Genomic DNA, 57,671 nt, shown 5'->3' with positions numbered 1-57,671 from the left:
GTCGAAGTTCCTCCAGGACACGGCCGAGGGCGGCGTGGACGAGATCCACATCGTCTTCAACCGGTTCGTCAGCCTGGCGACCCAGGAGCCGCAGGTCGTGCGCCTGCTCCCGCTCGAGGTCGTCGAGGGCGTGGAGGAGCCGTCCGACGGCGAGCCCCTGCCGCTGTACGAGTTCGAGCCCGACGCCGACGCCGTCCTCGACGCGCTGCTCCCGGTGTACATCGAGAGCCGCATCTTCAACGCCATGCTGCAGTCGGCTGCCTCCGAGCACGCCGCCCGCCAGAAGGCGATGAAGTCCGCGAGCGACAACGCCGACTCGCTCATCAACGAGTTCACCCGGCTCGCGAACAACGCGCGTCAGGCCGAGATCACCCAGCAGATCTCCGAGATCGTCGGCGGCGCCGACGCCCTCTCGTCGAAGAAGAAGTAGTCCGCGGACGCCCGCGGACAGACACCACCCCTCAGGAAGGCACACGCCATGACCGACACCGCCACCACCGCGGTCGAGACGTCGTCGGCGCCCGGTGTCGGACGGATCGCCCGTGTCACGGGTCCCGTCGTCGACATCGAGTTCCCGCACGACGCCATCCCCGACATCTACAGCCTGCTGTACACGACCGTCACCATCGGTGAGTCGTCGCAGGAGATCGGCCTCGAGGTCGCGCAGCACCTGGGCGACGACCTGGTCCGCGCGATCTCGCTGAAGCCGACCGACGGTCTCGTCCGCGGTCAGGAGGTCCGTGACTCGGGCGCTCCGATCTCGGTCCCCGTCGGCGACGTCACCAAGGGCAAGGTCTTCGACGTGCTCGGCAACGTGCTGAACACCGACGAGAAGCTCGAGATCACCGAGCGCTGGCCGATCCACCGCAAGGCGCCGGCCTTCGACCAGCTCGAGTCGAAGACCACCATGTTCGAGACCGGCATCAAGTCGATCGACCTCCTCACCCCGTACGTGCAGGGTGGCAAGATCGGCCTCTTCGGCGGTGCGGGCGTCGGCAAGACGGTCCTCATCCAGGAGATGATCCAGCGCGTCGCGCAGGACCACGGCGGTGTGTCGGTGTTCGCCGGTGTCGGCGAGCGCACCCGTGAGGGCAACGACCTCATCGGCGAGATGGAAGAGGCGGGTGTCTTCGACAAGACCGCCCTGGTGTTCGGCCAGATGGACGAGCCGCCGGGAACGCGTCTGCGCGTGGCCCTGTCGGCGCTGACGATGGCGGAGTACTTCCGCGACGTCCAGAAGCAGGACGTGCTCCTCTTCATCGACAACATCTTCCGCTTCACGCAGGCCGGTTCCGAGGTCTCCACGCTGCTCGGTCGCATGCCGTCCGCGGTGGGCTACCAGCCGAACCTCGCCGACGAGATGGGTGTGCTCCAGGAGCGCATCACCTCGACGCGTGGTCACTCGATCACCTCGCTGCAGGCGATCTACGTCCCCGCCGACGACTACACCGACCCGGCGCCGGCGACGACGTTCGCGCACCTCGACGCCACGACCGAGCTCTCCCGTGAGATCGCGTCGCAGGGTCTGTACCCGGCCATCGACCCGCTGACCTCCACGTCGCGGATCATGGACCCCCGGTACCTGGGCGCCGACCACTACGAGACCGCGACGCGCGTCAAGCAGATCCTGCAGAAGAACAAGGAGCTGCAGGAGATCATCGCGATCCTCGGTGTCGACGAGCTCTCCGAAGAGGACAAGATCACGGTCGAGCGCGCTCGTCGCATCCAGCAGTTCCTCTCGCAGAACACGTACATGGCCAAGAAGTTCACGGGTGTCGAGGGTTCGACGGTCCCGCTCAAGGACACGATCGAGTCCTTCCGCGCGATCGCCGACGGCGAGTTCGACCACGTGGCCACGCAGGCCTTCTTCAACGTCGGTGGCATCAACGACGTCGAAGAGAAGTGGGCGCAGATCCAGAAGGAGAACCGCTGACATGGCGGCACTCACCGTGAGCGTCGTCTCGGCGGACCGTGAGGTCTGGACGGGCGACGCCACCATGGTCGTCGCACGGACGACGGAGGGCCAGATCGGCATCCTCGCGGGGCACGAGCCGCTGCTCGCCACCCTCGCGCAGGGCCAGGTCCGCATCACCCGGGCCGACGGCTCGACGGTGACGGCGGACGCCGAGGACGGCTTCCTGTCGGTCGAGCACGACACGGTCACGATCGTGGCGCGGCAGGCCGCGCTGGCGTCCTGACCGGACTGACCGTCCTCCTCCCGCCGTCCGAGACGAAGCGGGAGGGCGGGGACGCGGCACGCACCCTCGACCTGGGTGCGCTGTCCTTCCCGGAACTGTCCGACGAGCGGGCCGCGGTGATCACCGCGGCCCGCTCCGTCAGTTCCGAGGAGTCCACCGCACGGACGGCCCTGAAGCTCGGCCCGAGGTCCGTGTCGGAACGCCTCCGGAACCTGGAGCTCGACACGGCACCGACACTGCCGGCGATCGAGCGGTACACCGGCGTGCTCTACGATCCGCTCGACGCACCCGGTGCGGACGACACGACGCGACGCTGGTGGTCGGACCACGTCGTGGTCCAGTCCGCGATGTTCGGCCCGATCGGTGCCGGCGACCACATCCCGGCGTACCGGATGTCGCACGACTCGAGACTCGGAGCGCTCCGGCTCGCCGGGCACTGGCCCGGTCCGTCGGCCCGTGCGCTCGCTCGTCGTGCCGCCGGCCTCGTGCTCGACCTGCGTTCCGAGGGCTACCGCGCCCTCGGACCGGTGCCCGAGGCGGTCACCCTCCGGGTGGTCTCCGTCGACGGGGGCGGCCGCCGTCGGGCGCTCAACCACTGGAACAAGACGGCGAAGGGGCGGTTGACCGCGCTCCTCGCGCGGACCGGTGCCGACGTTGGCGACACCGCGGGCCTGCTGCGGTGGGCCGGCGAGCACGGCGTGGTCGTCGAACGCACGGACGACGGCTGGGACCTCGTGGCGGAGAGCCTCGAGCCCGTGCACGTCTGAGCTGCAGCGGGAGTTCGTCCTGCACAGCCGGCGGGTCCGTCGGACCCGTCCACAGATGGTCCGTCGCCACCGGCCTGGAGGCGCGGCACCCGTCACGATCTCGTGCATGACCTCCACGACACGACGCCCTCCGTCCACCCTGGTGCGCTACCCGCGTGAGATCGCCGCTGCGGTCACCCTGCGCGCTGCCTGTGCCGCGCTCGTCGCCTCGTCCCCGCCGCGACGAGCCGGTGAACCGGCGGGGGACGAGGTGCTCACCCGTCCGCAGGCCGTCGCCGTGACGACGGCGTGCGGCGCGCTCGCGACCCGCTTCGCGCTGGTCGGCTTCCTCGCTGCGCGGGGGCGCCCGGACCCCGGGACGGTCGTGCCGTTCGACCCGTTCCGCGATCCGACGCCACCGGCGCTCGGCGGGTCGGGTCCGGCACCCGACCGCACGCGGTTGCGCCTCGCGGGCGATCGGTGTGCCGCTGCGTGGCGGACCTGGCGCGCGGACGGAGCGGTCGGGGGAGACGTGGCGATCGGCGCAGCGGGCGCGCTCGCCCTCGGTGCCTGGTGTGCCTGGGCGCTCGGGTCGTCCGCGCGTGCCGAGGTGCGCGCGCGGCACGCACTGGACACGCGCCCGGACGACCCCTTCGGCTGGTTGGTCCTGCGTGCCGTCCGAGCCGGACACGGTCCCGCGTGGACCACGCCCACGGGGTCGACAGGATCGTCTACGGTGGGATGACCATGGAGCGGGAACCGGTGCGCGACGACGACACGGTCATCCGTGCGCGTCCCGGCATCGGATCCGCGACCGGTCTGCACGCCGGCTCCGGCGGCAGGTTCGGTGCGCCGGCGCCGTCCGGCGTGCACCCCGCGGAGCCGGACGGCCCTCCCGCTGCGGAGCCGGACGACCGTCCCGACGGCGACCCGTACGGCGACACGGTGATCCGGCCGGTGCGGGGCGTCCGACCTGGTGCTGGACCAGCCGCTGACGACACGGTGCTGCGTGGTCGGCCCGGTCGGCCGGTCCCGGAGGCGACACCGGGGGAGCGCCAGTGGGCGCGGCAGCCCGGGTCGCCGACGAGCGCCCGGTCCACCGCCGGACGCCGTCCGTGCGCATCGGCGGACGCATCGTCCGGCTCGACCGACCGCTGGTCGTCGGACGACGACCCGCTGCGCCACGCGTGGTGGTCGACGACGGTCCGGTCCTCGTACCCGTCCCGTCGCCGAGCGGACAGGTGTCGTCGTCGCACCTGCTCGTGCACGCCGAGGGCGAGGCCGCCGTCGTCGAGGACCTGCGGTCGACGAACGGTACCGTCGTCCGACCACCCGGCGCCGCGCCGTTCCGGATGGCCGCGGGTGCGTCGATCGTCGTCCTGACGGGTACGCTCGTCGAGATCGGTGACGGCAACGTCATCGAGGTCCTGTCGCCGCACCTCCGGGTCGGACCGGACGACGGCCTCCCACCGTTCCCGCCGGCCCCGTGACGGACCGTCCGTCCGGCACGTCCCGCCACTCCCAGAGAGCGATCCTGAAACCGTGACCGAACTCGGCCGAGCTGCCACCGAGCACGCCATCGACGTCCCCGGCGCAGCCGGCACCCCCCTGACGCTCTCATGGGGAGCCGCGACCGATGTCGGTCGCCGTCGGGACCACAACGAGGACAGCTACCTCGTCGGTGCGCCCTTCTTCGTCGTCGCCGACGGCATGGGCGGCCACCTGGCGGGGGACCGGGCGAGCGACGCGGTCGTCAGCCGACTCGACCAGGTCGCGACCGGCGACTTCACCAGCCGCCGGGACATCCAGCGGGCGCTGCTGCTGGCCACCGCGGACATCGAGCGGGCGGCCGGTGGCAACGCCCTCGGCGCGGGCACCACCGTGACCGGCGTCGCGCTCGTCGCGAGCCACGGACAGCCGGCCGCGCTCGTGTTCAACGTCGGTGACTCCCGCACCTACCGGATCGAGTCCGGTGCGCTGCGGCGGGTGACGGTGGACCACTCGGTCGTGCAGGAGATGGTCGACGCCGGACTGCTCCGGGCCGAGGACGCCGAGCAGCACCCCGACAGCAACGTCATCACCCGCGCGGTCGGCTTCGGCGAGCCGCCGGAGCCCGACTGGTGGACGCTGCCGCTGCGTGCCGGCGACCGCTACCTCGTGTGCTCCGACGGCCTCACCAAGGAACTCGGCGACGTCGGCATCGCCCGGATCGCGGCGCGGGTGCCCGGAGCCCAGGCACTGGCCGAGCGACTGGTCGGCGACGCGGTCGTCGCCGGCGGCCGTGACAACGTCACGGTGGTGGTCGTGCAGGTCGACGGCGCCCCGGAGGACTCCGACGTCGAGGACACGCTGCCGCGGCACTGACCGCGACCGGCGGCTCCGGCGTCCCCCGAAGTGGGGGATGGTCGCTGTCCACAGGGTGGCCCGCGGCCCCCGGGTGTCGGGGCTCGCTTCGTAGAATGACCTGGCTGCGAGGAACGGAAGATCCGGCCGTCGGTCGGGGGAGGGAACGACGCCGATGGCCCGACGCCTGCCGTCCGACCCGCCCGTCATCCCCGGGTTCAGCCCCGTCCACGTCCTGGGCTCCGGTGGCTTCGCCGACGTGTTCCTCTACGAACAGGACATGCCCCGACGACAGGTCGCGGTGAAGGTGCTCCTGGACGAGGTCGTCGACGAGCGCGTCCGGCAGATGTTCCAGGCCGAGGCGAACCTCATGGCCCGGCTCAGCACGCACCCCTCCATCCTCACGGTGTTCCAGGCGAGCATCGCGGCTGACGGCCGACCGTACCTCGTCATGGAGCTGTGCTCGTCATCGCTCAGCCAGCGCTACCGCCGCGAGCCGCTCCCCGTGTCCGAGGTCCTGGCCGTCGGCGTCCGCATCGGGTCGGCGCTCGAGACGGCCCACCGGGAAGGCGTGCTCCACCGGGACGTCAAGCCCTCGAACATCCTGCGCACCGCCTACGGCACCCCCGTGCTGTCGGACTTCGGCATCGCCGCGACGATCGGCAGCGCCGACCCGGACGAACCGGTGGGCATGTCCATCCCGTGGTCCGCGCCCGAGGTGCTCGGCGACGAGTCGCGCGGGACCGTGCAGTCCGAGGTGTACTCGCTCGCCGCCACCGTCTACTCGCTGCTCGCAGGGCGCAGCCCGTTCGAGGTCCCCGGTGGCAAGAACGCCGCGGCGGACCTGATGGACCGGATCGACAAGGGCGGCGTCCGGCCGACGGGCAGGACCGACGTCCCGCCGTCGCTCGAGCGACTGCTCGCCACGGCGATGTCGCGCCGGGTGTCCACGCGTCCGGCGACCGTGATGGAGTTCGTACGCGGACTCCAGCAGGTCGAGGCCGAGCTCGGGATCCCGCAGACCCCCGCCGAGGTGGCGGTCGAGTCGTGGGCGGTCGCGACCCCGTCGTCCGATGCGGACCGGACCGTGGTGCGTGAACTGCAGCCGCCGTCCCGCACCGGCACCCGGCGACGCACGCGGCGCGCCGTCCAGGGTGGGGCCTCGACGGGGGTCCAGAGCGTGGGGACGGTCCACCGCACCGGCTCGGCGACCGTCGCGCGTCGACGGGGTCGCACGAACGTCGTGGTGGCCGGGTCGGCCGGTGTCCTCGTCCTCGCGGCCGTCGCCGTGGTGAGCGTCCTGCTCGTCACGCGCGCGGGCACCGCCTCGATCCCGACCGTCCGCGACGTCAGCGCCCGCGCCGGTGCCGACTCGGTCTCGTTCAGCTGGGTCGACCCGGGGCTCCGTCCCGGCGACACGTACGTCATCACCTCGTCCGGCGCGACGAGCCAGCAGACCGGCACCACCTTCGTCGTGTCCGGCGGGACGGGGGCCGAGCAGTGCATCACGGTCGCCGTGAACCGTGACGGCAAGACCGGCGCCGCGAGCCCGGAACAGTGCGGGACGATCGGGAGCACCGGGTGATCCGGGCGCTCCTGGCGAAGCACCGGTCGGCGGCCGTGACGGTCGGTGCATCGGTCGTCGTCGGTGCCGTGGTGGCGACCGCTGCCGTCGTGTCGACCGGGTACCACACGCAGCGGATCGACCTCGGCGACGGCACGGTGTGGGTGCCGTCCGCGCAGTACGGCGCCGTCGGCCGCGCGAACACCGGGGTCCTGGCGCTCAACACCGCCGTCGAGACGCCGAGCGACGACCTCTCGGTCGTGCAGCGCGGCGCCGAGGTGTACAGCGTCGACGGCACGAAGGGGACCGTGGCCAAGGTCGACGTCGCCGACGCGACGGTGGGCGACGCCGTGACCCTGCCTGCCGGGTCGCCGCAGGTGTTCTTCGCCGGGGACACCGCCGTCGTCGGGAACGGCGACACGGGTGAGCTCTGGGCGACACCCGCCGCTCGGCTGGCCGACTTCGACGCCTCGGCCAGGGCCGACCTGACCCTCGGTGCCGACGCCGTCTTCGACGCCTCCGACGACCGGGTCGCCGTCTACTCGCCGCGCACCGGGCGGGCGTCACTCGTCGACGTCGGGCCCGAGCTGACCGTCGAGCAGCGGTGGGACGTCCGGTTCGAGCGCTCCCACGACTTCCAGGTCGCGTCCTTCGGGGACCACGTCGCCGTCCTCGACCGGACCACGGGGCAGCTCTCCGTCGACGGGGACACCGTCGACCTCGGTGACCGCGTCGGCGGGACCCCTGCGCTGCAGCGGTCGTCCGACTCCTCGACCTCGGTCCTGGTGGCCGGTACCGCGGGCCTGGTGCGGGTCTCCGCCTCCGGCCAGGTGGACCGGACGGCGCTGCGGGTCTCGGGTCGAGCGGCGCGCCCGACCGTGGTCGGCTCGTGCACCTACGCCGCGTGGGCGGGCGGGCAGGCGATGGACTCCTGCCGCGGCAGTGGGCTGCAGCGGCTGGCGCAGAGCGCCGACGCCGACGACCTGCAGATCGTGCACAACGGCGAGACCGTCGTGGCGAACGACCCGCGGAGCGGGCGGTCGTGGGCGATCGGTCGCAGCGGACAGCTCATCGACAACTGGTCCGACCTCGTCGACCAGGACGACGAGCGGCAGCAGGAACGGGTGTCGGACGACGACCCACAGGTGGACAAGGACCAGAAGCCGCCGGTGGCCGTGGACGACGAGCTCGGCGCGCGTCCCGGACGGACGACGAGCCTGCCGGTGCTCCTCAACGACTACGACCCGAACGGCGACCCACTGGTCATCAGCGAGGTCGGTAGCATCCCCGACGGCCAGGGCAGTGTCGCGATCGTCGGCGACGGGCAGCGACTGCAGGTCACGCTCACCGCGGACGCGCGCGGCACGCTGTCCTTCCCGTACACGATCACGGACGGCAACGGCGGGTCGGACAGTGCGACCGTGCGTGTGACCGTCCGTCCCGACTCCGAGAACGAACCGCCGCGACAGGTCCGCAGCACCTCGGCCGACGTGGTGCAGAACGGGCACGTCGTGACCGACGTGCTGTCGGACTGGGTCGACCCGGACGGCGACCCGGTCTACCTGGAGTCCGCCTCGGCGGACGGCGACCGGGTCTCCACCACGCCGGACGGGCTGCTCGACTTCCGCAACGCGAGCGGCCGGACCGGCGACCGCACCGTGCAGCTCGTCGTGAGCGACGGACGCGACCGCGGCCGCGGGTCGATGACCGTCCGGGTCGCGGCACAGGGCAACGTCCCGCTGCGCGCCGACGCCTTCGCGGTGCAGGGCTACGCCGGCAAGGCGTTCACGGTGGAGCCGCTCGACCACGTCCGTGGCGGCAACGGCACCGTCACGCTCACCAGCGTGTCGTCGTCGAGCGGCCTGACGGTCACCCCCTCGTACGACGCCGGCACGTTCCGCGTCCAGGCGGCCGGGGTGGGGGACCACCAGCTCGAGTACACCGTCACCGACGGCACGAAGACCGCGAGCGGGGTCGTCCGGGTCACCGTGCTCGCGCCGCCGGACGCCTCCACCCCGCCGATCACGACGCCCAAGACGGTGTTCGTCACCACCCTGTCGACGAAGGACACCGACGTCACCGCGACGGACACCGACCCGGCCGGCGGCGTCCTGATGGTCACGGCGCTCGACGGGCCCGGTCGCGCCACCGGGGTGCAGGCGAGCATCCTCGACCAGCACGTCGTCCGGGTCACGCTGACCGCGCCGCTCGACGGGCCGGTGACGTTCGGGTACACGGAGTCGAACGGTCTGGCCACCGCCGCCGGGACGATCACGGTGGTCGAGATCCCGAAGCCCGACCGGATCCAACCGCCCGTCGCGCAGTCCGACTCCGCCACGGTCCGGGTCGGGGACGTCGCCGAGATCGACGTCCTGGCGAACGACACCCAGCCGGAGGGCGAGCCCCTGACGCTCGACCCGCAGCTCGTGCAGAACGTCCCGGGCGACGGCGGGCTGCTCTTCGTGTCGGGCGACCGGGTCCGGTACCTCGCACCACAGACGCCCGGCAACCACACCGCGGTCTACCGCGTCCGAGGGCCGGACGGGCAGTACGCCGACGCGACGGTGTCGATCTCCGTGCGGGAGCGCGACGCCGCGACGAACAACCCGCCGGTGCCCGAGACCGTGACGGCGCGCGCCGTCGCCGGACAGGCCGTGCGCATCACCGTGCCGTTGAACGGGATCGACCCCGACGGCGACTCGGTGCAGCTCGTCGGTGTCGCGGACAACCCCGAGAAGGGTTCGGTGAGCGACGTCACCGCGGACGCACTCACCTACGACGCGGGGGACTACTCCTCCGGTACCGACGAGTTCACGTACACCGTCGTCGACGCGCTCGGCGCCCGCGCGACCGGGACGGTCCGGGTCGGGATCAGCCCCCGTGCGGAGCAGGCCGCGAACCCCGTCGCCCAGGCCGACCACGTGACGATCCGTCCCGGGGGATCCGTCACCGTCCGGGTCCTCCAGAACGACTCCGACCCGGAGGGCGGGCAGCTCACCGTCACCGCCGCGGAGCCCACCGCCGCCGGCGTCACGGCGAAGGTCCTCCAGCGCAGTCAGGTGCGGGTCACACCGCCCCGCTCCGCCACCGAGGGGGACTTCGCGGTGCTCTACACCGTCGCCAACGCGAGCGGTGGGTCGAGCACCGCCTTCCTGACCGTGACGGTCGACCCTGACGCCCCGCCGCTCCGGCCAGAGGTCGAGGACACCACGCTCGACCTGCAGGACATCCTGCGCCGCGAGAGCGTGACGGTCGACGTGCTGCAGAACGTCTTCTTCGCCGAGGGGTCGACCTCTCGGCTCGAGGTCGGCGTGGTCGACGGGTACGGCGACACCGCGCAGGTGACGAAGGACCGTCGGATCACCATCCGGTTGACGGACTCCGCGCAGGTCGTGCCGTTCTCGGTCGCCCGGAGCGACCACCCCGACGTCGTGTCCTACGGCTTCGTGCACGTGCCCGGGTTCGACGACGCCCTGCCGCAGGTCGACCGCAGCGTCGGCGCGGTGACCGTGAAGAGCGAGGCCACGGTCCGCATCCCGCTCGACCGCTACGTGGTCACGGCGAACGGGCGCACCGCGCAGATCACCGACCGCAGCACCGTGAAGGCGACGCACGCGAACGGACAGGACCTCGTGGTCGACCGGTCCACGCTGCAGTTCACGTCGTCGAAGCTCTTCTACGGCAACGCATCGATCTCCTTCGAGGTCACCGACGGGTCGAGCACGAACGGCGGCAAGGGCCGGGTCGCGACGCTCGTCCTGCCGATCAAGGTCACACCGCGGTCGAACCAGCCACCGGCGTTCACCGGGTCGTCGATCGACATGCAGCCGGGCGACTCCCGGACGCTCGACCTGACGAAGCTGACGGACTACCCGTACCCGGACGACCTCGGGGAGCTGCGGTACTCCGTCGTCAGCCGTCCGGGCTCCGGCACCACCGCGACCGTCCAGGGCCAGCAGCTCCGGGTGTCCGTGGCCGAGGACGCGCCGAAGGACACGACGGCGTCGATCGGCATCGGGGTGTCCGACGCCGCCAACCAGGGCCGCGCCGGCGTCGTCCAGGTCGGCATCGTCGGGTCGACCAGGCCCCTCGTGCAGCCGGGAGCCGACCGGGCCGTCGTCCGACGCGGGACGACCGCGACCATCGACGTCCTGTCGAACGACCAGGCGACGAACCCCTTCCCGGACCGGCCGTTGCGGGTGCTCGCGATCCGCGGACTCGCCGGTGGGCTCCCCGCCGGGGTGAGCGTCACGCCGAGCGCCGACCGGTCCCGACTGCAGGTCACCGTCGCCGACCGGGCGCAACCCGTCGACGCACACCTGCAGTACCAGGTGGCGGACGCGACGGACGACCCCTCCCGGTACGTCTGGGCCGACGTGACGATCGCCGTGCAGGACGTCCCGGACGCGCCGGGGGCACCCACCAGGACCGGAACCTTCCAGGGCGGTCAGCTCACGCTCACGTGGGCGACCCCGCAGGCGAACAACGCGCCGATCACCGGCTACCGGGTCCAGGGCACGAACGGTGTCGCGAAGGACTGCGGGACCGCTACGGTCTGCACCCTCACGGGCGTCGACCCGTCTGCGTCGTACCGCTTCTCGGTCGTCGCGCGGAACGCCGTCGGCGAGTCCGAGCCCTCGTCGCAGTCCGCGCCGATGAGTGCCGACTTCGTCCCGGCAGCACCCAAGGGTGTCCGGGTGACGCCGAGCAGCACGATCCCGGATCAGCTCGATGTCACCTGGGGTGCCGTCGGGACGCCGAACAACGGGTCGCCGGTGTCGAACTACGCGGTGACCGTCCAGGGCCCCGGCCTGTCCTCGACGAAGAACGTCGGCACCGCGACCAGCACGTCGTTCCCCGGTGCCCAGAGCGGTGCCGAGTACACCGTGCGGGTGTCGGCGCGCAACGCGGCCGACCGCGACGGCAGCCCGGTGCAGTGGAACGAGGCGTCCGCCACCGGTTCGGCCGTCGGCGCGCCCGCCACGCCGGAACTCTCGGCCACCGGGCAACCCGACGGATCGACCACGGCGGTGACGCTTAGCGCGTCCGAGGCCGACTGGGCCGGCGGCACCGCCGGTTGGCGGATCGCGAAGTACGCGGCGTCCACGCCGATCCCGTCCGGCTGCTCGACGGCCGGCGCCGAGAGGGTCTGGAACGCCCAGACGGCGAGCGACCGCATCACGAGCCGGTACCGCTACGTCGCCCTCGCCGACAACGGCCTCTTCTGTACCGCCTCGCAGCCCGCCGACGTGCAGGGCTACCAGGCACCCGACGCGCCGACCGGCTCCGTCGAGCGCGCACCGCAGCCAGACGCCGCCGACGGGACGCTCGACCTCCGGGCGACCGCACAGACCTCCGCGCCGTACCTGTACTACTCCGTCGGTGGCGGCCAGCCCGTGCGGTTCAGCGGGACGGCCTCGCTCGGCGCAGGGGCCGGGTACGGCATCCCCACGAGCGTTGTCTTCACTGCCTGCGCCGCCGACGGTCAGTACTGCACCTCGAGCGCTGCGCAGACGGCGACTGCGTTCACCACCCGAGCGTCCGTCGTCAGCGCGGTCGTCGGTCAGGCGCCGGTGGTCAACGCGCCGGACAACAACGGGCGCATCGCAGCGGACGGCTACCAGATCTCGTACTGCCGCTCGACCATCCTGGGCGACATCTGCGACGACACGAACCCGACCACGAGGGCGCCGTGGACGACGAGCGACCCGGTCCCGAGCGGGTACTCCTCGATCCGGGTCAAGGCGACCGTGGACGGGCAGCAGGACCCGACCGGCGCACGCGGTGCCGTGACCAACCCGGCCGCCGGCACGGCCGACCCGCCGTCCGGTACCGACCCGAGCAGCCCCGCCGCAGGCTAGGGTCTCGACCCGCCAGCGCTCCCGCCCCGAGAACGAGGACACCACCGCATGAGCATGACCCCCGAGCAGGCCACCTGGTTCGCCGACGTCGCCGGCCGGATCGTGACCAACGTCGAGCAGGTGCTCCTCGGGAAGACGTTCGTCATCCGGCTCGCCGTGACGACCATGCTCAGCGAGGGGCACCTGCTCCTCGAGGACGTCCCCGGGACGGGCAAGACGAGCCTCGCCCGGGCGATGGCGCAGAGCGTGCAGGGATCGACGAACCGGATCCAGTTCACCCCGGACCTGCTGCCCGGTGACATCACGGGCATCAGCGTGTACGACCAGCGCACGCAGGAGTTCGACTTCCACCGCGGTCCGGTGTTCGCGAACATCGTGCTCGCGGACGAGATCAACCGGGCGAGCCCGAAGACGCAGTCCGCGCTCCTCGAGGCGATGGAGGAGTCGGCGGTGACCGTCGACGGCGTGAACCACCGTCTGGCAGCCCCATTCATGGTGATCGCGACGCAGAACCCGGTCGAACAGGCCGGCACCTACCGCCTGCCCGAGGCCCAGCTCGACCGGTTCCTCGTGCGCACCTCGATCGGCTACCCGGACCACGCCGCCACCGTCCGGATCCTCGAGACCTCCTCGGCGCCGTCCGCCTCGGTGCCCCTGCCGAGCGTCGTCCCCGCGGCGACCGTCACGGAGATGGCCGCGCTCGCCCGCACCGTCCACGTCGACCCGACGATCGCCGACTACGTGGCCCGCCTCGTCGATGCGACCCGTGCCGCCGGCGAGGTCCGCCTCGGCGTGAGCGTGCGCGGCGCGATGGGGCTCGTCCGCGCCGCCCGCGTGTACGCCGCGGTGCAGGGCCGTCACTACGTGACCCCGGACGACGTGAAGGCGCTGGCCGTCCCGGTGCTGGCGCACCGTCTCGTGCTCGACGCCGAGGCCGAGTTCGACGGGGTCAGCGCCACGAGCGTCGTGGCGCAGCTCCTGGTCGAGACACCGCCGCCGGCCGACCGAGCGGCGTCGTGACCGACCGCCGTCCCACCGGCACCAGGACGCGACGCGGCAGCACGAGGTCCCGTCGCGGTCCGGTCTCGCCCGAACGGACGACGACGGTCGCCGGCCTCACGAACGTGCGCACCCGGCTCGTCGGCGACCGCGAGGGCGTCGCCGCCGACGCGGTCGTCGGCGCCGCGAAGGCGTGGGCGACGGCCTGGAGGACCGTGCGACGTCTGTGGGCCGAGGTCGCCGCGGTGGTCACAGGCCTGGGCTGGACGGTCGCCGCCGTCACGGTCGTCGCCTTCGTGGTCGGGTACCGCTTCGGACTGCGCGAGGTCGTGGTCGTGGGCTTCGCCGGCGCCGTGCTCGCGGTGGTGGCCGCCGTCGCCCTCGTCGGGCGCACCCGTCTGGTGGTGCGCATGCGGTTGCCGCAGCACCGCGTGGCAGTCGGTGACGACGCCGGGGTCGTCGTGACGGCGGAGAACCCGGCTCGACTGCCGTCCGTGCCGACCACGGTCGAGCTGCCGGTCGGTTCCGGCCTGGTGGACGTCGCGGTGCCGTCCGTCGCCCCCGGTGGTGTGTTCGAGGAACAGGTGCCCGTGCCGACGGTGCGGCGGGGTGTGCTCGACGTCGGTCCGGTGACCGGTGTGCGGGCCGACCCGGTCGGGCTGGTGCGACGCGAGGTCGTCTGGACCGCACGGGAGCAGGTCATCGTCCACCCGCGCACGATCGCCATCCCGTCGACGAGCACCGGGCTCGTCCGCGACCTCGAGGGGCAGGCGACGACCGACCTCTCCCCGGCGGACATCGCGTTCCACGCCGTCCGTGAGTACGTCCCAGGCGACGACCCCCGCACCGTCCACTGGAAGTCGACCGCGAAGTCCGGCGCACTCATGGTCCGCCAGTTCGAGGACACCCGGCGGTCACACCTCGTGGTGGCCCTCGCGACCCGACGGGCCGAGTTCGGCGACGACGACGAGTTCGAGCTCGCCGTGAGCGCCGCCGCGTCCCTCGGCGCACGTGCCGTCCGGGACGGCCGGGAGGTCTCCGTCGTCGTGTCCGAACGCACGCCGGAGTACGCCAAGCGCCCGGTGCGGGCGGTGCACCGGCTGGCCACCGTCACCCCGACCCGACTGCTGGACGAGTTCGCGACCGTCGGACTCTCCGACGCATGCCTGCCGGTCGCCGAAGTGGCCGCGATCGTCGGCAACGACACCGCGGGCATCTCGGTCGCCTTCCTGGTGGTGGGTTCCACGGTCGGGCTGCCGGCGCTCCGGCTCGCTGCGACGCGCTTCCCCGTCGGGGTCGAGGTCGTGGCCGTCACCTGCGAGCCCGAGGCCCAGCCGCGTGTGCTCCGCGTCGCCGGTCTCACCGTGCTGACCATCGGCTACCTCGAGGACCTGCGTCAGGCCCTGCACCGGTCGGCGGCCGCCGCGTGAGTGCCGCCACCTCGACGGAGCGACGGACGCGCAGTCGCCGCGCGTCCCGCCGCGCGGCGCGCCGTCGCTCGCCCGCCCGCGTGGTCGGCGGGACCCTCGTCGTCTGGCTCCTCGTCGCGGTGGCGAGCACCGCTTGGTGGCCGGTCCACCGCGACGGCTCGATGGTCACCGCGGGCACCACCGCGGTCGTCGCAGGCACCGTGGTGGCGTTGGCCGGCGCGTTCGGGCGACTGCCGACGGTGGTCGTCGGCGTCCTGACCGTGGCCGTCTTCACCCTGACCGGGGTGCCCGTCGCGGTCCCGGCCGAGGCCGCAGGACTGCTGCCGACCGGACCGGGCCTCGTCGACCTCTTCGCCGGCGTCGCGCTCGACTGGAAGCGGCTCGTCACCGTCAGCCTGCCGGTCGGGTCCTACGAGTCCCTGCTCGTGCCGTACTTCGTGACGACCCTCGTCGCCACGGTGACGGCCGTGACCGTGGCGACCCGCGCCTCCCGGCCGGAGATCGCGAGCATCCCGGCCCTCGTCCTGTTCGCGGCGGGTGTCGTCGTCGGACCGGGTCGTCTCGACGTGTCGGTCGCGACCGCGGTCGCGCTCGGCGGGGTCGCCCTGGTCTGGGCGCTCGTCGTCCGGCACTCCCGCAGGGCGGTCGCCGTCGCGACGACCGTCGGCGCGCCGGTCCCGGTCTGGCGCTCCGTGGCGCGCCCCGCGCTCGTCGGGACGGGGACCGTGCTGGCGGCGGCGGTCGTCGCGACCGGACTCGGGCTGGTCGCGCCGCCGTCGGTCGGACGCACCGTCGCGCGCACCGACGTCGTGAAGCCCTTCGACCCGCGCGACGAGGTCAGCCCGCTGAGCACCTTCCGGGCGTACGAGGAGACCGGCTCGGCCGACGCGGCACAGTTGCGCGTCTCGGGGCTGCCGCAGGGCGGGTTCGTCCGGATCGCGACCCTCGACACGTACGACGGTGTCGTGTTCCGCGTCGGCGGCGACGACGGGGCGTCCGCGTCGGGCACGTTCGAGCGGGTGCCGACGACCGTCGACGTCGGCGGCGTGCGGGGGAGTGACCTCCGGGTCGGGGTGGACGTCGCCGCCTACCGTGGCGTCTGGCTGCCGACCGTCGGCGACCTCGAGTCGGTCACCTTCGGCGGGGACGGCGCGGAGCAGGCGCGGCGGTCCTTCTTCTACGACCGTGCGACGTCGACCGGCGCCGTCGTCGGCGGCATCGGGGCGGGGACCCGCTACGACCTCGACGCCGTGCTGCCCGACCAGCCGGACGACCAGCAGCTCGCCTCGGCACGGCCGGGGACGGCGGAGGTCCCGTCGGCGACCGGGGTGCCGGACGCCGTGCGGGAACGGGTCGAGTCGACGACCGCCGATGCCCGCACGGACGGCGAGAAGCTCGTCGCCGCGGTCCGGTGGCTCACCAGCACCGGGTACGTCAGCCACGGTGTCGGCGACGACCGTGCCAGCCGCTCCGGGCACGGCGCGGATCGCATCCAGGAGCTCCTCACCGCGCCGGTCATGATCGGCGACCAGGAACAGTACGCGGTGGCGGCCGCACTGATGGCGCGGCAGATCGGGTTCCCGTCGCGGGTCGTGATGGGGTTCACCCCGGGCGGCGACTCCGGCGCGTCCTCGAGCGGCCCGGAGTCCGGCTCGAGCGGGACGACGACGCTGCGCGGGTCCGACGTGACCGCGCGGGTCGAGGTGGACACGGCCCAGTGGGGCTGGGTCACCCTGAACCCGAACCCCGTCGTCCGGCAGATCCCGGAGGAGCAGGACCAGACCCCGCAACCCGTCACGCGCCCGGAGACGGTCGTCCCGCCGCCGCCCGTCGAGCGGCAGGACCAGGACCAGCAGGCGCCGCCGCAGACCGACCGCGAGACACCGCCGGTGCCGCCGCTGTGGCTCCAGGTGCTGCTCGCGGCGCTGCCGTGGGTCCTCGCGACGCTGGGCTTCGTGGCCCTCGTCCTCCTGCCCTTCGCGACCGTGCTGCTGTGCAAGCGGGTCCGGCGACACCGACGACGCAGGGCACCGACCCCTCGTGCCCGCGTCACCGGTGCGTGGGACGAGTACCGCGACGCGCTGCTCGACCGGGGGCACGCCGTGCCCGGAGGCGCGACCCGTCGCGAGGCCGTCGCGGGTGCTCCCGGCCGTGGCGGTACCGGGCTGGCCGCGCTGGCGGATCGCAGTGTCTTCGGGCCGGACGACGTCGACCCGGGGACCGCCGACCGGATGTGGTCGGCGACCGACGAGGCGATCGAGAGCCTGCGCGAGGGGCGGAACCGGCGCGAACGCCTCCGAGCGGCCGTGTCGTTGCGGTCCCTCCGGTCCGGCGCCGGGCGACCGCACCCGGTCGCCGGGACGGGACCGGCCGGTCGGGGGAGCGTCGGCGTCGGGGGCCGGGGCGACCAGGGGCGTCCCGGTGGCCGTGACTACGATGGTCCGGAGGCCGGCGAGCGTCGTGGACGGCCGAGTGAGGACAGAGGCGAACCGTGATCAGATGCGAACACTGCGGATCGATGCTGCCGGACGGCGCGATCTTCTGCGGTGAGTGCGGGCGGTCGGTGAACGTCTCGGCGAACCGCCGGCCCGCTCCGGCGGCGCCCGTGGACGACACCCCACCGCCGCCGCTCCGCCAGCCCGACCAGTACGGTCACCGGCCCGACCCGGCGGCCGAGGCGTGGTTGCCGGAAGCGACGCTCGACCCCGCGACGCGTGCTTGGCTCACCGGCGAGGACCGGCGGTCCGTCGGTTCCCTGCCCGAGCGTTCCGCAGCGCCGGCTGCTCCCGCAGCCCCCGGTGCTCCGGCCGGCGGACCCGAGTGGGCACCGCCCGAGGGCGTCGACCGGGTCCGCCCTGGCCGCGCTCCCGGTGCGACCGGCACCGACGCGACCGGCACCGACGCGACCGACAGCGGCACGACCGATAGCGGCACGACCGGGACCGGCACCGGCAGCATCAGCACCGGAGCCGGCGAGACCGGGAGTCACGGGGTCCCCGCCGCGTCGGGCGGGGCCGACCTGCGGGCAGGTGCACCGGAGGTGGAGCCGCCCCTCGACCCCGATGCGTACCAGTCCTCCCCGGAACCGTCCTCCCCGGACCCGCTCGCCTCGTCCCACCGGAGCACCCCGTCCGGCGAGCTCGCCGACACCGAACGGACCCGGCTCGCGCCGACCACCGGCGCGACGTCGGAGCGCCCCGAGCCGCCTGTGGCCCCAGTGTGGTCTCCACCTGTCGCGCAGCAGCCGACGGCAGCGCCGTCACGACCCTCCTGGTGGGTCGGTCGTGGTCCTGCCGCCGCCGAACCGCCCGTCGAGGACCAGCACGACACGTCCTCCGGTGACGAGCAGCCCCGTGCCGGCGACACCGCGGTGGTCGAACCACTGGTCGACCGTCGCCCCGCGCCGACACCGCTGATCGCTCCGGGGAGCGGTCCGGCGACCTGCCCGGTGTGCGGCCACGCCCTGGAGCCCGACGACATCTTCTGCGCGGAGTGCGGTGCCGTGCGTCCGACCGTGACCGCGGCCTTCACCGGCCCGGTGGTCCCGCTGCCGATGGCACGGCCGGACTGGGCAGCCGACGACGAGGTCCGCGCCGGCGACGAGCGCTCGGAGGACGGCGTCGACGGCGGGTCCGGAGCGTCCGGACCCGACGACGAGCCGGCCACCGCGACCCCCGACGGCGATCCGGCCGCTGACGGCGATCGATCCGCCGACCGTGATCGAGCCGCGGAGGACGTGGCCGATGCCGGTACGTCCGGTGCTGGCCGGGTCGACGTCGGTGACGCCGACGGGACACGGTCCGAGGCCGAGGAGCCCGAGCACCCCCACGACGGCGCAGCGGTCCCGCCTGCGCCGGTGTCGCCCACCGCGCCGTCCTCGGTCCGGTCCACCGGCGCTGATGTCCGTGACGGCGTGGGCGCCGGAACCGGTGGTCGAGACCTGCCGCCGGTCCCGCGCGCAGCACCGCTGCCGCCGATCCCGGGCTCGACCGGCCCGGTCCTCCCGGCGGTCGACGCCGCGGTGGTGCCCTCGAGCGGCGACCCCGACCCCGACGAGGACGTCGAGGAGACGCGCATCGTCGTGAAGACCGAGTCGACCGCGCCCTTCGTGCTGCACTTCAGCACGGGGGAGCGCACCGCGGTGCACGGGACGGGCCTGCTCGGACGGCTGCCGCGCCCGGAGCCGGCAGAGCGCTTCGACGACCTGTTGACGGTGCACGACCCCGGCAAGTCGGTGTCGAAGACGCACCTCGAGCTCGGGCGTGACGGCGACGACCTCTGGGTCTCGGACCGACACTCGGGCAACGGCACGGTCATCCGTCACATCGACGGGAGCATCCGACGCTGTGAACCCGGGCGTCGCTACCGGGTCGAGCGTGGCGCACGGGTCGACATCGGCGAGCAGTTCTTCCTCGTGCAGTAGTCCGGCCGCGGCGCGCACAGTCCTCCACAGAGGGCCCTGGGTCACGCTGCGTCCACGAGCAGCCCCTCGCGTCCGATGTCGTACGCGAGGGGCTGCTTGGCTTCTCGGCATGTCTCCGCTCGTCGCTCGGTGGTGCCTGGTCGGGTCGGCCGTCGTGCTCGTGGTCGTCGGCGTCCTCGCCGACCTCGCCGGCTCCGCCAGGGTGGTGCTGCTCGCGGCGGCAGCGAGCTGCGCGGTGCTCGATGCGCTGACGGTCCGCGCCCCCGGCGCTGGTCCGCCCCGGATCGTCGTCACCCTGCCGCCGTTCCCTGTCGACGTCTCGGATGACCACGGGTCCGGGTTCGCGTGCGCCATCGGCGGACGCGAGTCGGATCATGCGTCGGACCATGGCCTCCCGACGACTCCGGGCGCCGACGTCGCCGGCGCGCTGGTACTGGGACGACGACCGGACGGGGGGACCGCGTGCGTCGAGGTGGGGCCGTCCGCGCCGTGCCACGTCGTCGTCGTCGGGACGGGCTCCTGTGCGCGGGCGGTGTTCGAGGCGCTCGTCGCGCAGCTCACCGGGCTGGGCGTCGGTCGCCCGGCCGGAGCAGACGACTGCCTCGTCGTCGGTGCCGCAGTCGACGGTGCCGCGGTCGACGACAGCGGTACCGACAGTACGGGTCCGGACGTCCGGATCGTCACCGATGACGGCTCTCGACCGGGAGTGCCACCCGGGCTCCGCCCGACGCCGACCGGCACGGCCGTCGCCGCGCGCCTCGACGACCTGGGCCGGCCATGGGCGACCGTCGTGCTCGTGCCCGGAGTCGGTCTGCTCCCACGACGGCACGACCGGGTGCTGGAGGTCACGCGCCACGGCTGTCGCGTCTGGGGTGACGGCGACGGCGACAGCGGCGGCGACAGCGGCGGCGGCGGACCGGTGCCCCTGGACCCGGTGCTGCCGCTGCTGCTGGGCACAGGGTCTCCGGGTGATCTGCTCGGTGCGGACCTCGCTTCCGTCCCAGGGTGAGGTGCCCAGGATGCGGGGCGCTCCGACGGGGGAGCGCAGCAGCCGGTCAGCGCAACCCGGACCCCGCGCGGACGGCGCCGACCGGCACGCCACCCCCGAGCACCTGCTCGCCCGTGGCGGCCAGCACGTCCGCAACCCCGGCCGCGTCCACCAGACCGTTGCGCTCGAGCAGCGTGAGGGCCGCGAGCGTCCCGGCGCGCTGCGAGCCGTCGAGCGTCTTCACGGCCACCGCCGCACCGCCGGGCAGACCCATCACCATGACGCCCTCCGCACCGAACTTCGCGAGCACCCGAAGCCGTTCGATCGTCACCGTGTTGGCGCGCCCGACGCCGTCGATCGCCCACGGGTGGTCGAGCACCGCATCGACGAGCGCTGCGGCGTCCGCGTCCGACCGTGCGACGACCCCGGCGAAGCCGCGCGCGAGTCCGCGCAGGGTCAGGGGGAACACGGGTGCACCGCAGCCGTCCGTGCCGACGACGTCGACGACCTCGCCGGTGTACTCCTCGACGGTCTCGCGGACACGCTGCTGGAGCGGGTGCGTCACTTCGAGGTAGGTCGCCTCGTCCCACCCGTTCACCCGGCAGGCGGCGAGCATCCCGGCGTGCTTGCCCGAGCAGTTCATCGCGAGGCGGCGCGGGCCGTCCATCGTGCGCGCGGTGGCGCGGTCGAACGGCAGGTCGGGCGGGCACCCGAGGTCGGCCTCGACGTGGTCGAAGGACTCGAGCATGTGCAGCGCGAGGGCCTGGTGCGGGGCGGTGCCGGCGTGACTGGCCGTCGTGAGGACGAGTTCGTCGTCGCTGAACACTGCTCCGGCGCGACGGATCGCCAGTGCCTGGAAGGGCTTCATGGTGGAGCGCGGGTAGATGCTCGCGTGCACGTCACCGACGGCGTCGAGCACGGTCCCGTCCGCGGCGACGACCACGCCGGCGCCGACGTGGCGGCTCTCGTCGAAGCCGTTCCGGTCGAGCACCGCGAGCTCGACGGAGCCCTCGGCGGTGAGAGGATGGCGGTCTGTGCGGACGTCGTGGCTCACCGTCATGTCGTCATCGTAGCGATCGGGCGGAACACGCTCCGCCCACCGAGCACCAGCACGAAGGAGCACACCGTGACCGACCACACCTACGAGGTCTCCGTCCGCTGGACCGGCGACCGGGGGACCGGGACGAGCGGCTACCGGGACTACGGCCGCGACCACGACGTCACCGCAGCGGGCAAGCACCCCATCGCGGGGTCGGCCGACCCGGCCTTCCGCGGCGACAGCGACCGGTGGAACCCCGAGGAGATGCTGCTCGGCGCCCTCGCCCAGTGCCACATGATGAGCTACCTGTACGTCGCGGTGCAGCAGGGCTTCACGGTCGTCGACTACGAGGACACGGCGACGGCGTCGCTCGACGTGCACCGCGACGGCACCGGCGAGGTCACCGAGGTCACCCTCCGCCCCGTCGTCACGGTGCTCGAGGCAGACCGGGTCGCCGACGCCGAGGCAGCGCACGCCGAGGCGAACCGATTGTGCTTCATCGCGCGTTCGGTGGCGTTCCCCGTCCACCACACGCCGGTCACCAAGGTGCGTGCGGCAGGATAGGTCCCCGTGAAGCGTCTCCGCCTGCTCCCGATCGCCATCGTCCCCGCCGTCGTGCTCGGACTCGCCGCCTGCTCCGGGAACGGCTCGGGTGACGCCTCGGTCTCGCCGAGCGCGTCGTCCAGCGCCACGGCGACGCCCATCTCGTCGTGCCCGGAGTCGGGTTCGGCGTCGAAGAGCATCGAGGTCACCGGGGCCGTCGCCGGCACGGAAGCGCCGAAGGTCACCTTCGACAAGGGTCTCAGCGCGAAGACCCCGCAGGCCACCACCGTGGTGAAGGGCTCGGGCAAGGCACTCAAGGACGGCGAGTTCGCCCAGGTCTCCTACGCCGTGTACAAGGCCTCGGACGCCTCGAAGCTCGGCGCGGTCGGGTTCGACCAGGGCAACCCGCAGGTGCTCTCGGTCGGCGGTACCGGCTTCGGCGCCCTGCTCGCCTGCACGAAGGTCGGCGACCGGGTCGCGGTCGTCGGCCAGTCCTCGGCGCTCGGCTTCAACACCGGCGGCGAGATCGTCGTGGTGGCGGACGTCGTCGCGCAGACGCCGACGAAGGCGACCGGCACCCCGCAGACGCAGGACCCGTCGCTGCCCACGGTCGAGGACAAGGCCGACGGCGAGCCGGAGATCACGATCCCGTCCGGTGCGACGGCCCCGTCGAAGACCGAGGTCGAGGTCCTGAAGCAGGGCGACGGCGCGACGATCGAGAACGGCGACACCGCGCTCGTGCAGTACAAGGGCGTGACCCTGGCAGACGGCAAGGAGTTCGACTCCTCGTGGTCGAAGGGCGCTCCGACGACCTTCACCGTCTCCGAGGGCTCGCTCATCAAGGGCTTCGTCACGGGGCTCGTCGGACAGAAGGTCGGCTCGCAGGTCCTCATCGTCACCACCCCCGAGGACGCCTACGGCTCGAACCCGCCGGAGGGTTCGGGCATCCCGAAGGACGCCTCGCTCGTCTTCGTCGTCGACGTCCTCGCCAAGGGCTGAGCGGTGCCGACGACCGCCGGTGCCGGCGGCGCCACCGTGCCGACGACCGCCGGGCGCGGTACCGACGACACCGCCGTGCCGACCAGGCGTCGCATCGTCGTCCTCGGCAGCACGGGCTCGATCGGCACGCAGGCCCTCGACGTCGTCGCACGGAACCCCGACCGGTTCGAGGTCGTCGGCCTGACCGCCGGCACGAACCGTGACCTCGTCGCCGACCAGGCGGCCCGGTTCGGTGTCCGGGACACCGCGTTCGGTGCCGCCGACGCCGAGCGGCTCGTCCGGACCGTCGCGGCCGACGTCGTGCTCAACGGCATCACCGGGTCCGTCGGTCTCGGCCCGACGCTCGCCGCACTCGAGACCGGTGCGACCCTCGCCCTCGCGAACAAGGAGAGCCTGATCGTCGGCGGCCCGCTGGTGCAGGCAGCCGCCCGTCCCGGACAGATCGTGCCCGTCGACAGCGAGCACTCCGCGATCGCGCAGGCGCTGCGCTCCGGTTCCGGCACCGAGGTGCGCCGCCTCGTGCTCACGGCCAGCGGCGGTCCGTTCCGCGGGCGCTCCCGCGAGAGCCTGCGGGACGTCACGCCTGCACAGGCGCTGGCGCACCCGACGTGGGACATGGGGCTGGTCGTGACGACGAACTCCGCGACGCTGGTGAACAAGGGGCTCGAGGTCATCGAAGCCCACCTGCTGTTCGACGTGCCCTACGACCGGATCGACGTCACCGTGCACGCGCAGTCGATCGTCCACTCGATGGTCGAGTTCGTCGACGGCTCGACGATCGCGCAGGCGTCTCCGCCGGACATGCGGCTGCCGATCGCGCTGGGCCTCGCCTGGCCGGATCGCGTGCCCGGCGTCGGCGTGCCGCTCGACTGGACGACCGGGAGCACCTGGACCTTCGAGCCGCTCGACACCGAGGCGTTCGGCGCGGTCGACCTGGCCAAGCACGTCGGCGTGCTCGGTGGCACGTTCCCGGCGGTGTTCAACGCCGCGAACGAGCAGGCGGTCGCCGCGTTCCACGCGGGTGCGATCGGGTTCCTCGACATCGTCGACACCGTCCGCCGGATCGTCGACGAGCACACCGCGGGGGAGGCGTCCCTCGACGGCGTCCTCGCTGCGGAGCGCTGGGCGCGCACCGCGGCGGACCGCCTCCTGGCCCGCTGACGCGAGCGGTCGACGCGAGCCCGCCACTTGGTCGCGTGACGGACGCGCCCCCGGTGATCCGCGCCTCCAGGCCGGCCGGGAGGCACGGCAGACCTCTCAGGGCGCGCTCGGCTCCGTCATGGGCAGGGTCCCGTACCCTCTGACGGTGACCGTCGAATCCGTGCTCCTCTTCGTCCTCGGCGTGGTCGTCTTCATCGTCGGCCTGCTGGTCTCGATCGGACTCCACGAGCTGGGACACCTGACCTTCGCGAAGCTCTTCGGGGTGAAGGTCACGCAGTACTCCCTCGGCTTCGGCAAGGCGATCTGGTCCTTCCGCCGGGGTGAGACCGAGTACGGCATCCGGCCGATCCTGCTCGGCGGGTACATCTCGATGGTCGGCATGCTCAAGCCGCGCGCCTCCGGCAGACCGAACGCGATCACGAACACCGGCATGTACGGCGCGTTCGTGCAGGACGCCCGCCAGGCCAGCGCGGAGCAGATCGCCGACTCGGGCGGCGACGACTCGCGGGCGTTCTACCGGCTGACGCCGTGGAAGCGGATCATCGTGATGGTCGCCGGTCCCGCCATGAACCTGGTGATCGGCATCGTGCTGTTCGGGGTGCTGCTGTGCGGGTTCGGCGCGCCGACCACGACCTTCACGTCGAGCGTCGACTGCGTGCTGCCGACGAGCAGCGCGACGACCTGCACCGCTGGCGACGCCGAGTCGCCCGCGAAGCAGGCGGGCATCCGCGACGGTGACGTCGTGCTCGCGGTGGACGGGCAGCAGGATCCGACGATCGCCGAGGTGTCCCGGGTCTTCCAGCGTTCCGCGGGCGAGCCGGTCACGGTCGTCGTGGAGCGCGACGGCCAGCGCCGGACGCTCGAGGTCACGCCGCAGCTCGCGACCCGCGACGTCGTGACCGAGCAGGGCACGGTCGCGAAGAACGCCGACGGCACCACGAAGACGCAGCGCGTGGGCGTCGTCGGCGTCAGCATCGGGCAGTCGCTGGTCCGGCAGTCGCCCGCCGCAGTGCTGCCCGCGACCGGTGCGCAGATCGCCGCGTCCGCCCACCTGATCATCGACCTGCCGCAGCGTCTCGTCGCCGTGTGGAACGCAGCGTTCGGCGCGCAGCAGCGGTCGCAGGACAGCCCGGTCTCGGTCGTCGGCGTGGGCCGGGCGATCGGCGAGGTCTCGTCGATGAGCGGCGTGCCCGTCGTCGACAAGGCGTACACGATCCTCGGGTTGCTCGCCTCGCTGAACATCGGCCTGTTCGTGCTGAACATGGTGCCGCTCCTGCCGCTCGACGGCGGGCACATCGCCGGTGCGCTGTGGGAGGCCGTGAAGCGCCGCGCGTACGTGCTCGTCGGCAAGCCCGACCCGGGCGCGATCGACCTGGCGAAGACGATGCCGCTGACGATGGTCGTCGTCGTGCTGCTGGCGGGGATGAGCGCGCTGCTCATCTACGCCGACATCGTCCGCCCCGTCAACCTGTTCGGGTAGCGCGGCCGGTCGGACCCGCGGGGTCGCGCGCCCACTACGCTCAGCGCATGAGCACCGCGCCAGAGGTCCGCGCCGTCGAGCGCCAGGGCATCGACGTCATCGCCGAGTCCGATCGCAAGGGGCGGCCCCGCGGGCTGTTCTGGCCGTGGTTCGCCGCAAACGTGTCGGTGCTCGGGCTGAGCTACGGTTCGTTCGTCCTGGGCTTCGGGATCTCGCTGGTGCAGGCGACGATCGTGTCCGTCGTCGGGGTCGCGTTCTCGTTCCTGCTCTGCGGCATCGTCGCGATCGCCGGCAAGCGGGGGTCGGCACCGACGATGGTGCTGAGCCGCGCGGCCTTCGGCGTGCGGGGGAACCGGCTGCCCTCGTTCCTCAGCTGGGTCCTGACGGTCGGGTGGGAGACCGCGCTCGCGTCGCTGGCCGTGCTCGCCACGTCGACGGTGTTCCGCGAGCTCGGCTGGGACGACGGCGTCGTGACGAAGCTCGTCGCCCTCGTGGTCGTCGCGGCGCTCGTCGTCGGCGCCGGCATCGCGGGCTTCGACGTGATCATGCGGCTGCAGACGGTCATCACCGTCGTCACCGCGGTGCTCACCGTCGTGTACGTCGTGCTCGCGGTGCCCTCGATCGACCTCGGCACCCTCGGTGCCCTGCCGGCGGGCAGCGCGCAGAACGTGATCGGGGCACTGGTGCTCGTGATGACCGGGTTCGGACTCGGCTGGGTGAACGCGGCCGCCGACTACTCCCGCTACCTGCCGCGGTCGTCCTCGACGGGCGGCGTGGTCTGGTGGACGACGTTCGGCGGCGCCCTCGCACCCGCGGTCCTCGTCGTCGTGGGCGTGCTGCTCGCCGGCTCGTCGAAGGACCTGGACGACGCGATCGGCGCGGACCCGATCGGCGCGCTGACGACGATCCTGCCGGTCTGGTTCCTCGTGCCGTTCGCCATCGTGGCGATCCTCGGGCTCGTCGGCGGTGCCGTGCTCGACATCTACTCGTCGGGCCTTGCGCTGCTCAGTGCCGGCGTCCGGATCCCGCGACCGGTCGCAGCCGGCGTCGACGGCGTGTTCATGGTCGCGGGCGCCGTCTACGTCGTCTTCTTCGCGAAGGACTTCATCTCGCCGTTCCAGGCGTTCCTCGTCACCCTCGGTGTCCCGATCGCCGCGTGGGCCGGCGTGTTCGTCGCCGACGTGGTGCTGCGGCGCCGCGCGTACGCCGACGCCGAGCTCGACGACGTGCGCGGTCGCTACGGCGACGTGCGCTGGACCGCGATCGGGCTCGTCGTGCTCGGGACGGTGCTCGGGTGGGGACTCGTCACCAACACGTACGGCGTGCCGGCGTGGCTGAACTGGCAGGGGTACCTGCTCGGCCCGTTCGGTCTCGGCGGACGCGAGGGGGCATGGGCCTACGCGAACCTCGGGGTCCTCGTCGCTCTGGTCGTGGGCTTCGCCGGCACGCTGCTCACGGCCCGCGGGACGGTCCGCCGTCAGGAGCACGACTCATGAGCGTCGTCGTGCCGGCCGACGCCTGGCTCGTCGCGATCGACCTGCAGCGGGTCTTCACCGGCGACAGCCCCTGGTCGACGCCGCGGTACGACGAGGCCGCGGCGGGGACGGCGCGACTGCTGCCGCACTTCGCCGGACGCACGGTGTTCACGCGGTTCGTCGCGCCGGAGCGGCCGCAGGGCGCATGGGTGCCGTACTACCGCGAGTGGTCGTTCGCGCTCGTGCCCGACACCGACCCCCTGTACGACCTGACCGCGCCCTTCGCAGCCGCGGTGACGGACCACGGCACCCCGGTCGTGACCGAGCCGACCTTCGGCAAGTGGGGGACGAGCCTCCAGGGCGTCGTCGGTGACCGTCCGCACCTCGTGCTCACCGGCGTCTCCACGGACTGCTGCGTCGTGTCCACCGCGCTGGCCGCCGCGGACGCCGGGGCGAGCGTCACCGTCGTCGCCGACGCGTGCGCCGGCGCGAGCGACGAGGACCACGAGCGTGCCCTCGCGCTCATGCGCCTGTACGCGCCGCTCATCACGGTCGTGGAGCGCGGCACGGACCTGGTCACCGACCAGGTGTGACGTCACCGGGAGCGCGTAGAGTCACACCCGTGCCAGCAGTGAACCTCGGTCTGCCGAAAGTCCCCGAAACCCTGAGCCCGCGCCGGAAGTCGCGGCAGATCCGGGTGGGCAAGGTCCTCGTGGGCGGCGACGCCCCGGTCTCCGTGCAGTCGATGACGACGACCCCGACGACGAACATCAACGCGACGCTGCAGCAGATCGCCGAGCTGACGGCGTCGGGCTGCGACATCGTCCGCGTGGCGGTGCCGAGCCAGGACGACGCCGACGCGCTGCCGATCATCGCGAAGAAGTCGCAGATCCCGGTCATCGCCGACATCCACTTCCAGCCGAAGTACGTCTTCCAGGCCATCGACGCCGGGTGCGCCGCCGTCCGCGTGAACCCGGGCAACATCCGCAAGTTCGACGACCAGGTCGGCGCGATCGCGAAGGCGGCCAAGGACGCCGGCGTCTCGCTCCGCATCGGTGTGAACGCCGGGTCGCTCGAGCCGAGCCTGCTGCAGAAGTACGGCAAGGCCACGCCCGAGGCGCTCGTCGAGTCGGCCGTGTGGGAAGCCAGCCTGTTCGAGGAGCACGACTTCCACGACTTCAAGATCTCGGTCAAGCACAACGACCCGATCGTGATGGTGAAGGCCTACCGCCAGCTCGCCGCCGCGGGGGACTGGCCGCTGCACCTCGGTGTCACCGAGGCCGGGCCGGAGTTCCAGGGCACCATCAAGAGCGCCACCGCGTTCGGCATCCTGCTCGCCGAGGGCATCGGCGACACCATCCGCGTCTCGCTCTCCGCGCCCCCCGCGCAGGAGGTCAAGGTCGGCCTGCAGATCCTGCAGTCGCTGAACCTGCGGGAGCGCAAGCTCGAGATCGTCTCGTGCCCGAGCTGCGGCCGGGCGCAGGTCGACGTCTACCAGCTCGCGAACGACGTCACCAAGGGCCTCGAGGGCATGACCGTGCCGCTCCGCGTCGCCGTGATGGGCTGCGTCGTGAACGGTCCGGGCGAGGCGCGCGAGGCGGACCTCGGTGTCGCCTCGGGCAACGGCAAGGGGCAGATCTTCGTCAAGGGCGAGGTCATCAAGACCGTGCCGGAGCGCGAGATCGTGCAGACCCTGATCGAGGAGGCGAACCGCATCGCCGACGAGATGGGCCCGGCGGCCGCCACCGGCTCCGTCCAGGTGATCACCGCGCCCTAGCGCGTGAGACGGACGGACGGGCGCGCTCCGCTCGGCGGCGACGCGGAGCGTCGCGCGGAGCGCGCCGACCGAGCCTGCGAGGGAGGGCGGTGCCAGCCGGCACCGTTCCTCCCGTCCGTCACCGGGACGGCCGGGCGAGCGCCGCGCCGCTAGGCTTGCCCCGTGGTCACACGGCTCTCCCATCTCTTCCTCCGCACGCTCCGCGACGACCCCTCCGACGCCGAGGTCACGAGCGCGAAGCTCCTCGTCCGCGCCGGGTACATCCGTCGTCAGGCCCCGGGCATCTTCGCCTGGCTCCCGCTCGGCCTCCGGGTCCGCGCCCGGATCGAGGGCATCATCCGCGACGAGATGGTCGCGGCCGGCGCACAGGAGGTCCTGCTCCCGGCGCTCGCCCCGCGCGAGCCGTACGAGGCGACGAACCGCTGGACCGAGTACGGCGACGGCATCTTCCGCCTGCAGGACCGCAAGGGCGCCGACTACCTCCTCGCGCCGACCCACGAGGAGCTCTTCGCGCTGCTCGTGAAGGACCTGTACTCGTCGTACAAGGACCTCCCCGTCACGCTCTTCCAGATCCAGGACAAGTACCGCGACGAGGCTCGTCCGCGCGCCGGTCTCCTGCGCGGCCGCGAGTTCACGATGAAGGACGCCTACTCGTTCGACATCGACGACGCCGGCCTCGACCGCAGCTACCAGACGATGCGCGACGCGTACGAGCGGATCTTCGCGCGCCTCGGCCTCGAGTACGCGATCGTCAAGGCCGACGCCGGCGCCATGGGCGGATCGAAGTCCGAGGAGTTCCTGCACCCCATCGCGGTCGGCGAGGACACCTTCGTCCGGAGCGCCGGTGGCTACGCCGCGAACGTCGAGGCCTACGTCACGCCCGTGCCGGAGTCGCTGCCGATCGAGGGCCAGCCGGAGCCCGTGCTGCTACCGGCCGCCGACACCCCGACGATCGACACCCTCGTGGCGCACGCGAACGAGGTCGCACCGCGCGACGGCGCTCCCTGGACCGCCGCCGACACGCTGAAGAACGTCGTGCTGGCGCTGACGCACCTGGACGGCACCCGCGAGGTCGTCGTCGTCGGCCTGCCGGGCGACCGCGAGGTCGACCTGAAGCGCGCCGAGGTGGCCTTCGCGCCCGCCGAGGTCGAAGCCGCGGGCGACGACGACTTCCGGAAGCACCCGGGCGTCTTCGTCAAGGGCTACATCGGGCCGCAGGTGCTCGGCGCCGACAGCCCGTCCGGCATCCGCTACGTCGTCGACCCCCGCGTGGTCGACGGCACGGCCTGGATCACCGGGGCGAACGAGCGCGGCGTGCACGTGTCCGGCCTCGTCATGGGCCGCGACTTCACCGCAGACGGTGTCGCCGAGGTCTCCGACGTCCGTGCCGGCGACCCTGCTCCGGACGGCTCCGGCCCGCTCGAGACCGCCCGTGGCATGGAGATCGGGCACGTGTTCCAGCTCGGCCGCAAGTACGCCGAGGCGCTCGGGCTCAAGGTGCAGGACGAGAACGGCAAGCTCGCGACGGTCACGATGGGCTCCTACGGCATCGGCGTGACGCGCATCCTCGCGATCCTCGCCGAGGCGCACAACGACGAGAAGGGCCTGGTCTGGCCGAAGAACGTCGCGCCGTTCGACGTGCACGTCGTCGCGACCGGCAAGGACGAGGTCGCCTACGACCTCGCGTCCTCGATCGTCGACACCCTCGAGGGCGACCGCTTCGAGGTCGTGTACGACGACCGTCCGAAGGTGTCGCCCGGCGTGAAGCTCCGTGACGCCGAGCTCCTCGGCATGCCGATCGTCGTGGTCGCCGGGCGGAACGCCGCCGACGGCGTCGTCGAGCTCTGGGACCGCGCGTCGGGCGAGCGCCGCGACGTGCCGGTCGCCGACCTGCTCGAGGCGGTCCGCGCGATCTGATCGCCGCTCCGACACGGACGGGAGGCGCGGTGCCGGCCGGCACCGCGCCTCCCGTCCGTCGCTCGTCCTGGGGTAGTCTGGTCGCCGACTTCCGCGCAGATCCACCCGCGGGAGCGACTCAGCTGAATACGGAGGCACCTCGGTGAAGATCGACCTCGCAGTCCTGCGACTCATGGAGCGCGAGCGGGAGATCCCGTTCGACGAACTCGTCCGCATCATCGAATCCGCCATCCTGACGGCGTACCAGAAGCACCGCGCCGAGAACGACGAGCCCGTCGACGCGCAGTCCCGCGTCGAACTCGACCGCAAGTCCGGCGAGGTCTCCGTCTACGTGCCGGAGCGCGACGAGGACGGCACCGTCGTCGGCGAGGCCGTCGACCAGCCGAGCGACTTCGGCCGCATCGCCGCCTTCGCCGCGAAGCAGGTCATCAACCAGCGGCTGCGCGACATCGGCGACGACAAGATCCTCGGGCAGTTCCGGGGCAAGGAGGGCGACATCGTCGCGGGCGTGATCCAGCAGGGTCCGAACCCGAAGATGGTGCACGTCGACCTCGGCACCGTCGAGGCGATCCTGCCGCCCGAGGAGCAGGTGCCGGGCGAGGACTACAAGCACGGCAACCGCATCCGCGTGTACGTCACGAGCGTCGGCCGTGGCGCGAAGGGCCCGCAGATCACCGTCTCGCGCACGCACCCCGGGCTGGTCCGCAAGCTCTTCGCGCTCGAGGTCCCGGAGATCGCATCGGGCGTGGTCGAGATCACCTCGATCGCGCGCGAGGCCGGGCACCGCACGAAGCTCGCGGTGAAGGCGAACGAACCGGGCGTCAACGCGAAGGGTGCCTGCATCGGCGAGCTCGGCGCGCGCGTCCGTGCCGTCACGACGGAGCTCGGCGCCGAGAAGATCGACATCGTCGACTGGTCGTCCGACCTGGCGTCGTTCGTCGCGAGCGCGCTGTCGCCGGCGAAGGTGACGAGCGCGTTCGTGCTCGACGCCTCGACGAAGGCCGTCCGTGCCCTCGTGCCGGACTACCAGCTGTCGCTCGCCATCGGCAAGGAGGGGCAGAACGCCCGCCTCGCCGCGAAGCTGACCGGGGCGCGCATCGACATCCAGCCGGATTCCATCCTGGACGGCGACGAGTAGTCGTCCTCGGTGTCGGGCGGCGGTCGTCGCCCGACACCGTTTCGCTGGTGGCGTGGCCCGTCCGGGCGCGCCGGATCGCGGTGGTCGGAGGCAAGGAGTATGGTGGTTCCCGTCAGAACATGCATCGGCAGTCGTCGTCGTGCTCCCCGGTCCTCCCTCCTCCGTGTCGTCGCCCTGAGTGACGGACGTGTCGTGGCGGACCCGAAGGCAGTCATGCCGGGACGGGGAGCGTGGCTCACCCCGACCGTCGAGGCACACGATCAGGCCGTCAAGCGCAGGGCCTACCGCCGCGCGCTCCGACTTGATCGTGAACCGGACACGTCAGCGGTACGTGACTACCTCGAGGCGCTCAGCGCCGAAGAGCAGGCGCGTCACCGGGACACGACAGAACAGGCTGAACGGCTTATGGACAACTGATGAGCGGCTCGAGATGAGACCCGTCATCCAGTGAGTCCTGCCCCCTTCGCGGGGTGGGACCCGTGAAGGAGAACTGTGGCAAAACCACGCGTACACGAGATCGCATCCGAACTCGGTGTCGACAGCAAGACCGCAATGGAGAAGCTCAAGGAACTCGGCGAGTTCGTCAAGGGCCCGAGCTCCAGTGTGGAACCCCCCGTCGCGCGCAAGCTCCGTGCTGCGCTGCAGGCGGACGGCGCCTCGACGGCGTCGAAGCCCGCGGCTCCGGCGACCCCGGGCGCTCCCGCGAAGGCCACCGCCCCGCGGTCCGGCGCCCCGAAGCCCGGCGGACCCCGTCCGGGTCCGGCGCGTCCGGCACCCGCGCCGAAGGCCGAGCCCGAGGCCCAGGCGCCCGCCGCCGAGACCCCGACGCCCACCGCGCCGAAGTCCGTCGCGCAGCGCCAGGCCGAGGCCGAGGCCGCGCAGAAGGCCGCGGCCGCCGAGAAGGCAGCCGCAGCCGAGAAGGCGGCTTCCGCAGCGCAGTCCGGTGGTGACGCGAGCGCGCCGAAGAGCGACTCCGTCAAGCCCGGTGGCGCGCCGAAGCCCGGCTCCGCCGCCGGTCCGAAGCCGGGTGGCCCCAAGCCCGGTGCCCGCCCGGGCAACAACCCGTACGCGTCCAGCCAGGGCATGGGCTCGCGCCCGCCGCGTCCCGGCAACAACCCCTACGCGTCCAACCAGGGCATGGGCCAGCGTCCCGCCGGCGGCGCCGGTGGCGGCAACGGCATCCCGCGTCCGGCCCCGCCGCGTCCCGGCGTGCCCCGTCCGGGTGCTCCGCGTCCGGGTGGCCCCGGTCAGGCGAACCGTCCGAACGGCTTCGGGCAGCGTCCGGGCCAGGGCGGCGGTCGTGGCGGCCCCGGTGGTCGTCCGGGCGGTGCCGGTGGTGCCGGTGGCGGCTTCCCCCGTCCGGCCTTCAGCGGCCCGCGTCCCGCCGGTGGCGGTGGCCGCGGTCGTGGCCCCGGTGGTGGTACCGCCGGTGCGTTCGGTCGCGGTGGCGGCAAGAGCCGTGCCCGCAAGTCGAAGCGGACGAAGCGCGCCGAGTACGAGATGCGGCAGGCGCCGTCGCTCGGCGGTGTGCAGGTCCCTCGCGGTGACGGCAACACGGTCGTGCGACTCCGTCGCGGTGCGAGCATCTCGGACTTCGCGGACAAGATCGACGCGATGCCCGGCAACCTGGTGACCGTGCTCTTCCACCTCGGTGAGATGGCCACGGCGACCGAGTCGCTGGACGAGGCCACGTTCGAGGTCCTCGGCGAGGAACTGGGCTACAAGATCCAGATCGTCTCGCCGGAGGACGAGGACCGCGAGCTCCTCGAGGGCTTCGACATCGACATCGACGCCGAGTACGCCGACGAGGACGACTCCGTCCTGCAGCAGCGTCCCCCGGTCGTCACCGTCATGGGTCACGTCGACCACGGCAAGACCCGCCTCCTCGACGCCATCCGCAACTCGAAGGTGGTCGAGGGCGAGGCCGGCGGCATCACGCAGCACATCGGTGCGTACCAGATCGTCACCGAGCACGAGGGCGTCGACCGTCCGATCACGTTCATCGACACCCCGGGTCACGAGGCCTTCACGGCCATGCGTGCCCGTGGTGCCCAGGTGACGGACATCGCGATCCTCGTGGTCGCGGCGGACGACGGCATCATGCCGCAGACGATCGAGGCACTGAACCACGCGCAGTCGGCCGGTGTGCCGATCGTGGTCGCGGTGAACAAGATCGACAAGGAGGGCGCGAACCCGGCGAAGGTCCGGCAGCAGCTCACCGAGTACAACCTGGTGGCCGAGGAGTACGGCGGCGACGTCATGTTCGTCGACGTGTCGGCGCGCAACAACGTCGGCATCCAGGACCTGCTCGACGCGGTGCTGCTCACGGCGGACGCCGGTCTCGACCTGCGTGCGAACCCCGACAAGGACGCCCGCGGTGTCGCGATCGAGGCCCGACTCGACAAGGGTCGCGGTTCGGTCGCCACGGTGCTCATCCAGTCCGGCACGCTGCACGTCGGTGACGCCATCGTGGCGGGTACGGCCTACGGCCGCGTCCGTGCGATGACCGACGAGAACGGGGTCGCGGTCAAGGCGGCGACGCCGAGCCGTCCGGTCCAGGTGCAGGGTCTGTCCTCGGTGCCGCGCGCCGGTGACACCTTCCTGGTCACGGAGGAGGACCGCACGGCCCGTCAGATCGCTGAGAAGCGTGAAGCGGCCGAGCGCAACGCCCAGCTGGCCAAGGCCCGCAAGCGCATCTCGCTCGAGGACTTCACCCGTGCTCTCGAGGAGGGCAAGGTCGACTCGCTCAACCTCATCATCAAGGGTGACGTCTCCGGTGCCGTCGAGGCACTCGAGCAGTCGCTCCTGGACATCGAGGTCGACGACAGCGTCCAGCTCCGCATCCTGCACCGCGGTGTGGGTGCGATCACGGAGTCGGACATCGACCTGGCCACGATCGACAACGCGATCGTCGTCGGCTTCAACGTCCGCCCGGACGTCAAGGCCCGCGAGCGTGCGGCCCGCGAGGGCATCGACGTGCGCTTCTACTCGGTCATCTACAACGCACTCGAGGACATCGAGCAGTCCCTCAAGGGCATGCTCAAGCCCGAGTACGAAGAGGTCCAGTCGGGTGTCGCCGAGATCCGCGAGGTGTTCCGCTCCTCGAAGTTCGGCAACATCGCCGGTGTCATCGTCCGCTCCGGCACGATCACGCGCAACGCCAAGGCGCGCGTCATCCGTGACGGTGTGGTGCTCGCCGACGGCCTGGCCATCGAGTCGCTGCGTCGCTTCAAGGACGACGTCACCGAGGTCCGCACGGACTTCGAGGCCGGTATCGGTCTGGGCAAGTACAACGACATCCAGATCGGCGACGAGATCGAGACCACCGAGCTCGTCGAGAAGCCGCGCGACTGACGTCTGGCTATCCTGGACCCCGCTCCTCCCTCGGGAGGGGCGGGGTCCGTCCCGTTCCACCAGAAGATTCCCTGCCCCAGGAGGCACCCATGGCCGATCCGCAGCGCGCACGCAAGATGGCGGACCGCATCAAGGAAGTCGTCGCACGGCGGCTCGACAAGGGGCTGCGCGACCCGCGCCTCGGCTTCGTCACCATCACCGACGTCCGGGTGACCGGCGACCTGCAGCACGCGTCGGTGTTCTACACGGTGTACGGCACCGACGAGGAGCGCGCCGACTCCGCCGCCGCGCTCAAGGCCGCGACCGGCATGCTCCGGAGCGAGGTCGGCAAGAACATCACCGCACGGCTCACCCCGTCGCTCGAGTTCATCGCCGACGCGCTGCCGGAGACGTCGGCGCACATGGAGGACCTGCTCGTCCAGGCCCAGCAGCGCGACGCGCAGGTGCGTGCCGCGTCGGCCGGAGCCCAGTACGCCGGTGACGCCGACCCGTACAAGCACGACGACGAGGACGAGGAGCGCGACGAGCGCGCCTGATCCACCGCAGCACCACGACGGCCGTCGGACACCTCGTCCGGCGGCCGTCGTCGTGTGTCGTCCGGTCGCGTGGACGTGGTCGTGCGGAGGCCCGACCGGCGCCGGGCGTCGTGTACCAGGCGTCGGGCGTCAGGCGTCGGGCAGACGGTACCCGGTCGCGTCGTCGCCGACGACGAGTCCGTCTCGCAGCAGGGACGCGAGCGCACGCGCCCGCTGCTCGGCGTCCGGCCAGACGAGGTCCACCTCGTCCCGTGTGACGGGGACGTCGCTCGCTCGAAGCTCGGCCATCACGAGGCCACGAACCTGGCGGTCGCTGCCGGCGAAGCGCGCCTGCCTCGGCGCCCGCGGCCCGTCGTGCTCCGGGTACCCGGCCGCGCGCCAGGAACAACGGTCGGCGATCGGGCAGACGTCGCACGCGGGGGAGCGGGCGACGCACACGAGCGCACCGAGCTCCATCACCGCCGCGTTCGTCGCGGCGGCCGCCTCGCGGTCCTCGGGGAGCACCGACTCCATGAGCGGCAGGTCCCGCTTCGCCTTCGCCGGTCCGGGCTCGCCCTCGCCGAGGACCGCCCGGGCGAGTACCCGCCGGACGTTCACGTCGACGACGGGGTGCCGGTCGCCGTACGCGAAGACCGCGACGGCCCTGGCGGTGTAGTCGCCGATGCCGGGCAGGGCGAGGAGCGCGTCGACGTCCCGCGGGACCACGTTGTCGTGCTGTCCGGCGATCGCCGTCGCGGCCGCGTGCAGCGCGAGCGCGCGTCTCGGGTAGCCGAGCCGGTCCCAGGCGCGCACCGCCTCGCCGGGAGGCGACGCGGCGAGGTCCGCAGGGGTCGGCCACCGGGTGAGCCACGCCTCCAGGCGGGGGACGACCCGCGCGACCTGCGTCTGCTGCAGCATGATCTCGCTCACCAGCGTGCCCCAGGCCGGGAAGCCCGGGCGACGCCACGGCAGGTCGCGCGCCTCGGCGCGGAACCAGGCGACGAGCGGGGTGGCGATGTCCGGTCGGGGTGCGTCCGACGTGTCCGCAGCCGTCGTGTCCTCCACAGGCGGGTCGTCGTCCACAGGCTGCCGGGAGGCTCCGCGCGCGTTCACCACGACAGCCTACGGTGGGTGCATGGCACGCTGGGCACCGCAGGAGACCGACACCATGGCCGCGATCGCGGGCGAGGTGATCGCACAGGTCGGCACGAACCGCACCGTCGTCGGCATCGACGGCCAGGACGGCACCGACCTCGAACGGGTCGCTGCGGCGCTCGTCGGGGGCTTCCAGCAGCACGGGGTGTCCGCGATGGCCGCGGCCGCCCCCTCCGCCGACCTCGACGGCCTCCGGGCCGACGTCGTCACGCCGTTCCGCACGACGGGTGCGGGCGAGGGCGTGCTCGTCGTGCACGGCCAGGGGCTGCTCGCGCCGGGGACCAGGAACCTGTGGCGCTGGTCGCTCTGGGTGGAGCAGGAGGACGGTCGCCTCGAGCGGCGGGCGGACGTCAAGATCGCCGCGTCGGCGGTGCTCGACGTGACCGACCCGGACCACCCGCGTCGCGAGTGGAACGACGCCTGCTGACGGTCCGACCGACCCCGTGCGGGAGCGCCGCGCTGGTAGCCTCGTCCGGTGGTCGCTCCCCAGCCTGACGGCATCCTCCTCGTCGACAAGCCGCAGGGCATCTCCAGCCACCGCGTGGTGTCGATCGCACGTCGGCGTCTCGGTCTGAAGAAGATCGGTCACGCCGGCACGCTCGACCCGATGGCGACGGGGCTGCTCCTGCTCGGCGCCGGGCCCTCCACGCGGCTCCTGACGCACCTGGTCGGCCTCGGGAAGACCTACACGGCGACGATCCGACTCGGGGTCGGCACCGACTCCGACGACGCCGACGGCACCCCGACCTCGACGGCGGGTGTCGCGGCGGCGGACGTGTCGGACGACGCGATCGAGCGGGCGGTCGCCGCACAGCGCGGCGTGATCGACCAGGTGCCCTCGACGGTCAGCGCGATCAAGGTCGACGGGCGCCGAGCCTACGACCTCGCGAGGAAGGGCGAGGAGGTCGTCCTGCGCTCGCGCACCGTCACGGTGTCCCGCTTCGTGGTGACCGGCCGCGAGGACCACACGGTCACGGTCGACGGTGTCGACGTCCCCGTGGTCGACCTCGACGTCGTGGTGGACTGCTCGTCGGGGACGTACGTCCGGGCACTGGCGCGGGACGTCGGTGCGGCACTCGGCACCGGTGCGCACCTCACGGCCCTCCGCCGCACCGCGGTCGGACCCTTCGACGTCGCGGACGCGGTGGACCTCGAGGACGACTCGGTCGACGTCGCAGCAGCCCTCGCCCGCCCGGCGGACGTCGCACGTCGCCTCTTCGACGTCGTGGCACTCGACGCGGCCGCGGCGAGGGACCTGACAGACGGCAAGCGTGTCGCGGTCGAGCACCCCGACCACGACGGCCCGGTCGCGGCTGTGGCGCAGGACGACGACCGACTCGTCGGCCTCGTCTCCGTGCGGCGTGGTCGGCTGCGGGTCATCACGAACTTCCCGGCGCCGGCCCCGGTCGGCACCACGACGGACGGAGCGCACGCGTGATCGAGTGGTTCATGTGGGTCCAGCTCGCGGTGGCCGTGGTCGCCGGGCTGTTCGCCGTGGTCGTCGGGTTCCTCGGCTGGAAGCCGAACGACTACACCGTCGGGTCGCTCGCGCTGATCGAGCTCCTGCTCGTGGCGCAGGGCGTGGTCGCGCTCGTGCTCCCCGCGATCGGCAGCCCGCCGCAGGGCAACGTGCTCGAGTTCGGGGTCTACGCCGTGTCGGTGCTGCTCGTGCCGCCGGCCGCGATCCTGTGGGCGCTGATCGACCGGACGAAGTGGAGCACGGTCGTCCTCGGCGCAGGCGCGTTCACGGTCGCGGTGATGGTCTACCGGATGTACCAGATCTGGTTCGCGCTCAACTGACGCGCCGTCATCCGCGGTCGGCCCGTGCCGGCGGCGTCCGCGCACGTCACCCGTCGTCGGTAGACTCGTCGCCGTGGCGAACAGATCCTCCCTCGCGACCGGCGTCGGCCGCGTCCTCATCGCCGTGTACGGCATCCTCGCCCTCGCGGCCACCGGGCGCAGTGTCGTCCAGATCATCGAGAAGTTCTCGTTCGCGCCGTTCGCCTACACGCTGAGCGCGGTCGCGGCCGTCGTCTACATCGTCGCGATGATCGCGCTCATCGTCCCCGGTCGCGCCTGGTACCGCGTCGCGTGCGTCACCATCGGCTTCGAGATGGCCGGCGTGCTGATCGTCGGCACGCTGTCGCTGCTCGACCGCCAGCTGTTCCCCGACGACACCGTCTGGTCGTACTACGGCCTCGGCTACGTCTTCGCACCGCTGGTGCTCCCGATCGCCGGACTCTGGTGGCTGCGCAAGCACCACCGGGCAGCCGTCGCCGAGCCCGCGGCCGCGTCGGCCACGGTCGGCGAGTAGGGCCCGGCGTGCAGTACTACGACGACGTCGCCGACGTGGCGCAGGGCTTCGGTCCGAGCGCCGTCACCATCGGCAAGTTCGACGGGGTCCACGTCGGTCACCGAGCGGTGATCGCGCACCTCGAGCGCGCCGCTCGCGAGCGCGGCCTCGTCTCCACGGTGGTGACGTTCGACCGCCACCCCCTCAGCGTCATCGACCCCGATCGCGTGCCGCCCGCGCTCACGAGCACCGCGCAGCGCCGCGAGCTCCTCGAGGACATCGGCGTCGACGCGATGCTCCTGCTGCGGTTCGACCAGGACCTGCAGTCGCAGGCGCCGGAGGCCTTCGTGTCCGAGGTCCTCGTCCGTACCCTGCACGCCGAGCTGGTCTTCGTCGGCAGCGACTTCCGCTTCGGCGCCCGCGGTGCCGGCGACGTCGACCTCCTGCGTCGTCTGGGGGAGCAGCACGGCTTCCGCGTCGAACTCATCGACGACGTCGACCTGCGCGACGACGTCCGCCCGTCCGACGAGCGACGCGTCTCCTCGACCTGGATCCGCGAGCTGCTCGGTGACGGCCGCGTGGCCGAGGCCGCCCGGCTGCTCGGTCGCGAGCACGCCGTCCGGAGCACCGTGGTCCACGGCAACCAGCGTGGTCGTGCGATGGGGTACCCGACGGCCAACCTCGACCCGGCGTGCGAGGGCTTCGTCCCCGCGGACGGCGTCTACGCAGCGCGCGTGCTGCACGAGGGCACCGTGTACCCGGCGGCGGTCTCGGTCGGCAACAACCCGACCTTCCAGGGCGTGCCCGCGAAGCAGATCGAGGCGCACCTGCTCGACGTCGACATCGACCTGTACGGCGACACGATCTCGGTGCTGTTCGTCTCGTACGTCCGCGGCATGGTCGCGTTCTCGTCGATGGACGAGCTCGCGGTGCAGATGCGGCAGGACGACCTCGACATCCGGCTGCTGCTGGGCCTTCCCGCTCCGGTGTGACGCCGATCCCGGGCGGCCGCTGACAGCCGGTGACGCAGGACGCCCCGCGACCGATCGACGGTCGCGGGGCGTCCTGCGTGCGTGGCGCTGATCAGCTCCCGAGTGCGTCGAGCCAGATCTTGCGGGCGTCCAGCGCTTCCTGGGCCTCCTTGATCTTGCGCGAGTCACCGGAGGCCTGTGCGGCCTCGAGCTCGGCCTGGAGCTTGCCGATGGCGTCCTCGAGCTGGCTCGCGAGCCCGGTCTGCCGTGCCTTGCGCTCCGGGTCAGACGCCTTCCAGTGCTCGTCCTCGAGGCTCCGCACGTGGTCCTCGACCGCACGCAGACGGTCCTCGATCCGACGGACGTCGCCGCGCGGGACCTTGCCGATCTCGTCCCAGCGGCGCTGGATGTCCGTCAGCGTGCGACGGGCGGCGACCCGGTCCTTCTGCTGCAGCAGCGCCTCGGCCTCGGTGAGCAGGGCCTGCTTCGCGACGAGGTTCGCGGAGAACTCCTCGTTCTCGACCGCGGCCTCGGCGTGGCGCTGCTCGAACAGCACGTCACCGGCGGCCTTGAAGCGCGCCCAGAGCGCATCGTCGTGGCGCTTCCCGGCACGGCCGGCACGCTTCCAGTCGTCGAGCAACTCACGGTAGGCGGGGATGCCGTCGGAGCCGCGGGACGCGAGCGCCTCCGCCTGCTGGACGAGCTCCTGCTTGCGGTTCCGCGCGTCGCGGTGCTGCGCGTCGAGCTCCGAGTAGAAGGCGCGGCGGTGCTGGTCGACCGTCGAACGGGCGGCGCGGAAGCGCTTCCACAGCTCGTTGGCCTCGTTCTTGGGCAGGCGCGGGCCGTCGTGCTGGTGCTGCTGCCAGCGGGCGAAGACGTCGTCGAGCTGCGCCGTGATCTGCTTCCACTGCGCCCGAGCCGGGTCGACGGCGGCGAGCGACTCGGCTTCCTCGACCAGCGAGGTCCGGTACGCCAGTGCGTCGGTGAGCGCCTGCTGCGCCTGTGCCTGCTGCTCCTTCGTCAGCGAGCCCACCTGCTCGGACAGAGCGGCGACCCGGTTCTCGAGCGACTTCAGGTCGCCGACCACGCGGGCCTCGGCGACCTGCGTGCGCAGGTGCTCGACGGTCCGGGAGACGTCGTTCGCCGAGGCGCCGCGCTGGACGCGCTGCTCGGCGATCTTCACCTGCCCCTCGAGGTCGGCGTACTTGCGCGCGAAGTACGCGAGGGCCTCGTCCGGGGTGGCGTCCGGGTACTCGCCGACGGCCTTCTCGCCGTCGTCGTACCGGACGTACACCGTCCCGTTCTCGTCGACCCGGCCCCAGGTCGTTGCTTCGTCAGGTCCCACAGGTCTCGCCTCGATCGTGGTCGTGCATCGCCGACGTCCCCGTCGGCACGGTCAGGTCGTCAGCCTATTGCACCGGAGGGGCCCGGGGGCCAGTCGGACGTGCGGGCTGTGGACGACCGGACGCCGCCGTCGGGGCGGATCGGTCCGGTCAGTCCTGCTCGCGGATCGTCGCACCGGTGATCGTCGTCGCGACCTTCGGCGCTCCGGTGCCGTCCGAGCCCGCCGACGCGATGCCCTTCGAGGTGATCTCGCGCTCCAGGTCGTCGAGTCCGCTCGTGACCTTGCCGACGACGGTGTACCCGCCGGTCGAGCCGTCGAGCGTCGTGTCGCCGTAGACGATGAAGAACTGCGTCGACTGCGAGTACGGGGACGCGCCCCGCGCGATCGCGAGCGTGCCCTCGGCGTACCGGCCGTCGCTCGGGACGTTCTCGAGCGGGCCGTACTGGAACCCGGCGTCGCCCGTGCCGTCACCGTTCGCCGACCCGCACTGCAGGAACCGGAAGTCCGCGCTGTCGGCGAGTCGGTGGCACGTGGTGCCCTCGTAGAACTGCTTCCGGATGAGGTCGATCTCGACACTCGCCGCCTGTGGCGCGGCCTTCCCGTCGAGCTCGATGCCGAGCCGGACGTCCTTGTTCAGCGTGAGTGTCCCGGTCCAGGTCGCGCCGTCCGCGATGGCTTTGCTCGGCACCGTACCGGTGTTCCCGGCGGTCGCACTCGCCGAGGGGGTGGGGGTGGCGGTGGCGGACGCGCTCGCAGCCGGCGCGTCCTCGGCGCGGGACCCGGCGAAGGCGAGCTGCGACCCCGTGGCCAGCGCGGCGACCAGGACGAGCACCCCGACGCCGACCAGGTCGTCCCGCTTCCGCCGGCGCCGCTGCCGGTCGTGCAGCCCCTGACGGGCCTGGTAGAGCCGGAGGCGCTCGCGCGCCTCGCGGTTGTCGCGCGCCTGGTTCTTCGGTGCCACGGTGCTGATCGGACCTCTCGTCGACTGTGCCGACGAGCGTAGCGGACCGACCGACGGCACCGGCCGGGAGGCACGCAGCACGTCGGTGGTCCGGCCTACGATCGGAGCATGGCAGCGGATCGATCGGGCATGCGCGCGCCCACGACGGGTGGTCGCGCCGGGTTGGCTCAGGGGTCCGTCCCGCTGGCGGTGCGGATGCGGCCGACGAGCCTCGACGAGGTCGCGGGGCAGCAGCACCTGCTCGGGCGCGGCAGCCCGCTGGTGCAGCTCGCCACCGGCACGCGCGAGAACCCCGGCGGGGTGTCCGTGATCCTCTGGGGACCGCCCGGTACCGGCAAGACGACCCTCGCCCAGGCGATCGCGCGGCAGTCCGGCCGCGAGTTCGTCGAGCTGTCCGCGGTGACGGCCGGTGTGAAGGACGTGCGCGAGGTCATGGAGAAGGCGCTGACGCACCGCGACCTGTACGGGTCCACGACCGTCCTGTTCCTCGACGAGATCCACCGCTTCAGCAAGGCGCAGCAGGACGCCCTGCTCCCCGGGGTCGAGAACGGGTGGGTGATCCTCATCGCGGCGACGACCGAGAACCCGTCCTTCTCGGTGATCTCCCCGCTGCTGTCGCGGTCGCTGCTCCTCACACTCAAGCCGCTCACCGACGAGGACCTCGGGATGCTCGTCGACCGAGCCGTCGAGGACCCACGCGGGCTCGGTGGGTCGGTCGTGCTCGGGGACGACGCGCGGTCGGCCATCGTCCGGCTGTCCTCCGGCGACGCGCGCCGTGCGCTCACCGCGCTCGAGGCAGCGGCGTCCTCGGCGATCGCCGCGGCGGGCGGGGACGCGGACGACGACGACGAGGTCTCGCTCGACGGCGTCGAGACGGTCCCGCTGGTGGACGCCGACACCGTCGCCGCGGCCGTCGACCGCGCGCTGCTGCGCTACGACCGTCAGGGCGACGAGCACTACGACGTCATCAGCGCGTTCATCAAGTCGGTGCGGGGGAGCGACGTCGACGCGGCCCTCCACTACCTGGCGCGGATGATCGAGGCGGGCGAGGACCCGCGCTTCATCGCCCGCCGCATCATCATCTCGGCGTCCGAGGACATCGGCATGGCCGACCCGCAAGCGCTGCCGATCGCCGTGGCGGCGGCACAGGCGGTCCAGCTCATCGGCATGCCCGAGGGTCGCATCCCCCTGGCCGAGGCTGTGGTGTACCTGGCGACGGCGCCGAAGTCGAACGCCGCGTACAACGGCGTGAACGCGGCGGTCGCGGACGTCAAGGCCGGGCGGATGGGGGTCGTGCCGGTGCACCTGCGCGATGCGCACTACCCGGGGGCGAAGCGCCTCGGGCACGGCAAGGGCTACGTCTACTCGCACGACGCCGAGCACGGGGTCGCCCGCCAGCAGTACCTCCCCGACGCGCTCGAGGGCACGGAGTACTACAGGCCGACCGGCAACGGGTACGAGCGTGAGGTCGGTCCCCGGCTCGAACGACTCCGGAGGATCACCCGCGGCGAGTGAGCCCGGTGCTTCACCCGGCGTCCCGATGCTGCTATCGTTGACGGGCCTACGTCCTGGTCCTCGCGTGCGGCTGCGCCGAGGACAGAGTCCCACTCCGGTGGGACGGGGGCAGAGGTTCGGACTGTAGCCGTCCGATCCCACAGGCTCATCCCTCTGGATCCCGTCGTCGGGATCGATCACCCACGTGCGCTCGTCGCCCGCGGTCGGTCGTGTGCCCGGCGAGTCATTCAGTTCAGACAGAGAAAAGGACCCTGTGTCTACCAAGTCACGCACCCGCAGCAAGACCCGCCTCTCGCGCGCGCTCGGCATCCCGCTGACGCCGAAGGCGGCCCGGTACCTCGAGAAGCGCCCCTACGGCCCCGGTGAGCACGGCCGCACCCGCCGTCGTGCGGACAGCGACTACGCCGTCCGTCTCCGTGAGAAGCAGCGTCTGCGCGCCCAGTACGGCATCCGCGAGAAGCAGCTCCGCATCGTCTTCGAAGAGGCCCGCAAGACGAAGGGCCTGACGGGTGAGAACCTCGTCGAGCTCCTCGAGCAGCGCCTCGACGCCCTCGTGCTGCGTGCCGGCTTCGCCCGCACCACCGCGCAGGCCCGTCAGCTGATCGTGCACCGTCACATCCTGGTCGACGGCAAGCTCGTCGACCGTCCGTCTTTCCGCGTGAAGGAGGGGCAGCTCATCCACGTGAAGCAGCGCTCCGAGTCCCTCGAGCCCTTCCAGGTCGCCGCCGCCGGTGGGCACCAGGAAGTCCTGCCGAAGGTCCCGGGCTACCTCGAGGTCGAGATCGACAAGCTCCAGGCCCGCCTGGTCCGTCGTCCGAAGCGCGCCGAGGTCCCCGTGACCTGTGAAGTGCAGCTCGTCGTCGAGTACTACGCAGCTCGCTGATCCACCGATCACACCCGAACGGCGGGTCGTCCTCTCAGGAGGGCGGCCCGCCGTTCGGCGTCCCGGCCGCCCTGCGCCACTACACTCGTTCGGGCACGCACCGCTCGCGTGCGCGAGAGGGAGAGGCACCGTGAAGCAGCTGTTCTTCGTCGCCGTCGGCGTCGTCATCGGGTTCGCCGCCGCGCACCGGATCGCGAACACGCCCGGTGGCGCACGGCTCTTCGCGGACGTCGACGCCCGGACGAAGGCGTTCACCGACGCCGTGGCCGACGGGTACCGCTCCCGCGAGGCCGAACTCCGCAACGACGCCTGAGCGTTCCCGCGCCCCGGCTCCCACGCACCCTCCGCCGACCTGAATCAGGAAGCACCATGCAGACCGCAGAGATCCGCCGCCGTTGGCTCCAGTTCTTCGGTGACCGCGGACACACCGTCGTCCCGTCCGCGTCGCTCGTCTCGGACGACCCGTCGCTGCTCTTCACGGTCGCCGGCATGGTCCCGTTCATCCCGTACCTGACCGGGCTCATCCCCGCGCCGTACCCGCGTGCGACCAGTGTGCAGAAGTGCATCCGCACGAACGACATCGAGGAGGTCGGCAAGACCCCTCGCCACGGCACGTTCTTCCAGATGAACGGCAACTTCTCGTTCGGGGACTACTTCAAGGAGCAGGCGATCCAGTACGCCTGGGAGTTCCTGACCACCCAGGAGGCGGACGGCGGCCTCGGGTTCTCCGCCGACGACCTGTGGGTCACCGTGTACGAGGACGACGATGAGGCGATCGCCTTCTGGAAGCAGCACTCGTCGCTGCCGGACGACCGCATCCAGCGCCTCGGCAAGGACACGAACTACTGGTCGACCGGCCAGCCCGGTCCCGCGGGCCCGTGCTCGGAGATCTTCTTCGACCGTGGTCCCGAGTACGGCATCGACGGCGGACCCGCGACCGACGACGACCGCTACGTGGAGATCTGGAACCTGGTCTTCATGCAGTACCAGATCGCCGACGTGCGGTCGAAGTACGACTTCACGATCACCGGCGAACTGCCGAACAAGAACATCGACACCGGCATGGGGCTCGAGCGCGTCGCCTTCATCAAGCAGGGCGTCGACAACATGTACGAGATCGACCAGGTGCGTCCGGTCCTCGACGAGGCCGCGCGCATCTCCGGCCGTCGGTACGGCGCCGTGCACGAGGACGACGTCCGGATGCGTGTCATCGCCGACCACGTCCGCTCCTCGCTCATGCTCATCGCGGACGGCGTCACCCCGTCGAACGAGGGTCGCGGCTACATCCTCCGTCGTCTGCTCCGTCGCACCGTCCGGGCCATGCGCCTGCTCGGCGTCGAGGGCGCGACCTTCCCGCAGCTGTTCCCGGCGTCGCGCGACGCCATGCAGGAGGCGTACCCGGAGGTTGCGAGCGACTTCGACCGCATCGCCCGGATCGCCTTCGCGGAGGAGGAGACGTTCCTGCGCACGCTGGCACAGGGCACGACGATCCTCGACGTCGCGGTCGAGCGTGCGAAGCAGGACGGCGCCCCGGCGATCGGCGGCGACACGGCGTTCCTGCTGCACGACACCTTCGGCTTCCCGATCGACCTGACGATGGAGATGGCGGAGGAAGCCGGCGTCCAGGTCGACCGCGGTGCGTTCGAGACCCTGATGTCGGAGCAGCGTGCCCGGGCGAAGGCCGACGCGAAGAGCAAGAAGACCGCCCTCGCCGACCTCAGCGTCTACAGCGCGTTCCGCGCGAAGGGCGAGACGGTCTTCCTCGGCTACGACGCGCTCGAGGCCGAGTCCGCTGTGCTCGGGATCATCGTGGGCGGCGTCAGCGTCGACCGCGCCGTGGCCGGGGACATCGCCGAGGTCATCCTCGGCGAGACGTCGCTGTACGCCGAGTCCGGTGGTCAGGACGCCGACCAGGGCTCGATCGTCGGCAACGGCTTCGACCTCGAGGTGCTCGACGTGCAGCGCCCCGTCGCGGGCCTCTGGAGCCACACGGTCCAGGTCCGCTCGGGCGAGGTGGGCGTCGGCGACGCGGCCACGACGGTCGTCGACGCCGAGTACCGCCGCGGGGCGACCCAGGCGCACTCCGCGACGCACCTCGTGAACGCGGCACTGCGCGACGTGCTCGGCCCGGAGGCACTCCAGGCCGGCTCGTACAACAAGTCCGGCTACATGCGCCTCGACTTCTCGTGGTCGCAGCCCGTGTCCGGCGCCACCCGCTCCGAGATCGAGGAGGTCGTGAACGCCGCCATCCGCTCCGACCTCGCGGTGCAGACCCGCGTGCTCCCGCTCGACGAGGCGAAGGCCCTCGGCGCGCAGGCGCTGTTCGGCGAGAAGTACGGTGCCGAGGTCCGCATGGTCGACATCGGCGGCCCGTGGTCGCGTGAGCTCTGCGGTGGCACGCACGTGGCCTCGAGCGCGCAGGTCGGCCTCGTGAACCTGGTGGGGGAGTCGAGCGTCGGTTCCACCAACCGCCGCGTCGAGGCGCTCGTCGGGCTCGAGGGCTTCCGGGACCTCGCCGTCGAGCGGACGATCGTGTCGCAGCTCTCCAGCGCCCTGAAGGCTCCCCGTGAGGACCTGCCGACCCGCGTGCAGGGCCTGATGGAGGACCTCCGCACCGCGCAGAAGCGGATCGCCGAGTTCGAGTCGGCGAACCTGCAGCAGCGGGTGCCGTCGATCGCACGGCAGGCCGAGACCGTCGGCGCCGTGACCGTGGTCGCCGAGACGGTCGACGGGCTGCAGTCCGGCGACGACCTGCGCTCCCTGGCGACCGGCGTGCGCGGGCAGCTGGGTGACGGTGCCGCGGTCGTGGTCCTCGGAGCCGTGGTCAACGGCAAGCCCGTGGTGATCGTGGCGACCAACGACGCGGCCCGGGCTGCCGGCGTGCAGGCGGGACCGCTGGCCAAGGAGGCCGCCGGCGTGCTCGGCGGCGGTGGTGGCGGCAAGCCGGACCTCGCCCAGGGCGGCGGCACGGACGCGGCGGCGCTGCCCGCGGCACTGCGCGCCGTGACCGCGCGACTGGCGGGCTGAGCGTGCCGATCCGGTCCGGTCGCCGTCTCGGCGTCGACGTCGGCAAGGCCCGCATCGGGGTCGCCGTCTGCGACCGGGACGGCCTGCTGGCCACGCCGGTCGAGACGGTGCCGCGGGCGCAGGCGACCGACGTCCGCCGGATCGTCGAGCTCGCCGACGAGTACGACGCGATCGAGATCGTCGTCGGGCTGCCGCTGTCGATGTCCGGCGACGACACCCCGTCGACCGCGGACGCCAGGGCGTTCGCGGAGCTGCTGGCCGAGCACCGGCCGGTCCGGCTGGTCGACGAGCGGCTGTCCACGGTGACGGCGCAGCGGGGTCTGCACCAGGCCGGCAGGAACACGAAGAAGTCCCGAGCCGTGATCGATCAAGCGGCCGCTGTTATCATCCTGCAACACGCGCTCGACCACGAGCGTGCGTCCAGCGCCGCTCCCGGCGCAACGCTCCCCTGACCGACCGGCCCCGGGACGGGTCGGGAGACCGTCGTTCCCGGACCGACGGGGCCCAGGTGGAGCCCCCGACCCGAGAGACCGAGGATTCCTTGGCAGACGACCTGGACTGGGACGCGATCATCGCGCCTGGCGACGACGCCGGGCGGCGGCGGCGCACCACCGAACCCGCCGCCGAGCCCGACCGACCGATGTCCCGCCGCGAAGCACGCGCCGCCGAGGCCGCCGAGTCCGCGCGCCGGGCCTCGGCTCCGGCGGAGGAGCCCGCCGCTGCCGCCGCTGCGGGGCCCGGTCCTCGTGCGCGGGGGTCGGAGCCGGCCGCGGCGCGACCGGCGTCCCCGGCGGACGCTCCGGTCGCGCGCTCGGACGACGAGCTCCACCCCGACGTCCGTGCGCTGCTCACGGGCGAGCTCCGGGCACCGGACGCGCAGGCCGTCCGCGAGGCCCGCGCCGGCGCTCGGCAGGACCCGGACCCGCGCGGCGCGAGCGGTCCCGACGGATCGCCGGCTGCTGCGAGCGGGGCCGCTGCTGCCGCGAGCGGAGCCGCCGGGGGCGACCAGGGCGTCGGCGGGACCGGCGGCGGACGCGGGCGAGGGGGCGGAGGCGGTGGCGCCTCCCGGCCGCCGCGCGAACCGCGACCGAAGCGGCGTCGCGGACCGCTGGTCGCCGGGATCGTGATCGTCGCGCTCGTCCTGGTCGGCGGCGTCGGTGCGTACGCGTTCGCCGCGCCCAAGGTGCAGCAGCTGGTCAGCGCGATCGGCGGCTCGAGCGAGCCCGACGACTACACGGGCGACGGCACGAGCAAGGTCACGATCACCATCAAGCAGGGCGACATCGGCGAGGACGTCGCGAAGACCCTGCAGCGCAGTGGCGTCGTGAAGAGCTCGAAGGTCTTCTACAAGCTGCTGCTGACCTCGCCGGACGTCTCGTTCCAGCCGGGGTCGTACGAGCTGAAGAAGGAGATGAGCTCGAAGGCCGCCCTGGCCGCGCTCAAGGACTCCGACAACCGCGTCCAGGCGTCGATCGTGATCCCGGAGGGGACCGCGCTGCAGGACATCGAGGCGGGCATGGTCTCGAAGGCGGGGCTGTCCGAGGCCGAGGTGCGCGCTGCTGCCGAGGACGTGCAGGCGTACGGACTCCCGGCGGGCACGACGACGCTCGAGGGCTGGCTCTTCCCGGCGACCTACCCGATCAACCCCGGGTGGACCGCGAAGCAGTACTTCCAGTCGATGGTGGACACCATGAAGGAGCACCTGGCCGCCGCGGGCGTCGCGGAGGCAGACCAGGAGCGCGTGGTCGTCTTCGCCTCGCTGGTGCAGAAGGAGGCCGGTCTCGCCGCCGACTACCCGAAGGTCGCCCGCGTGTTCCAGAACCGGCTCGACGTCGACATGCCGCTGCAGTCGGACGCGACCGTCGCCTACGGGACGGGCAACACGCACAAGGTGACCACGACGGACGCCGAGCGCGCCGACGCCGGGAACCCCTACAACACGTACGTGCACAAGGGGCTGCCGCCGGCACCGATCTCGAACCCGGGCGACGTGGCCATCAAGGCCGTGACGAACATGGCCGACGGGAAGTGGCTCTACTTCGTGACGGTGGACCTCGACACGGGGGAGACCGTCTTCTCGGACACGTACGCGGAGCACCAGGTCGCCGTCAAGCAGTTCCAGGCCTGGCTCCGGGCACACCCCGAGTACCAGTAGGCCCGCGGGGGTCCGGCCGCGTCGCACGGCCGGACCCTGTGGGAGGATGGTCGACATGCTTCGTTGGTTGACCGCTGGTGAGTCCCACGGACCCGAACTCATCGCGATGCTCGAGGGCCTGCCCGCCGGCGTCCCGTTGTCGTTCGAGTCCATCCGCACCGACCTCGCGCGGCGGAAGCTCGGCTACGGGCGCGGATCGCGCATGAAGTTCGAGCAGGACGAGCTCCACGTCTCCGGGGGCGTGCGCCACGGGTACTCCCTCGGCAGCCCGATCGCCATCCGCATCGGGAACACCGAGTGGCCGAAGTGGGTCGAGGTGATGAACCCCGAGCCGGTCGAGTCCACCGAGATGTCCCGCGGCCGCAGCGCGCCCCTGACCCGGCCGCGACCCGGCCACGCCGACCTGGTCGGCATGCAGAAGTACGGCTTCGACGAGGCACGGCCGATCCTCGAGCGCGCGTCCGCCCGCGAGACCGCGGCGCGGGTGGCCCTCGGTGCGGTCGCGAAGTCCTTCCTGGCCGAGCTCGGCATCCGCTCGGTCGCCCACACGCTGCAGGTGGGCACGGTCCGCGTGCCCGACGGCACGCCGCTGCCCCTGCCCGACGACGTCGACCGCCTCGACGAGGACCAGCTCCGCTGCGCCGACCCGGAGACCTCCGCCCGGATGGTCACCGAGGTCGAGGCTGCGAAGAAGGACGGCGACACGCTGGGCGGCGTCGTCGAGGTGCTCTTCTACGGGGTCCCGCCGGGCCTCGGCTCGCACGTGCACTGGGACCGCCGTCTCGACGCCCGGCTCGCCGCGGCGATCATGGGGATCCAGGCGATCAAGGGCGTCGAGGTCGGCGACGGCTTCGCCACCGCCGCACGGCGCGGGTCCGAGGCGCACGACGAGCTGTACCGCGAGGACGGCGAGATCGTCCGGACGAGCGACCGCGCCGGCGGGACCGAGGGCGGCATGTCCACCGGCACCGTGCTCCGCGTCCGCGCCGGCATGAAGCCGATCGCGACCGTGCCGCACGCGCTGCACACCATCGACGTGGCCACCGGTGAGGACGCCGCGGCCCACCACCAGCGCAGCGACGTCTGTGCGGTGCCGGCCTCGGGTGTCGTGGCCGAGGCGATGGTCGCGCTCGTGCTCGCCGACGCCGTGCTCGAGAAGTTCGGCGGCGACAGCCTGACCGAGACCAAGCGCAACCTCGACGCCTACCTCGCCGCGCTCCCGGAGACCCTGCGCACCCGTCGGACGGACGGCGCGGAGTCCCCGGCGGCGGAGTCGTCGTCGGTCCGGTGAGCGGCGCCGACGCGTCCGTCCCCGCTCCGACTGCGCGGCTCGACCCGCCGGTCGTCGTGATCGGACCGATGGGTGCGGGCAAGTCGAGCGTCGGCAAGCGTGTCGCCAAGGCGCTCGGCGTCCCGTTCACCGACACGGACCGCGTCATCGCCCGGACGCACGGCCCCATCCCCGGGATCTTCGCCGATCGCGGTGAGCCGGCCTTCCGCCTGCTCGAGGCCGAGGCCGTCCGGAACGCCGTCGCGACCGGAGGCGTGGTCTCGGTCGGCGGGGGAGCCGTGACGCACCCCGACACCCGTGCCGCCCTGCACGGCGCGCGCATCGTGCTGCTCACGGTGTCGCCCGAGGCCGTCGCCGCCCGGATCGCCGGCAGCGACCGGCCGCTGCTGGTGCAGGGTGGGATCGACGCCTGGCAGACCATCGCCGACGAACGGGCCGCCACCTACGCGGAGCTCGCGCACGTGACGTTCGACACCTCGCGGCGCCCGATGTCGCACGTCGTCCGCGACGTCGTGGCGTGGGTGACCGACCAGCAGACCGGCTCCGACGAGGAGCACACCACCGGAGGGACACCGTGACCGCGACGAACCTGCCCGAGGGCACCACCGAGATCCGCGTCGGCGGCGATGGCGGGTCCGTCGTCGTGGTCGGCAACGACCTGTTCGGCTCGGTCCCGGCGCTGCTCGGCCCGCGCGTGGCGAAGGTGCTCATCGTGCACGCACCGACGCTCGGCGCCCGGGCGAACGAACTGCGTGCCGTCCTGGTCGACGCCGGTCTCGACGCGCTCATCGCCGAGGTCCCGGACGCCGAGGCCGCCAAGCGCGTCGAGGTCGCCGCGTTCTGCTGGCAGGTCATGGGCCAGGCGGACTTCACCCGCACCGACGCCGTCATCGGCCTCGGCGGGGGAGCCGTCACCGACCTCGCCGGGTTCGTCGCCGCGACGTGGCTCCGCGGCGTGCCGTTCCTGGCGATGCCGACGAGCGTGCTCGGCCTGGTCGACGCGAGTGTCGGCGGGAAGACCGGCATCAACACCAACGAGGGCAAGAACCTGGTCGGGGCGTTCCACCACCCGCGTGCCGTGGTCGCCGACCTCGACCTCGTCCGGACGCTGCCGCGCAACGACGTGCTCACCGGGTTCGCCGAGATCGTGAAGGCCGGGTTCATCGCCGTCCCCGAGATCCTGGACGTCATCGAGGCCGACGTCGACCGCGTCACCGACCCGACGACGCCGGAGTTCCGCCGGGTGGTCGAGCTCGCGATCGCGCTGAAGGCCGAGGTCGTCTCCGAGGACTTCACCGAGCAGGGCCGCCGGGAGATCCTGAACTACGGGCACACCCTCGGGCACGCGATCGAGCACGCCGAGCGCTACCAGTGGCGGCACGGCGCGGCGGTGTCCGTGGGCATGGTGTTCGCCGCGGAGCTCGCCCGGCTGACGGGGCACCTCGACGACGCGACCGTCGACCGGCACCGGTCGATCCTCGAGTCGCTGGAGCTGCCGACGACCTACGGGATCGGACGGTGGGAGGGCCTGCTCGCGACGATGCGCCGCGACAAGAAGGCACGAGCGGGCATGCTCCGCTTCATCATCCTCGACGGGGTCGGCAAGCCCGTGACGCTCGAGGGCCCCGAGGACCACCTGCTGTTCACCGCCTACCAGGAGGTCGGTGTCTAGCGGAGGGTCGGGCGGGTCCGGCGCCACCACCACTTCAGACGCATGGAGAGCGTGAGCACGCCCGTGCGTTCCCATTCGCGGAACTCGTCGAGCGTCGCACCGTTCTCCCACGCCCAGTACTCGTCTCCGTCGCGATCGGGGTCGAGCGCGTCGGGCAGTGGCTTGAAGATCCGCATCATCCGAGGTCTCCTCCTGTCGATCCGTCCGCTCGGTGGCCGGGATCCGAGCGACCTCGGAGGGCGCGGTGCGCCAGCCGCCGGTCGGTCTTCGGCCACCACGCTACGGTCGCGAGGTTCCGGAGCACAGCGATCGAGATGTCGTGTGCACGGTCGCCGGGACGTTGTCGGAGCGCCCGGGTGAAGCGTTCCCAGGCGTGGTGCCGCACCGCGGTGCGCCTGGCCTGGAACGCGCCGAACCAGCTGACGACGGCAGCGGCGATCGACGCGGCGGCCGCGATCGCCGTGGTGATCAGTGCGGTGTCCATGTGACGAGCGTCGCGCAGTGGACGCGACAGGGAGGGGCGGGCGGGCCGACCTGTGGAGGGTGCGCCGCGCCTCCCGGCTGTGCAGGAGCGGGGTGGGTCCGCAGGGCCGGGGAGCAGACTGGTCCGGTGCCCACCCCGCCCCGCCTGAGCGACCTCGGCCAGCAGGACGTCGCCGTCGGCAGCCTGCGATCCCGTGCCCGGCGCTTCACCGAGCTGCTGTCGATCGCCCGCCGTCACGAGCTCGTGCCCTTCCGACGGCTCGACTTCTCCCGTGACCCGGAGACGTCGGACCTGCGCCGGAGGCAGGCCGAGCACCTGCGCCGTGCCCTCGAGGAGGCGGGTGGTGGCTTCGTGAAGATGGGACAGCTCCTGTCGACCCGCGACGACCTGCTGCCGGACGAGTGGACCGAGGGGCTCGCGCACCTGCAACGGAGCGTCCGCCCTGCCGACGCGGCCGAGGTCGCCGTGCTCCTCGAGGAGGAGCTGGGGTCGCCCGTCGGCGAGGTGTTCGCGTCGTTCGACGCCGAGCCGGTGGCCGCGGCGTCGATCGCGCAGGTGCACCGCGCGACCCTGCGCGACGGGACGGTCGTCGCGGTGAAGGTCCAACGACCCGGTATCGACGCCGCGGTCCGTCGTGACGTCGACATCGCCCTCCGGGTGGTCCGGTTCCTCGCGCGGACGAGCACCGAGGCGCGCCAGGTCGGGGTCGCCGACGTCGCGCAGCAGTACGCCGACGACCTGGTGCGGCAGGTGGACTTCACGTCGGAGATGCGGAACCTGACCGCCCTCCGTGCGGCACAGTCGCGGAGCGCCCGTCCCGACGCGGTCGCCTACCCGGAGCCCTACCGGGACCTCTCAGGGCGCCGGGTGATGGTGATGGAGTTCCTCGAGGGCGAGACGCTCAGCGCCCTGCGGGCAGCGGGCACCGGGCAGGATCTCGACACCCCGATGCGTGCCGTGCTCGACGCCTTCCTCCGGCAGATCGTCTTCGACGGGATCTACCACGCCGACCTGCACCCGGGGAACGTCGTGCTGCTGCCGGACGGCCGGCCGGCCCTGATCGACTTCGGGTCCGTCGGTCGGCTCGACCCGGGTCTGCGCGGCACCGTCCAGGACCTGCTCGCCGGCTACATCCAGGACGACACGGAGCGGATCGCTGACGCAGTGATGCGGATGGCGCCCGTCCGCGACGCCGAGGACGAACCGGACTTCCGCCGGGACATCGCGGCGTTCGTGGCGGACGAGCTCGGGCCCGGGGCACGGATCGGCGTCGAGACCGTCGACGACGCCGTCGCCGTGTTCGGGCGCTACCGGCTCAAGCCGCCGCCGGACTTCGTCGCCGCAGCCCGGGCGCTCGCGATCTTCGAGGGCACCCTGCGGAGCCTCGCGCCGTCGTTCGACCTCCTCGACGAGTCCCGCGACCTGGCCCGGCAGCAGATCCGTGACCAGCTGCGGCCGCGGGCCGTGCGGGAGCTCGCCGTCCGCGAGCTCTTCGGCGTGGTGTCGGCGGCGCGGAAGCTGCCCCGTCGGGTCGACCGGATCACCGAGGCGCTCGAGACCGGCAAGCTCGCGGTCAACATCCGGCTGTTCTCCGACCGCCGCGACCGCGAGGTGGTCTCCGGACTCGTCCGGCGTGTCCTGCTCGTGCTGCTCGGCGCCGGTGCCGGGGTGCTGGCGATCGTCTACCTCGCATCGCCGGCGCGGCCGACGGCGGTGCTCTCCACCGGCGCGGCCGGTGGGATCCTGGGCGGGACCGCCGTGGTGCTGCTGGTCTGGGCGGCGGTCGACGCGTGGCGGGCGCGACGGCGGCGGTGAGCCGGGTCCGACGGTCCTCGTCCGCTACACTCGTCGGGGCGTCGGCGCGGGCACACCCGTCGCCGCCGGGACCGGACGCACGTCCGGGAGACCTTCACAACACCATCGAACGGAAGACCCATGGCGAGTACCACTGACATCAAGAACGGCGCCGTTCTCATCATCGACGGGCAGCTCTGGTCGGTCGTCGAGTTCCAGCACGTGAAGCCGGGCAAGGGCGGCGCCTTCGTCCGCACCAAGCTCAAGAACGTCGTCTCGGGCAAGGTCGTCGACCGCACGTTCAACGCCGGCGCGAAGATCGACACCGCGACCGTGGACCGTCGCGACTACCAGTACCTGTACCAGGACGGCGAGTCGTACGTGTTCATGGACACCGACACCTACGACCAGGTCCCCGTGTCGGAGACCGTCGTCGGCGACGCCAAGAACTACCTGCTCGAGTCCGCCATGGTCACCATCGCGATGAACGAGGGCAACCCGCTCTACATCGAGCTCCCGACGTCGATCGTCACCGAGGTCGAGACCGAGCCGGGCCTGCAGGGCGACCGTTCCTCCGGCGGCACGAAGGACGCGACGATCATCGCGACCGGTCACCGCATCCAGGTGCCGCTGTACCTGGAGAACGGCACCACCGTGAAGATCGACACGCGCGACGGCAGCTTCCTCGGCCGCGTCAACAACTAGGCGTCCGCCCCATGAGTGCTCGTTCGAAGGCCCGCAAGCGCGCCCTCGACATGTTGTACGTCGCCGAGGTGCGTGAGCTCCCGATCGCGGACGTGCTGGCCACCGAGACGGTGCGGCACCTGGACCAGCCCGAGCGCGCCTCGAGCTGGGACTACGCGCGGCAGATCGTCACCGGTGTCGACGACGACCGCGCGGCGATCGACAAGGTGATCGTCGAGCACGCGCAGGGCTGGTCCATCGCCCGCATGCCCGTACTCGACCGCTGCATCCTGCGGATGGGCGTCTGGGAGCTCCGGTACAACCCGGAGGTCCCGGACGCCGTCGCGATCGCCGAGGCGGTCGAGCTCGCGCAGTCGCTCTCGACGGACGACTCGGCCGGCTTCGTGAACGGTGTCCTCGGGGCCGTCGCGGGCGGCCGGGCACCGTCCGCCCGGAGCACCGGCCAGTCCGCCGCACCGTCCGGAGCGGGCGCTGCGCAGGCCGCCGCACCGTCCGGTCGGACTGTCGCGGGGGACCAGGAGTCCGAGTAGGGTTGTCCACGTCAACATCCTTTAAGTCCGTCCGGTGAGGCGGGGAAGGAGGTCGGCGTGGGCACCAGAACGGTCCTGCAACACCCCGACATCACGCGTGCTCTGACACGCATCGCGCACGAGATCCTCGAGGCCAACCACGGCGCCTCGGACCTCGTGCTCCTGGGCATCCCGACACGGGGTGCCGTCCTGGCCGAGCGGCTCGACCGCATCCTGGCCGACATCGACCCCGAGTGGGCAGCGCACCGCGATCAGCGGCTCGGCACGCTCGACGTCACGATGCACCGGGACGACCTCGGCCACGGCATCGGTCGTGCGCCACACCGCACGACGATCCCGAGGAGCGGCATCGACGGCAAGGTCGTCGTGCTCGTCGACGACGTGCTCTTCTCCGGGCGCACGGTCCGCGCAGCGCTCGACGCCCTGCAGGGCATCGGACGGCCGCGCGCCGTCCGTCTCGCGGTGCTCGCCGACCGGGGACACCGCGAGCTCCCGATCCGCGCGGACCACGTCGGCAAGAACCTGCCGACCGCCTCCGACGAGCGGGTCACGCTGCGCCTGACCGAGACGGACGGCAGCGACGAGGTCGTCATCGAGCAGCCCGACGAGCAGCAGCAGCCGCAGGCCGGGGGTGCGGCGTGAAGCACCTCCTCTCCACCGCCGACCTCTCACGCGACCAGGCCGTCCGGATCCTCGACGTCGCCGAGGAGATGGCCGAGGTCAACACCCGCGAGGTCCGGAAGCTCCCCGCACTGCGCGGCAAGACCGTCGTGAACCTCTTCTTCGAGGACTCCACCCGCACCCGCATCTCCTTCGAGGCCGCCGCCAAGCGCCTGTCCGCCGACGTCATCAACTTCGCGGCGAAGGGCTCCAGCGTCTCCAAGGGCGAGTCGCTCAAGGACACCGTCCAGACCCTCGGCGCGATGGGCATCGACGGCAT

51 protein-coding genes (2 of these 51 running past the window's edge) are annotated in these 57,671 nt (G+C 72.4%); 46 read left to right on the top strand and 5 right to left on the bottom strand.

Features of this window, described 5'->3' with window-relative positions:
- The 14 genes from LCG91_RS08920 to LCG91_RS08855 form a co-directional block, all read left to right on the top strand.
- Positions 1–430, top strand: the 3' end of a protein-coding gene (locus LCG91_RS08920; RefSeq protein ID WP_058729236.1) for a F0F1 ATP synthase subunit gamma. The gene continues 473 nt to the left of window position 1, outside the view; only the last 430 of its 903 coding nucleotides appear in the window; its start codon lies beyond the left edge, outside the window; the stop codon is at positions 428–430.
- A 48-nt stretch (positions 431–478) separates the two neighbouring features.
- Positions 479–1,933, top strand: a complete 1,455-nt coding sequence (gene atpD, locus LCG91_RS08915; protein WP_058729237.1) for a F0F1 ATP synthase subunit beta — start codon at positions 479–481, stop codon at positions 1,931–1,933.
- A 1-nt stretch (position 1,934) separates the two neighbouring features.
- On the top strand, positions 1,935–2,198 hold the full coding sequence (locus tag LCG91_RS08910; protein WP_058729238.1) for a F0F1 ATP synthase subunit epsilon: 264 nt from the start codon (positions 1,935–1,937) through the stop codon (positions 2,196–2,198).
- Entirely contained in the window at positions 2,195–2,965 is a 771-nt protein-coding gene (locus LCG91_RS08905; RefSeq protein WP_318010460.1) for a YaaA family protein, read from the top strand. The genes LCG91_RS08910 and LCG91_RS08905 overlap by 4 nt, the downstream gene beginning before the upstream one ends.
- 106 nt (positions 2,966–3,071) lie before the next feature.
- Entirely contained in the window at positions 3,072–3,689 is a 618-nt protein-coding gene (locus LCG91_RS08900; protein ID WP_224441157.1) for a hypothetical protein, read from the top strand.
- Positions 3,690–4,002: 313 nt separating this feature from the next.
- The gene (locus LCG91_RS08895) at positions 4,003–4,434 is read left to right on the top strand and encodes an FHA domain-containing protein (RefSeq protein ID WP_224441156.1); all 432 of its coding nucleotides are present in this window, start codon (positions 4,003–4,005) and stop codon (positions 4,432–4,434) included.
- A 52-nt stretch (positions 4,435–4,486) separates the two neighbouring features.
- Positions 4,487–5,308: a PP2C family protein-serine/threonine phosphatase gene (locus tag LCG91_RS08890; RefSeq protein WP_058729242.1), complete on the top strand. Its 822-nt coding sequence runs from the start codon at positions 4,487–4,489 to the stop codon at positions 5,306–5,308.
- A gap of 154 nt (positions 5,309–5,462) precedes the next feature.
- Entirely contained in the window at positions 5,463–6,872 is a 1,410-nt protein-coding gene (locus tag LCG91_RS08885) for a serine/threonine-protein kinase (RefSeq protein WP_224441155.1), read from the top strand.
- A complete protein-coding gene (locus tag LCG91_RS08880) occupies positions 6,869–12,712 on the top strand; it encodes an Ig-like domain-containing protein (protein WP_224441154.1) in 5,844 nt (1,947 codons plus the stop codon). The genes LCG91_RS08885 and LCG91_RS08880 overlap by 4 nt, the downstream gene beginning before the upstream one ends.
- 48 nt (positions 12,713–12,760) lie before the next feature.
- Positions 12,761–13,732, top strand: a complete 972-nt coding sequence (locus LCG91_RS08875) for an AAA family ATPase (RefSeq protein WP_224441153.1) — start codon at positions 12,761–12,763, stop codon at positions 13,730–13,732.
- Entirely contained in the window at positions 13,729–15,141 is a 1,413-nt protein-coding gene (locus LCG91_RS08870; protein ID WP_224441152.1) for a DUF58 domain-containing protein, read from the top strand. Before LCG91_RS08875 ends, LCG91_RS08870 begins: the two co-directional genes overlap by 4 nt.
- Positions 15,138–17,636 carry a transglutaminase domain-containing protein gene (locus LCG91_RS08865; protein WP_224441151.1) on the top strand — a complete coding sequence of 833 codons (2,499 nt, stop codon included), beginning with the start codon at positions 15,138–15,140 and terminating at the stop codon, positions 17,634–17,636. The genes LCG91_RS08870 and LCG91_RS08865 overlap by 4 nt, the downstream gene beginning before the upstream one ends.
- Positions 17,633–19,564 (top strand): zinc-ribbon domain-containing protein, encoded by a 1,932-nt coding sequence (locus LCG91_RS08860; protein ID WP_224441150.1) that lies wholly within the window; start codon positions 17,633–17,635, stop codon positions 19,562–19,564. Before LCG91_RS08865 ends, LCG91_RS08860 begins: the two co-directional genes overlap by 4 nt.
- A gap of 109 nt (positions 19,565–19,673) precedes the next feature.
- A complete protein-coding gene (locus LCG91_RS08855) occupies positions 19,674–20,573 on the top strand; it encodes a hypothetical protein (protein ID WP_224441149.1) in 900 nt (299 codons plus the stop codon).
- Positions 20,574–20,619: 46 nt separating this feature from the next.
- Here the strand turns inward: LCG91_RS08855 and LCG91_RS08850 are convergent, their stop codons facing one another.
- Positions 20,620–21,612: an asparaginase gene (locus LCG91_RS08850; protein WP_058727255.1), complete on the bottom strand. Its 993-nt coding sequence runs from the start codon at positions 21,610–21,612 to the stop codon at positions 20,620–20,622.
- Positions 21,613–21,678: 66 nt separating this feature from the next.
- On the opposite strand from LCG91_RS08850, the gene LCG91_RS08845 reads away from it, so the two are divergent.
- The 12 genes from LCG91_RS08845 to rbfA all read left to right on the top strand — a co-directional run bounded on the left by LCG91_RS08845 (position 21,679) and on the right by rbfA (position 35,971).
- Positions 21,679–22,155, top strand: coding sequence for an OsmC family protein (locus LCG91_RS08845; protein WP_058727256.1), 477 nt, complete (start codon positions 21,679–21,681; stop codon positions 22,153–22,155).
- 6 nt (positions 22,156–22,161) lie between these two features.
- On the top strand, positions 22,162–23,133 hold the full coding sequence (locus LCG91_RS08840) for an FKBP-type peptidyl-prolyl cis-trans isomerase (protein ID WP_224441148.1): 972 nt from the start codon (positions 22,162–22,164) through the stop codon (positions 23,131–23,133).
- A gap of 75 nt (positions 23,134–23,208) precedes the next feature.
- Positions 23,209–24,294 carry a 1-deoxy-D-xylulose-5-phosphate reductoisomerase gene (locus LCG91_RS08835; protein ID WP_058727273.1) on the top strand — a complete coding sequence of 362 codons (1,086 nt, stop codon included), beginning with the start codon at positions 23,209–23,211 and terminating at the stop codon, positions 24,292–24,294.
- Positions 24,295–24,439: 145 nt separating this feature from the next.
- Positions 24,440–25,774, top strand: coding sequence for a M50 family metallopeptidase (locus tag LCG91_RS08830; RefSeq protein ID WP_224441147.1), 1,335 nt, complete (start codon positions 24,440–24,442; stop codon positions 25,772–25,774).
- A 47-nt stretch (positions 25,775–25,821) separates the two neighbouring features.
- The gene (locus LCG91_RS08825) at positions 25,822–27,270 is read left to right on the top strand and encodes a purine-cytosine permease family protein (RefSeq protein ID WP_224441146.1); all 1,449 of its coding nucleotides are present in this window, start codon (positions 25,822–25,824) and stop codon (positions 27,268–27,270) included.
- Complete coding sequence (locus tag LCG91_RS08820; RefSeq protein ID WP_224441145.1) at positions 27,267–27,842, top strand: cysteine hydrolase family protein; 576 nt, start codon at positions 27,267–27,269, stop codon at positions 27,840–27,842. Before LCG91_RS08825 ends, LCG91_RS08820 begins: the two co-directional genes overlap by 4 nt.
- 50 nt (positions 27,843–27,892) lie before the next feature.
- Positions 27,893–29,026, top strand: coding sequence for a flavodoxin-dependent (E)-4-hydroxy-3-methylbut-2-enyl-diphosphate synthase (ispG, locus tag LCG91_RS08815; protein ID WP_224443121.1), 1,134 nt, complete (start codon positions 27,893–27,895; stop codon positions 29,024–29,026).
- Between the two features lie 162 nt (positions 29,027–29,188).
- Positions 29,189–30,943, top strand: coding sequence for a proline--tRNA ligase (locus LCG91_RS08810; protein ID WP_224441144.1), 1,755 nt, complete (start codon positions 29,189–29,191; stop codon positions 30,941–30,943).
- A gap of 142 nt (positions 30,944–31,085) precedes the next feature.
- Entirely contained in the window at positions 31,086–32,081 is a 996-nt protein-coding gene (nusA, locus tag LCG91_RS08805) for a transcription termination factor NusA (protein WP_224441143.1), read from the top strand.
- Positions 32,082–32,180: 99 nt separating this feature from the next.
- Positions 32,181–32,498, top strand: a complete 318-nt coding sequence (locus tag LCG91_RS08800; RefSeq protein ID WP_082687788.1) for a YlxR family protein — start codon at positions 32,181–32,183, stop codon at positions 32,496–32,498.
- Positions 32,499–32,573: 75 nt separating this feature from the next.
- A complete protein-coding gene (gene infB / locus LCG91_RS08795; RefSeq protein WP_058727262.1) occupies positions 32,574–35,435 on the top strand; it encodes a translation initiation factor IF-2 in 2,862 nt (953 codons plus the stop codon).
- Positions 35,436–35,524: 89 nt separating this feature from the next.
- Positions 35,525–35,971, top strand: a complete 447-nt coding sequence (rbfA, locus tag LCG91_RS08790; RefSeq protein ID WP_058727263.1) for a 30S ribosome-binding factor RbfA — start codon at positions 35,525–35,527, stop codon at positions 35,969–35,971.
- Positions 35,972–36,100: 129 nt separating this feature from the next.
- Here the strand turns inward: rbfA and LCG91_RS08785 are convergent, their stop codons facing one another.
- Positions 36,101–37,015: an A/G-specific adenine glycosylase gene (locus tag LCG91_RS08785; RefSeq protein WP_058727264.1), complete on the bottom strand. Its 915-nt coding sequence runs from the start codon at positions 37,013–37,015 to the stop codon at positions 36,101–36,103.
- 70 nt (positions 37,016–37,085) lie between these two features.
- On the opposite strand from LCG91_RS08785, the gene LCG91_RS08780 reads away from it, so the two are divergent.
- From LCG91_RS08780 to LCG91_RS08760, 5 genes are all read left to right on the top strand, one after another.
- Positions 37,086–37,532, top strand: coding sequence for a hypothetical protein (locus LCG91_RS08780; protein WP_058727265.1), 447 nt, complete (start codon positions 37,086–37,088; stop codon positions 37,530–37,532).
- A 48-nt stretch (positions 37,533–37,580) separates the two neighbouring features.
- On the top strand, positions 37,581–38,543 hold the full coding sequence (gene truB, locus LCG91_RS08775) for a tRNA pseudouridine(55) synthase TruB (RefSeq protein ID WP_224441142.1): 963 nt from the start codon (positions 37,581–37,583) through the stop codon (positions 38,541–38,543).
- Positions 38,540–38,905 carry a hypothetical protein gene (locus LCG91_RS08770; protein ID WP_224441141.1) on the top strand — a complete coding sequence of 122 codons (366 nt, stop codon included), beginning with the start codon at positions 38,540–38,542 and terminating at the stop codon, positions 38,903–38,905. The genes truB and LCG91_RS08770 overlap by 4 nt, the downstream gene beginning before the upstream one ends.
- A gap of 73 nt (positions 38,906–38,978) precedes the next feature.
- Complete coding sequence (locus tag LCG91_RS08765) at positions 38,979–39,419, top strand: hypothetical protein (protein WP_058727268.1); 441 nt, start codon at positions 38,979–38,981, stop codon at positions 39,417–39,419.
- A gap of 8 nt (positions 39,420–39,427) precedes the next feature.
- Positions 39,428–40,390 carry a bifunctional riboflavin kinase/FAD synthetase gene (locus tag LCG91_RS08760; RefSeq protein WP_224441140.1) on the top strand — a complete coding sequence of 321 codons (963 nt, stop codon included), beginning with the start codon at positions 39,428–39,430 and terminating at the stop codon, positions 40,388–40,390.
- A gap of 91 nt (positions 40,391–40,481) precedes the next feature.
- Here the strand turns inward: LCG91_RS08760 and LCG91_RS08755 are convergent, their stop codons facing one another.
- Positions 40,482–41,714 (bottom strand): DUF349 domain-containing protein, encoded by a 1,233-nt coding sequence (locus LCG91_RS08755; protein WP_224441139.1) that lies wholly within the window; start codon positions 41,712–41,714, stop codon positions 40,482–40,484.
- Between the two features lie 148 nt (positions 41,715–41,862).
- Entirely contained in the window at positions 41,863–42,675 is an 813-nt protein-coding gene (locus LCG91_RS08750) for a peptidylprolyl isomerase (protein WP_224441138.1), read from the bottom strand.
- A gap of 108 nt (positions 42,676–42,783) precedes the next feature.
- Between LCG91_RS08750 and LCG91_RS08745 the strand changes: the two genes are divergently transcribed.
- The 9 genes from LCG91_RS08745 to aroB all read left to right on the top strand — a co-directional run bounded on the left by LCG91_RS08745 (position 42,784) and on the right by aroB (position 53,218).
- The gene (locus tag LCG91_RS08745) at positions 42,784–44,190 is read left to right on the top strand and encodes a replication-associated recombination protein A (RefSeq protein ID WP_411955800.1); all 1,407 of its coding nucleotides are present in this window, start codon (positions 42,784–42,786) and stop codon (positions 44,188–44,190) included.
- Positions 44,191–44,443: 253 nt separating this feature from the next.
- Positions 44,444–45,073, top strand: a complete 630-nt coding sequence (gene rpsD / locus LCG91_RS08740; protein WP_058726527.1) for a 30S ribosomal protein S4 — start codon at positions 44,444–44,446, stop codon at positions 45,071–45,073.
- A gap of 130 nt (positions 45,074–45,203) precedes the next feature.
- On the top strand, positions 45,204–45,386 hold the full coding sequence (locus tag LCG91_RS08735) for a hypothetical protein (RefSeq protein WP_058727271.1): 183 nt from the start codon (positions 45,204–45,206) through the stop codon (positions 45,384–45,386).
- 56 nt (positions 45,387–45,442) lie between these two features.
- Entirely contained in the window at positions 45,443–48,100 is a 2,658-nt protein-coding gene (gene alaS / locus LCG91_RS08730; RefSeq protein WP_224441137.1) for an alanine--tRNA ligase, read from the top strand.
- An 8-nt stretch (positions 48,101–48,108) separates the two neighbouring features.
- Positions 48,109–48,552, top strand: coding sequence for a Holliday junction resolvase RuvX (gene ruvX, locus LCG91_RS08725; protein WP_058727278.1), 444 nt, complete (start codon positions 48,109–48,111; stop codon positions 48,550–48,552).
- A gap of 89 nt (positions 48,553–48,641) precedes the next feature.
- Entirely contained in the window at positions 48,642–50,255 is a 1,614-nt protein-coding gene (gene mltG / locus LCG91_RS08720) for an endolytic transglycosylase MltG (RefSeq protein ID WP_224441136.1), read from the top strand.
- A gap of 55 nt (positions 50,256–50,310) precedes the next feature.
- Complete coding sequence (aroC, locus tag LCG91_RS08715; protein ID WP_224441135.1) at positions 50,311–51,546, top strand: chorismate synthase; 1,236 nt, start codon at positions 50,311–50,313, stop codon at positions 51,544–51,546.
- A gap of 68 nt (positions 51,547–51,614) precedes the next feature.
- Complete coding sequence (locus LCG91_RS08710) at positions 51,615–52,124, top strand: shikimate kinase (protein ID WP_224443119.1); 510 nt, start codon at positions 51,615–51,617, stop codon at positions 52,122–52,124.
- 11 nt (positions 52,125–52,135) lie between these two features.
- Positions 52,136–53,218 carry a 3-dehydroquinate synthase gene (aroB, locus tag LCG91_RS08705; protein ID WP_411955837.1) on the top strand — a complete coding sequence of 361 codons (1,083 nt, stop codon included), beginning with the start codon at positions 52,136–52,138 and terminating at the stop codon, positions 53,216–53,218.
- Here the strand turns inward: aroB and LCG91_RS08700 are convergent.
- Entirely contained in the window at positions 53,215–53,397 is a 183-nt protein-coding gene (locus LCG91_RS08700) for a hypothetical protein (RefSeq protein ID WP_224441134.1), read from the bottom strand. The genes aroB and LCG91_RS08700 overlap by 4 nt on opposite strands.
- A 177-nt stretch (positions 53,398–53,574) precedes the next feature.
- Between LCG91_RS08700 and LCG91_RS16425 the strand changes: the two genes are divergently transcribed.
- From LCG91_RS16425 to LCG91_RS08675, 6 genes are all read left to right on the top strand, one after another.
- Positions 53,575–53,706 (top strand): hypothetical protein, encoded by a 132-nt coding sequence (locus LCG91_RS16425; RefSeq protein ID WP_263480159.1) that lies wholly within the window; start codon positions 53,575–53,577, stop codon positions 53,704–53,706.
- A 122-nt stretch (positions 53,707–53,828) separates the two neighbouring features.
- Complete coding sequence (locus LCG91_RS08695; RefSeq protein WP_224441133.1) at positions 53,829–55,517, top strand: ABC1 kinase family protein; 1,689 nt, start codon at positions 53,829–53,831, stop codon at positions 55,515–55,517.
- 120 nt (positions 55,518–55,637) lie between these two features.
- On the top strand, positions 55,638–56,201 hold the full coding sequence (gene efp, locus LCG91_RS08690) for an elongation factor P (RefSeq protein ID WP_058729119.1): 564 nt from the start codon (positions 55,638–55,640) through the stop codon (positions 56,199–56,201).
- An 11-nt stretch (positions 56,202–56,212) separates the two neighbouring features.
- Positions 56,213–56,731, top strand: coding sequence for a transcription antitermination factor NusB (gene nusB, locus LCG91_RS08685; protein ID WP_411955799.1), 519 nt, complete (start codon positions 56,213–56,215; stop codon positions 56,729–56,731).
- Positions 56,732–56,788: 57 nt separating this feature from the next.
- Positions 56,789–57,373 (top strand): bifunctional pyr operon transcriptional regulator/uracil phosphoribosyltransferase PyrR, encoded by a 585-nt coding sequence (pyrR, locus tag LCG91_RS08680; protein WP_058749797.1) that lies wholly within the window; start codon positions 56,789–56,791, stop codon positions 57,371–57,373.
- On the top strand, positions 57,370–57,671 hold the beginning of the coding sequence (locus LCG91_RS08675) for an aspartate carbamoyltransferase catalytic subunit (protein ID WP_224441132.1). The gene runs 661 nt beyond the window's last position; only the first 302 of its 963 coding nucleotides appear in the window; the start codon lies at positions 57,370–57,372; its stop codon lies beyond the right edge, outside the window. The genes pyrR and LCG91_RS08675 overlap by 4 nt, the downstream gene beginning before the upstream one ends.

It is taken from the genome of Curtobacterium sp. TXMA1 (genome assembly GCF_020162095.1).
GTDB lineage: Bacteria > Actinomycetota > Actinomycetes > Actinomycetales > Microbacteriaceae > Curtobacterium.
Note: the sequence above shows the minus strand (reverse complement) of the source record. Positions and strands in the feature narration are given on the sequence as shown.

Excerpts from the sequence above, each read along its gene's own strand:
- atpD (WP_058729237.1), top strand. The coding sequence starts at position 479 with ATGACCGACACCGCCACCACCGCGGTCGAGACGTCGTCGGCGCCCGGT.
- LCG91_RS08910 (WP_058729238.1), top strand. The coding sequence starts at position 1,935 with ATGGCGGCACTCACCGTGAGCGTCGTCTCGGCGGACCGTGAGGTCTGG.
- LCG91_RS08900 (WP_224441157.1), top strand. The coding sequence starts at position 3,072 with ATGACCTCCACGACACGACGCCCTCCGTCCACCCTGGTGCGCTACCCG.
- LCG91_RS08885 (WP_224441155.1), top strand. The coding sequence starts at position 5,463 with ATGGCCCGACGCCTGCCGTCCGACCCGCCCGTCATCCCCGGGTTCAGC.
- LCG91_RS08875 (WP_224441153.1), top strand. The coding sequence starts at position 12,761 with ATGAGCATGACCCCCGAGCAGGCCACCTGGTTCGCCGACGTCGCCGGC.
- LCG91_RS08855 (WP_224441149.1), top strand. The coding sequence starts at position 19,674 with ATGTCTCCGCTCGTCGCTCGGTGGTGCCTGGTCGGGTCGGCCGTCGTG.
- LCG91_RS08850 (WP_058727255.1), bottom strand. The coding sequence starts at position 21,612 with ATGACGGTGAGCCACGACGTCCGCACAGACCGCCATCCTCTCACCGCC.
- LCG91_RS08825 (WP_224441146.1), top strand. The coding sequence starts at position 25,822 with ATGAGCACCGCGCCAGAGGTCCGCGCCGTCGAGCGCCAGGGCATCGAC.
- LCG91_RS08820 (WP_224441145.1), top strand. The coding sequence starts at position 27,267 with ATGAGCGTCGTCGTGCCGGCCGACGCCTGGCTCGTCGCGATCGACCTG.
- LCG91_RS08800 (WP_082687788.1), top strand. The coding sequence starts at position 32,181 with ATGGTGGTTCCCGTCAGAACATGCATCGGCAGTCGTCGTCGTGCTCCC.
- rbfA (WP_058727263.1), top strand. The coding sequence starts at position 35,525 with ATGGCCGATCCGCAGCGCGCACGCAAGATGGCGGACCGCATCAAGGAA.
- LCG91_RS08780 (WP_058727265.1), top strand. The coding sequence starts at position 37,086 with ATGGCACGCTGGGCACCGCAGGAGACCGACACCATGGCCGCGATCGCG.
- LCG91_RS08745 (WP_411955800.1), top strand. The coding sequence starts at position 42,784 with ATGGCAGCGGATCGATCGGGCATGCGCGCGCCCACGACGGGTGGTCGC.
- alaS (WP_224441137.1), top strand. The coding sequence starts at position 45,443 with ATGCAGACCGCAGAGATCCGCCGCCGTTGGCTCCAGTTCTTCGGTGAC.
- aroC (WP_224441135.1), top strand. The coding sequence starts at position 50,311 with ATGCTTCGTTGGTTGACCGCTGGTGAGTCCCACGGACCCGAACTCATC.
- LCG91_RS08710 (WP_224443119.1), top strand. The coding sequence starts at position 51,615 with ATGGGTGCGGGCAAGTCGAGCGTCGGCAAGCGTGTCGCCAAGGCGCTC.
- LCG91_RS08700 (WP_224441134.1), bottom strand. The coding sequence starts at position 53,397 with ATGATGCGGATCTTCAAGCCACTGCCCGACGCGCTCGACCCCGATCGC.
- efp (WP_058729119.1), top strand. The coding sequence starts at position 55,638 with ATGGCGAGTACCACTGACATCAAGAACGGCGCCGTTCTCATCATCGAC.
- nusB (WP_411955799.1), top strand. The coding sequence starts at position 56,213 with ATGAGTGCTCGTTCGAAGGCCCGCAAGCGCGCCCTCGACATGTTGTAC.